The following is a 56,186-nucleotide window of genomic DNA, read 5'->3' on the forward strand; positions in this document are numbered from 1 at the left end:
GAGATCAAACGCTGCCTCAAACGCTACGTCGCCCGAGAGCTCTACCGACGCCTCGAAACCCCAACCGAAGCACTTGACGCGGCATAGGAGCGTCCGCCCGGAGCGGGCGGGCTCCCCCCGAAAACCCAAGGGCGAGAAGCGATCACATCCCCTTGGGATGCCACACCGTCTTCGTCTCCAGCAGCGCCGTCATCCGGGCCAGGCCCGGGTCGGCGTGCCAGTCGTGGTCGGCCGGGGCCGGCCGGAGCACCCGCTTCAGGTTCTCCGCCGCCCGGACCTCCAGCTCGGCGGCGAGCGCCGCGTCGCCCACCCCGGTCAGGTCGATCGCGTTCACGTCCAGGTGCGCGGCCAGCGTCGGCACGGTCTCGGTGAGCGCGCCGGTGAGGATGTTCACCACCCCGCCCGGCAGGTCGGAGGTGGCCAGCACCTCGGCCAGGGTCACCGCCGCCAGCGGCTCGGTCGGGGAGGCGGCCACCACCACCGTGTTGCCGGTGACGATCGCCGGGGCGATCACGCTGACCAGGCCGAGCAGCGCCGGGGACCCGGGGGCCACCACGGCCACCACGCCCGTCGGCTCGGGCGCCGACAGGTTGAAGTACGGCCCGGCGACCGGGTTCGCGCCGCCGTACACCTGGGGGAGCTTGTCGGACCAGCCCGCGTACCAGACCCAGCGGTCGACCGCCGCGTCGACCTCGTCGGCCGGCACGCCGAGCGCGACGAACTGCTCGCGGCGGCCCTCCAGCATCTCGGCCACCCGGTAGAGGATCTGACCCCGGTTGTACGCGGTCGCCCCGGCCCACCCCTTGACGGCGGCGCGGGCGGCGACGACGGCGTCCCGCGCGTCCTTCCGCGAAGCAAGAGACACGTTCACTGCCTCGCCGCTGCCGCTTTGCACGAGATACGACCGTCCCGACTCGCTGCGCGGGAACTTCCCGCCGATGAAGAGCTTGTACGTCTTACGCACCGCGACCCGCTCAGACATCGAGGTATCCCTCCAGCCCGTGTCGGCCGCCCTCGCGACCGTAGCCCGACTCCTTGTAGCCCCCGAACGGGGAGGTCGGGTCGAACTTGTTGAACGTGTTGGCCCAGACCACCCCGGCGCGCAGCCGGTCGGCCAGCCACAGGATCCGGGAACCCTTGTCGGTCCAGATCCCGGCCGACAGCCCGTACGGCGTGTTGTTGGCCTTCTCGACGGCCTCGGCCGGGGTGCGGAACGTCAGCACGGACAGCACCGGGCCGAAGATCTCCTCCCGGGCGACCCGGTGCGCCTGGGTGACCCCCGTGAAGATCGTCGGCGCGAACCAGAAGCCGCGCTCGGGCAGCTCGCACGGCGGCGACCAGCGCTGCGCCCCCTCGGCCGCGCCCGCGTCGGAGAGCTCGCGGATGCGGGCGAGCTGCTCGGCCGAGTTGATCGCACCGATGTCGGTGTTCTTGTCCAGCGGGTCGCCGACCCGCAGCAGCGCCATCCGGCGCTTCAGCGACTCCAGCACCTGCTCGGCGACCGACTCCTGCACCAGCAGCCGCGACCCGGCGCAGCAGACGTGCCCCTGGTTGAAGAAGATGCCGTTGACGATCCCCTCGACCGCCTGGTCGACCGGGGCGTCGTCGAAGACGATGTTCGCCGCCTTGCCGCCCAGCTCCAGGGTCACCTTCTTGCGGGTGCCCGCGACGGACCGGGCGATGGCCTTTCCGACCTCGGTCGACCCGGTGAACGCGACCTTGTCCACGCCCGGGTGCTCGACCAGCGCCCGGCCGGTGTCGCCCGCGCCGGTGACGATGTTGACCACGCCGGCCGGCAGGTCGGCCTGCTGGCAGATCTCGGCGAACAGCAGCGCGGTCAGCGGGGTGGTCTCCGCCGGCTTGAGCACCACCGTGTTGCCGGCGGCCAGCGCCGGGGCGATCTTCCAGGCCAGCATGAGCAGCGGGAAGTTCCACGGGATGACCTGCGCCGCCACGCCGAGCGCCTTCGGATCAGGGCCGCCGTGCTGGCCCGTCGGCCTCCGGCCGAACCCGGCGTGGGACAGCTTGTCGGCCCAGCCGGCGTAGTAGAAGAAGTGCGCGGCGACCAGCGGCAGGTCGACGTCCCGGGACTCCCGGATCGGCTTGCCGTTGTCCAGGGACTCCAGCACCGCCAGCTCGCGGGAGCGCTCCTGGATGAGCCGGGCGATCCGGAACAGGTACTTGGCCCGGTCCCGGCCCGGCATCGGGCCCCACACCTTCTCGTACGCCGTGCGGGCGGCGCGGACCGCGCGGTCCACCTCGGCCTCGCCGGCCCAGGCGACCTCGGCGAGCACCTCCTCGGTGGCCGGGTTGACCGTCTTGTGGAGATCCTCGCCGTCGACGAACTCGCCGTCGACGAACAGGCCGTAGGACGGCCTGAGGTCGACGATCGCGCGGGACTCGGGCGCAGGGGCGTATTCGAAGATCACGCTCAGTCCAGGGTGAAGTAGTCGGGACCGGAGTAGACGCCGGTCGTCAGCTTGGTGCGTTGCATGAGCAGGTCGTTGAGCAGGCTGGACGCGCCGAACCGGAACCAGTCCGGGTCGAGCCAGTCCGGGCCGACGGTCTCGTTGACCATGACCAGGTACTTGATCGCGTCCTTGGTGTTCTTGATCCCGCCGGCCGGCTTCACGCCGACCTGCCGACCGGTGGCGGCGCGGAAGTCGCGGACCGCCTCCAGCATCACCAGGGTCACCGGCAGGGTCGCCGCGACGGGCACCTTGCCCGTGGAGGTCTTGATGAAGTCGCCGCCGGCCAGCATCGCCAGCCAGGACGCGCGGCGCACGTTGTCGTAGGTGGCCAGCTCCCCGGTCTCCAGGATCACCTTCAGGTGGGCGTCCCCGGACGCCTGCTTGGTGGCCACGATCTCGTCGTAGACCTCGGCGTACCGCCCGGCCAGGAACGCGCCCCGGTTGATCACCATGTCGATCTCGTCCGCGCCGGCCGCCACGGCGGCCCGGGTGTCGGCGAGCTTGACCTCCAGCGGCGCCTGCCCGGACGGGAACGCGGTCGCCACGCTGGCCAGGTGCACTGCACTTCCCCGCAGCACCTCGGCCACGTGCGGGACCATCGCCGGGTAGACGCAGACCGCGCCGACGTGCGGGCAGGACGGGTCGGCCGGGTCGGGGCGCAGCGCCTTGGCCGCGAGCGCCCGCACCTTGCCCGGGGTGTCGGCCCCTTCGAGGGTGGTCAGGTCGACCATCCGGATGGCCAAATCGATCGCCTGGGCCTTGGCCGTGGTCTTGATGGAGCGGGTGCCGAGCTGGGCCGCCCGCTGCTCCGCGCCGACCTGGTCCACGCCCGGCAGGCCGTGCAGGAAGGTCCGCAGAGCGGTCTCGGATCGTCCCAGCTCGGAGAGGTCCGACCGGGCCGACGTCGCTGTCGCCGTCATGCCCGGAAGTCTACGCACCCGCGCGCCGCGTGATCTTGGTCACGGGACCGCCCTGTCGGCCCTGGAGGTGAGTGGCGTCGCTCCCCGTGTCCCGGGACCCGACCGTTCGGTAGGTTGACCGATCGTGGACGTACACGTCATCGATCACCCGCTCGCCCAGTCGCGGCTGACCGCCATGCGGGACGCGCGCACCGACTCCTCCTCCTTCCGGGCCGCGCTGCACGAGCTCACCACCATGCTCGTGTACGAGGCAGCCCGCTCCTTCCCCGTCGAGAAGTACCCGGTGCAGACCCCCGTCACCGGCGCCGAAGGCACCCGGCTGGCCAACCCGCCGCTGCTGGTGCCCGTGCTGCGGGCCGGTCTCGGCATGGCCGACGCTGCGCTCGCCCTGCTCCCCGAGTCGTCCATGGGCTTCGTCGGCCTCGCCCGCGACGAGGAGACGTACGAGCCGCGCGCCTACCTGGAGTCGCTGCCTCGCGACCTCGCCGGCCTGCCCGTGCTCGTCCTCGACCCGATGCTCGCCACCGGTGGCTCCCTGGAGCACTGCTGCCGGCTGCTCGCCGACCGGGGCTGCACCGACATCACCGTGCTGTGCGTGCTCGCCGCGCCCGTCGGCATCGCCCGGCTGGAGCGGTCCGGCCTGCCGTTGCGCCTGGTCACCGCCTCGATCGACGAGGGCCTCAACGACAAGATGTTCATCGTGCCGGGCCTCGGCGACGCGGGCGACCGCCAGTTCGGCGGCATGCCCCGCTTCTGAGTGCAAGGAAGGGCCCCCTATCAACGCCTACGGTATAGAGGGGTCCCCTTCTCACCGAGGCGAGTGCGCGCAGTGGGCGCAGCTGGCGAGTGGGCTCAGGGGCGAGTTGGCGCGCGCGGGGGTGCGCTCAGGCGCTAGCGTGTCCGGCCATGACTGGTGTTGCGCTGGCCGAGGAGTTGCTGCTCCTCGCGTACGACGATGAATCCGGCAAGGCGACCATGCCGCGGATCAGCCTCGACCTCGGGATGGCCGCCGCCGTACTGATCGAGTTGGCCCTCGCCGGCCGGGTCGCATACGCCGATGGGAACCTGGTGGTCACCGACCCCGCGCCCACCGGCGAGTCGATCCTGGACGAGGTCCTGGGCCGGATGGCCGCCGATACGCCGCACACTCCGTCGTCCTGGGTGCAACGGCTGCGGCACGGCCTGCGCGACCGGATCCTGGCCGTCCTGGTCGCTCAGGGCGTGGTGCGCGACGTCGAGGAGACGGAGCTGGGCTTCATCCACGTGCATCGCTACCCGACGGCGGACGGCACCGTGGAGGAGGACACCCGGCGGCGGCTCGCCGAGGCGCTGGCCGGCGGGCAACTCCCCGACGAGGCGACGGCGGCGCTGGCCACGCTGGTCGCGGTGCTCCGGATGGAGCCGGCGCTCGGCCTTGCGGGCGAGGCCGCCGTCGACGCCCGGCGCCGGCTGGAGGAGATCGCGGGCGGGGCCGGCTTCTCCGGCACCGTCAGCCTGGACGACTCGGTGGTGCGTCCGTCGGTAGCCCTGGTGGTCACCGCCCTGGGGCGGGCGGTCGACGCCGCCCTCGGCAAACGCGCCTGAGGCGTCGCCGAGGCGCGGACCAACGAGGCGCGGGCTCGCCGGGCCGCGGTGGGCCCGGCCAGCCGGGTCAGCCTGTCGGTGGAGCTCCGTCAGCGGGCGAGGCGGTTGGCCTTGACCTCGGCGACGAAGGCGGACCAGGCGGCGGGCGGGACGGTGAGGGCCGGCCCGCCCGGGTCCTTGCTGTCGCGGATGCCGACGATGCCGGCGAGGTTGTCGGCCACCTCGACGCAGTCCCCGCCGTTGGTGCCGCTGCGGGTGCTGGTGCGCCAGTGGGCGCCGGTCAGGTCAGTCATAGCACTCTCCCCGGATCGCATCGATCAGCTCCGCTGATTGTCCCTCGCCGAGGGCGAGGGAATCCAGACCGGACCAGACCCGTTCGTACGCGGCGATCTCCGCCGGCTGGTCGAGGTAGAGCGCGCCGGTCAGCCCCTCGACGTAGACGGTAGGCGGCTCGGTCGGGGCGCCGAGCGCTGAGAGCGGGAAGTCGAGCAGCACGAACGTGCCGGCCTCGGCGGCCAGCGGCGGCCCGGCGGCCAGCGGCAGCACCCGGACGGTGATGTTGTGCCGCTCGCCGACGGCCAGCAGGTGCCGGAGCTGGTCGGCCATCACCGACCGGCCCGGCACCGGGCGGCGCAGCACTGCCTCGCTGAGAATCACGGTCAGCCCGGGGGCCGGGGGCAGCCGCCGGGCCAGCAGCCCCTGCCGCTGGAGCCGGAGGCTCACGATCTTCTTCCGCTCCTCCTCGCCCAGCTCGGGCCGGTTGTGCTGGAAGAGCGCGGTGGCTCGCAGAGCACCCGCACGTCCGGCGTCTTGGCCGGGGTCAGGCCGCGCTCGATCCGCCAGAGCGCCGCAGCCAGCGAGCCCGGCGAGGCGGCCACGGGCACACCCGCGACGCCCCTTCCGGGCCCGCCGAACACTCGTCGTGCCTCGCCAGGCGGGCGCACACGCCCATTAGAGAATGGCGGATCTCCGGCCGATCCTCCGCTCGCCTCAGCTGTAGGAAGGGAACCCTTCTATACCGCAGGCGTTAATGAGGGGCCCTTCCTTGCACCAAGGCGGCGATTTCTGCGCGGAGGGCCGCCAGTGCCGTCGCCGCGCGTTTCCGGGCCGCCGGCACGTCGCCGTCCGCGACCGGCTCCACCACCTCCAGGTACGCCTTCAGCTTCGGCTCGGTGCCCGACGGGCGGATCACCACCCGGGCCGCGGCGGAGCGCAGGATCACCACGTCCGCCTCGGGGAGCAGGTCCCGCGCCTCGGTCACCGGTTGCCCGAGCAGCGTCGTCGGGGTGGCCGCCCGCACCCGGGCCATCGTGTCGGCGATGATCCGCAGGTCGTCGACCCGCACCGAAAGCTGGTCGGTGTGGTGCACGCCGAACTCGGCGGCCAGCTCGTCGAGCCGGTCGGTGAGGGTGCGCCCCTGCGCCTTGAGCCCGGCGGCCAGCTCGGCGACGGTCAGCGCGGCGGTGATGCCGTCCTTGTCGCGTACGTGTTCCGGGGCGACGCAGTAGCCCAGCGCCTCCTCGTAGCCGAAGACGAGCGGGTCGGCCCCGCCGCCGGCCCGGACGATCCACTTGAACCCGGTGAGCGTCTCGTCGTACGGCAGGCCCCGGGCGGCGCACATGGCCCGCAGCAGGGACGACGACACGATGGTGGTGGCGTAGAGGCCCTGCACGCCCCGGCGCATGAGGTGGTCGGCGAGCAGCGCGCCGACCTCGTCGCCGCGCAGCATCCGCCAGCCGCCGGCCCCGTTCGCACCTGCCGGGCCAGCACCACCCGCCGGGCCCGCTGCGTCCGTCGCACCGCCGTCGCGGACGGCCACCGCGCAGCGGTCCGCGTCGGGGTCGTTGGCGATGGCCAGGTCCGCGCCGGTGCGCCCGGCGAGTTCGACGAGGCGGTCCACCGCCCCCGGTTCCTCCGGGTTGGGGAAACTGACGGTGGGGAAGTCCGGGTCCGGCACCGCCTGCTCGGGCACCACGCCGGGGATGCCGAAGCCGGCGCGGGCGAAGGCGGCGGTCAGCACGGCCGCGCCCACCCCGTGCAGCGGCGTGTAGGCCACCTTCAGGCGCCGGGGCCCCGCCGGGTCGACCACGGCGGCGGCCCGGTCGACGTACGAGACGGCGAGGTCGTCGCCGACGGTCTGCCCGGCCGGGCCCAGCGGCACGTCCGCGAGGGGGCCGACCGCCCGGATGGCGGCCTCGATGCCGGTGTCGGCGGGCGGCACGATCTGCGCCCCCGCGCCCAGCTCGCCGCCGAGCTGCGCGCCGAGGTAGACCTTGTAGCCGTTGTCCTGCGGCGGGTTGTGGCTGGCGGTGACCATCACACCGGCCGCCGCGTCGAGCCGCCGCACCGCGTACGCGAGCACGGGGGTGGGCAGCGGGCGGGGCAGCAGCAGCGCCGGGCGGCCCGCGCCGGTGGCCACCTGGGCGGTGCGCTCGGCGAACTCCCGCGAGCCGTGCCGGGCGTCGTACCCGATGACCAGCGGGCCGGTGGCGTCCTGGGCGGCGAGCCAGGCGACGAGCCCGGCGGCGGCCTGGGTGACGACGGCGAGGTTCATCCCGTTGGGGCCGGCGCGCAGCGGGCCGCGCAGCCCGGCGGTGCCGAAGGTCAGCGGCCCGGCGAACCGGTCGGCCAGCTCGGGCGCGCTCGCCGGCAGCCCGTCGAGCACGGCCTGAAGCTCGTCGCGGGTGGCCGGGTCGGGGTCGTCGTCGAGCCACCGCCGGGCCTGGTCCCGAAGGTCGTCGAGGTCCCGCGTGTCGGCACGGTCGCGTGTGTCGTCAAGGTCAGTGGGTTCCGCCGCCATGGCTCTTGATAGCACGGCGGCGGATCACCACGTCGCGTCGGCCCGGCCGAACCGGGGTCAGTTGCTCCCGCCGCCGAGCTTGAACGAGGCCACCATCTGGTCGTAGATCGGCTTGCTCTCGGCGAACCGGGCGTCGGTCGAGGAGAGGTAGAACGAGTAGACCCTGCCGTCGTGCACCACCCCGCGCCACACGCCGTGCCGCTTGCTGTCGCCGTCGCCGCAGGTGTATTCGAACTCGGCCGCCGCCTTGCCGTCGAGCTCCTGCTCGGTCATCGACAACTGGTTGTACGGCTTCTGGCAGGAGGCGGACCTGTTCCGCAGGCCGTTCGCCGCTATCTCGGCCCAGCGCATCGACGAGGTGCTCCACCGCTCGGCGAGGATGCGCACCTTGCGGCTGTCGTCCTGCGGGTCGATGTAGTCGACCCACACGCCCCCGTCGGCGCTGCGGCGCTCCCAGCCCTTCGGGACCTGCACCGTGACGCCCTTGGCCGACTGCTCCTGCATCTCCACCCCGGGACCGGCGGGCGCGGCGGCGCTCGGCTGCCCCTGCGGGGTGGGCGGCGGCTTCGGGTCGTCGCCGCCGGTGAGGGCGAACACGGCGATCAGCAGCAGCACGGCGAGGCCACCGGCCGCCGCGAGCTGCGCCTTGCGCGGCCAGCCCTTGACGGTGGCGACGAGGCCGCCGACCCCGCCGCCGGTGGCCGGGGCGGGCGCGGTGGCCGGGGTGGCCCACGGCTGGCCGGTGCCGGGCACCGACCACTGGCCGCCGCCGTAGGCGCCGCCGCCGACGTGCTGCGTGGCGTCGGGGGAGCCGCCGAAGCCGGGGACCGGCTGCGTGGCATCGGGCCGGCTGCCGTAGGTGACCCGCTGCGTCGCGTCGGGCCGGGGCCCGAACGGCACCTGCTGCGTCGCGTCGGCCGCACCACCGCGGAAGCCGGGGACCGGCTGCGTCGCGTCGGGCGAGCCGCCGAAGCCGGACACCCGCTGCGTCGCGTCCGGCGAGCCGTCGCCCTGGGGCACGCGCTGGGTGGCGTCCGGCGACCCGCCGTACGTCATCCGCTGGGTGGCCTCCGGCGCAGCGCCCGCGTCGACCCGCTGGGTGGCCTCCGACGAGCCGCCGTACGTGCGGCCGGCCGGCGGGGGCGGCGAGGGCATCGCCCCGGTGGGGGTGTGCAGTGGGCCGGCGAGCGCGTCGGCGCTGGTGTCGTCCAGCGCGGCGGCGCTCGCGGCGGCGGCGGTCTTCTTCTTGTTCCTGCCCTTCTCGCCCCGGCGCAGCGCGGCCAGCCGGTCGGTCAGCGACTCGCCGGGGGCGAGCATCGCCCGGCCGCCGATCTGCCCGCTGGGCTTCGGCTCCTCGGCGGCCGGCGGCGGCGCGACGACGGGCGGGCGCGGCTTGACCGGCACCACCGCGTACGGGTCGGTGACCGAGTTGACGGCGGTGGCGGTGCTGGTCAGCGGGCCGGCGAGCAGCTCGCGCAGCATCGCCCGGGCGGTGTGCACGTCGAGGCGGCGGGCCGGGTTCTTCTCCAGCAGCCCCATCAGCACCCGGGTCAGCGGGCCGCTGCGCTGCGGCGTCGCCGGCGGGTCCTCGACCACGGCGTGCATGGTCTCGATCGGGTCGCCCCGGTCGAACGGGGGCCGGCCCTCCACCGCCGTGTAGAGGGTCACGCCGAGGGAGAACAGGTCGCTCGGCGGGCCGAACTCCTGGCCCATGGCCCGCTCCGGCGAGATGAAGTGCGGCGAGCCGAGCACCATCCCCGGCGTGGTGAGCTGCACGTCGGTGGGGAGCTTGGCCACGCCGAAGTCGGTGAGCACGCACCGGCCGTCGGTGCAGATCAGCACGTTGGCGGGCTTGACGTCGCGGTGCAGCACCCCGATCGCGTGGGCCACCTCCAGCGCGCCGAGCAGGGCGATGCCGATCTTGGCGACTGCGCGGGGGGCCACGGGCCCGTCCTCGATCACCATGTCGGCGAGGCTGCGGGCGTCCAGCAGCTCCATCACGATCCAGGGGCGGCCACCCTCGGTGACCACGTCGTACACCTGGACCACGGCCGGGTGCTGGATGGCCGCCGCCGCGCGGGCCTCGCGCAGCGTGCGTTCGTACATGGCGTCGCGGTCGCTCGGGGCCAGGCCCGGCGGGAGGACGACCTCCTTCACCGCCACGTCCCGCCGCAGCAGGGTGTCTGTGGCACGCCAGACCGTGCCCATGCCGCCGTTGCCCACCGCGGACCGGAGCGAGTAGCGGTCACCGATGGTGGTGCCGGCTGCCGCACGTCCGTGGGGTGGGCTGACTGGTCCGCCGCTCCACGTCGGGATCTGAGTCACAGAAAAGCCACCGGGGGAAATCGAGGGGGCTGGGACACAAGCCCCCCTATCTTGCTGGTTCCGACGCCCGATGCGAAACCCGACGCGACGGACGTTTACCGAACCGGACCCTACGTGGCCAGGTGTTCACCCTCGGGGTCGGCGGGAAAGACAGGGGTGCGGTGTGCGGAATCCCTCACTCGTCGGCGCGGCGGCACGCCCTACCATCCGGGAATGAGCGAACGGTCGAGCGAGTCCGGCTTCCCGATCAAGGGTGTCTACACCCAGGCGGACCTGCCGGAGGGCCTGCCCGACCGGCTGGGTGAGCCGGGGGAGTTCCCGTACACCCGTGGGGTCTACTCCACCATGTACACGTCCCGGCCGTGGACGATGCGCCAGTACGCCGGCTTCGGCACCGCCACCGAGAGCAACGCGCGCTACCACCAGCTGCTGCGCGCCGGCACCATGGGCCTCTCCGTCGCGTTCGACCTGCCCACCCAGATGGGGTACGACTCGGACGACCCGATCGCCCACGGCGAGGTCGGCAAGGTCGGCGTCGCCATCGACTCGATCGAGGACATGCGGCTGCTGTTCGACGGCATCCCGCTGGACAAGGTCTCCACCTCGATGACGATCAACGCCCCGGGGTCGGTGCTGCTGCTGCTCTACCAGCTCGTCGCCGAGGAGGCCGGGGTGCCGGGCGCGGCGCTCAACGGCACCATCCAGAACGACATCCTCAAGGAGTACATCGCCCGGGGGACGTACATCTTCCCGCCGAAGCCGTCACTGCGGCTGGTGGCCGACACGTTCGCCTACTGCCGGGCGGAGGTGCCGAAGTGGAACACGATCTCCATCTCCGGCTACCACATGGCCGAGGCCGGCGCGACGCCCGCGCAGGAGATCGCGTTCACCCTGGCCAACGGCGTCGAGTACGTCCGGGCCGCGCTGGCCGCCGGGCTGGCCGTGGACGACTTCGCGCCCCGGCTGTCGTTCTTCTTCGTCGCCCGGACCACCCTGCTGGAGGAGGTGGCGAAGTTCCGCGCCGCCCGGCGGATCTGGGCCCGGCTGATGCGCGACGAGTTCGGCGCGAAGAACCCGAAGTCGACGATGCTCCGGTTCCACACCCAGACGGCGGGCGTGCAGCTCACCGCCCAGCAGCCCGAGGTGAACCTGGTCCGGGTGGCGATCCAGGGGCTGGGCGCGGTGCTCGGCGGCACCCAGTCGCTGCACACGAACAGCTTCGACGAGGCCATCGCGCTGCCCACCGAGAAGGCCGCCCGGCTGGCGCTGCGCACCCAGCAGGTCCTCGCGTACGAGACGGACCTGACCGCCACCGTCGACCCGTTCGCCGGGTCGTACGTGGTGGAGGCGATGACCGCCGAGATCGAGGCGGCGGTGGTGGCGCTGATGGGGCGGGTGGCCGACCACGGCTCGGTGGTGGACGCCATCGAGGCGGGCTTCCAGAAGCGGGAGATCGAGCAGTCGGCGTACACCATCGCCCAGGAGATCGACTCGGGTGAGCGGGTGGTGGTCGGCCTCAACCGGTTCACGATCGACGCCGACGAGCCGTACGAGCCGCTGCGGGTGGATCCGACGATCGAGGCGGCCCAGGCTGAGCGGCTGGCGAAGCTGCGGGTGGAGCGGGACAACGCGGCCGTCGAGCGCGCGCTGGGCGAGCTGCGTGCCGCCGCCGAGGGCACGGCGAACGTGTTGCCACCGATGAAGGAGGCGCTGCGGGCCCGGGGCACGGTGGGCGAGGTCTGCGGCACCCTGCGCCAGGTCTGGGGCACCTACCGCCCCAGCGACCGGTTCTGACTCCCTGCTTCGTCGATTGAGGGGTCGCGGGGCGTAATCGGCCGGGGCTAGGGTCGTCGGTGTGCGTGCCAGCCGGGGCGGCCCGGTGTGTGCCACCCGGGGCAGTGGGTAACCCGTTCGGGTGAACGGGACGGACAACGAGTGCGGGAGCATGCCGACCCGTCGTGTCACCGTCGGGAGTCGTCCGACCGCCGAGTGCGGTCGGTTAATTGTCTGAGCGGCGGTTCACCGAAGCGACTAATGCGACAATTCGGTAGCGACGGCCCCGGATCGAGGGTGATTTCGTGACCGCCGAGTCGGTTACGGGTTGTAGGAGGTGTGGGGCAGATGACGGCGTTCAACCGCGATCTACCTGCTGTCCCGCAGATTATGGAGCCCTCCCACCAGGGCTTTCGTGACGCTGCGCGGTCCGATCACTACGGGAATGATGTTGCACAGAGTCACCGTCGAAGGTCTAGGCTGGCGGCTGTCATCCCTGATGATCCATCCATTCCTAGTGATCGAGATTTCGACGTGACGAGTGCGTTGACGCTGCCGAACGGCAGCCACCTGGCGTCGTCGGCCTGGCCGGAGTCGCCGTCCGGGTCGCAGCCTTTGCCCTTCGAGCTCGACCATCTGCTCGCCCTCCGGGTGCCCGGCCTCGTCGCCACCCGCCGGCACCTCCACTCCCACCCGGAGCTCTCCGGCGAGGAGTTCGAGACGGCCGCCCTGATCGCCCGCGAGCTGTCCCTCGCCGGCCTGCGCCCCCGCCTGCTGCCGAAGGGCAACGGGGTCATCTGCGACATCGACGGCCGCCCCGACGGCCCGGTGGTCGCGCTGCGCGCCGACATCGACGCGCTGCCGCTGACCGACGTCAAGGACGTGCCCTACCGGTCCACGAAGGACGGCGTCTGCCACGCCTGCGGCCACGACGTGCACACCACCGTGCTGCTCGGCGTCGGTATGCTGCTGGCCCAGCTCGCCGACCTCGGCGAGCTGGACGGCCGGGTCCGGCTGATCTTCCAGCCGGCCGAGGAGATCCTGCCCTGCGGCTCGCTGGAGGTCATCGAGGCCGGCGGCCTCGACGACGTCGTGCAGATCTTCGCGCTGCACTGCGACCCCAACCAGCCCGTCGGCAAGGTCGGCCTGCGGGTCGGCCCGATCACCGCCGCCGCCGACAACGTCACCGTCCGGCTCACCGGCCCGGGCGGGCACACCGCCCGCCCGCACCTGACCGTCGACCTGGTCGACGCGCTCGGCCGGCTGGTCACCGAGGTGCCCGCCCTGGTCAGCCGCCGGGTGCCGGCCAACAGCGGGCTGCTGCTGGTGTTCGGCCACGCCTCGGCCGGCACCCGCTACAACGTGATCCCGTCCGAGGCGACCGCGTCCGGCACCCTGCGGGTGATGGACCGCGACACCTGGGACGAGGCCCCCAAGATCGTCGCTCAGGTGGTGCGGGACGTCATCGCCCCGACCGGCGCCACCGTCGATCTGGAATACCTGCGCGGCCGGCCCCCGGTCACCAACGACGCCAGGGCGATCCAGGTGCTGACCGCGGCGACCCACGCGGCGCTCGGCCCCGACGGGGTCGCCGAGACCCCGCAGAGCATGGGCGGCGAGGACTTCTCCTGGTACCTGGAATACGTCCCCGGCGCGCTGGCCCGGCTCGGTGTCGGCCGGTCCGGCCCGAACGTCGACCTGCACCGGGCCTCGTTCGACGTCGACGAGCGGGCCATCGCCGTAGGCGTCCGGGTCATGGTGCAGACCGCGCTGCGGGCACTGGCGGCGGCGCGCTGACGACCGGCGCCGGCGCTCGACGTCGGCGCCGCCGCAGCACCGCCACCAGCGCGGCCACCGGCACGCCGAGGGCCACCGCGAACGGCAGCAGCGCCCCGAGCACCGTCAGCAGCACGCCCAGCGAGGCGACGAACGCATTCCAGCCGCCGCGCAGGCCGACCATGAAGCCGGTGTCGGGCTCCGTGTCCCGGACGGCCGCCTCCGGCCCGACCAGGGTGAGGGTGATGGTGGAGAGCGCCGTCAGGTCGGCCAGCCGGCGCTTCTTCGCCTCCAGCGAGGCGAGGTCGGCCTCCCGCCTCGCCACCTCGCTCTCCAGCGTCACCAGGTCGCCGATCGTGGTGGCCCGCGCCAGCAGCTTGCGGCCGCTCTCGACCCGGGCCCGCTGGGTGGCGATCCGCGCGTCGAGGTCCACGGTCTCCTCGGTCACGTCCTCCGTGCGGATCGCCCGCTGCTCCTGCCGGCCGAGCCCCGCCAACTCCTCCAGCACGGCCGTGAACCGTTCCGCCGGCACCCGCAGTTGCAGCTCCGCCCGGGCGTCGACGGTCCCCCCGCTGCTGCGCTCGTCGCCGCCGACGAAGCCACCGACGCCGGTGACCGCCGTGACGGCGGACCGGGCGGCGGCGTCCACGTCGTCCACCCGTACCCGCATGGTTCCGGTGTAGATGATCGACCGCTGGTCGACCCGCAGGTCCGGTGACCCGCCGCCCGCGCCGGAGCGCGCCGCACCGGCGTCGGCACCCTGCTCCGCCTTCGCCCCGCCGGCCGGCGCCCCCTGCTCGGGTGCCACGGCCGCGGTGTCCTCCGCGCTGCCGCTCCCGCCGTCGGCGCTGCACCCGCCGACCGCCAGCAGCGCCACCAGCCCCACCGCGGTCCACAACCTGCGTCTCGCGTGTCCGTCCATCAACCGCTCCGATCGTCTGCGCCCCCCGTCGGGCGATACGTCAGACGTGAAGCGACGCCGCGCCGGTTCCGGCAGACTGCGCTCAGAGACATCACGATTAGGTCAATCGAGGAGTCACGATGCAGCTCACCAAGTACGCCCACTCCTGCCTGAGGGTCGAACACGACGGCGGGGTGCTGGTCGTCGACCCCGGCGTCTTCAGCGACCCGGCGGCGCTGGACGGGGCGGACGCGGTGCTGATCACCCACGAGCACCCCGACCACGTGGACGTCGCGGCGCTCACCCGGCAACTCGACCGCCGGCCGCTGCGCATCCACGGCCCGGCCACGCTGGCCGGCGTCCTCGGCGACGCGGCCGAGGCCCTGGAGCCGGTCGCGCCCGGCCAGTCGTTCACGGCGGCGGGCGTGCCCGTGCGCGCCCACGGTGGCCGGCACGCCGTCATCCACCCCGACATCCCGGTCGTGGACAACCTCGGATACCTGCTCGACGACGTCGTCTACCACCCCGGCGACTCCCTGGTGGTGCCCGAGGACGTCCAGGTGGACACGCTCTTCGCGCCGATCCACGCCCCCTGGTCGAAGTTCTCCGAGGTGCTCGACTTCATCCGCGCGGTAGCCCCGCGCCGCGCCTTCGCCCTGCACGACGGGCTGCTCAACGACAACGGGCTCGCCGTCCTCAACCGCCAGTACGCCGCACTGTCCGGGACCGACTACCAGCGTCTCGAGCCGGGCAGCCGGCTCGACGCCTGAGCCGTGCCGCCCCCGCAGGACCTCCTCCGGCGGCTCTACACCGAACCGCCGGAGACGTTCGTCGCCACCCGCGACGCCGCCGTCGCCGAGGCCCGGCGCTCCGGCGACCCGGCCACGGCCCGCCAGATCGCCCGGCTGCGCCGCCCCACCGTGGCCGCCTGGCTGGTCAACCTGCTCGCCCTGCGCCGCCCCGAGCTGGTCGCCGACCTGACCCGGCTCGCCGAGGCGCTGCGGGCCGCCCAGCGCGACCTGCGCGGCCCCCGGCTGCGGGAGCTCTCCGCCCAGCGGCGGGCGGCGGTCGCCGCGCTGGTCGCCGAGGCCCGCCGGCTGGCCGCCGACGCCGAGGGCGGCCCGCCGGCCGGGAAGCTGCCGTTGGGCGAGGTGGAGGCGACCCTCAACGCCGCGCTCTCCGACGCGGAGGTCGCCGAGCAGGTGCGCTCCGGCCAGCTGCTGCGGGCCGCCAGCTACGCCGGCTTCGGCGAGGTGCCCCGCCCCCAGCTCCGCCTGGTCACCGGCGGCGAGGAGCCGCCACCGCCCGCCGGCCCACCCGGTGGCTCCGGGCAGCGCGCCGCCGACCGGAAGGCCGAGCGGGCCACGCGAGAGGCCGACCGTGCCACCCGGGACGCGGAGCACGCCGCGCGGGCCGAGCGGGCCCGGCAGCGCCGGGTGCTGGAGCGGGAGTTGATGCGGGCGTGTACCGACCAGGAGCGGGCCGAGGCGGAGCTGGCCGGCGCGGCGGAGGCCGTGCACGACGGCGCCGAGGAACTCGCCGGCATCGAACGGTCGCTGGCCGAGCTGGAGCGGCGGCGCGCCCAGGCCGAACAGGAACTGAGCCGGCGGAAGCTGGCCTGCCGGGCGGCGGAACGGGCCGTCACCGCCGCCCGGCGCCGCACCGGCGAGGTCGAGGGCGCGATCGAGGCGGTGGACGCCGAAGAGGGGGCTGCCGCAGAAGGCCCCGGCGGGGCAGACTGGACCCGATGACGCCGGAGCAGGTCGCCGCCGCGAGCAAGCCGTTGGTGCTGGAGCTCGGGACGGAGTTCACCCGCTGTCCGGCCACCCTGCGCCGGGCCGGCCGGCTGGGCATCCCCGGCTGGGCCTTCCACATCGCCGGTCGGGCCGGGGCGCTGGGCGACGTCCGGGTCGCCACGGTGACCGCCGCCCTCGGCTTCGTCGCCCCCGACGCCGTCGCCGACGGGTGGGACGCAGCCGCCCTGGTGCTCCGCCCGTCGGAGGTGGCGGCGGCGTACCTGGCCGAATGCTGCCGGTGGGGCGCCGAGCAGCTGGCCACCATGACCGGGGTGAGCCGGCTGGCGACGCTGCTGCGCAGGGTGGTCGACGCGGCGGACGCCAGTGCGATGCCGCTCTTCGCGGCCTGGCGGGCCATGCCGCCGCCGGACGACTCACCGGCCGCCCGCGCCGCCGTCGGGCTGCTGCTGCTGCGGGAACACGTCGTCGGGGCATGCCTGCTGGCGGCGCGGGCCGGCGGGCTGACACCGCTGGAGGCGGTGCTGACCGCGCCGGCGGGGGAGGCCGCCGCGCTCGCCTGCGGGTGGCCGCCGCCGTATCCCCCGGTCGGGTCGCTGGTGCGCCGCCGGCTGTGGGCGGACGCGGTGACCGACCGGCTGATGTCGGCCGGCTTCCGGGCCCTCACCCCGACCGAGGGTGCCGAGCTGCTCGACCTGCTGACCGCCGCGCGCGCCTTGGCGCAAGGAAGGGCCCCTTGTTAACGCCTGAGGTAGAGAAGGGTCCCCCTCTCACCGAGCCGAGCGCGGGGAGCGGGGCGAGCGCGGGCGGGTGGGGGCGGGTGGGGTGAAAATGGGGGGCGCGGATCCCGGTCCGGCTGCCAGGATCGCGCCGTGACTCTTCCCGCTGGCTGGGCGGCACGCCGCCCCACCCTGGACGACGTACCCGCGATCCTCGCGGTCGTGCACGCCGCCGACACCTTCGCGATCGGCCACCCGGACTTCGACGCCGAAGACGTCGAGGCCGCCCTGACGGCACCCTTCTTCGACCCGGCGCGCGACTCCTGGCTGGTCAGCGACCCGCAGGGCCGGATCGTCGCCTGGTCGGTGGTGGACAACCCGACCGGGGTGGGTCGGGAGTTCGTCGACGTCCTCGTCGACCCGGAGCACGGCGCGGCGGTGCGCGCCCCGCTGCTCGCCCGGATGCTGGACCGGGTCGCCGAGCGGGTCGCCGAGCGGGGCCTGCCCGCGCTGACCGTCCGCGCCTCGGCGCATGGGCCGGAGACGCGGTGGGCTGCCGAGCTGACCGGGGCCGGTTTCACCCGGGTGAAGCGGTACCTGCGGATGAGCCGGGAGCTGGCCGGGCTGCCTGCCGAGCCGCCACTCCCGCCGGGGGTGACGGTCCGTCCGCTGCGCGCCGACGACGAGGCCGACCTGCGGCTGTTCCACCGGATCTTCGACACGGCGTTCCGGGACACCCCGGACTACGAGCCGGCCGGGTACGACCACTGGCGGGAGCACCTTCCCGCCTACGCCAGGACCTGGGACGAGTGGTTCGTCGCCGAGGTCGACGGGGAGCCGGCCGGCGCGTTGCAGTCGTCCGACCAGGCGTTGGAGCAGGACATGGGCTGGGTGCGTACCCTGTCGGTGCTGCCGGAGTGCCGGCGGCGCGGGGTGGGCGCCGCGCTGCTGCGCCGGGCCTTCGCGGTCTACGCGGCGAAGGGGCGACGCCACGCCGGCCTCGGCGTGGACCTGGCCAACCCGACCTCCCCGGCGACGCTCTACCGCTCGGTGGGGCTGCGCGAGATGCACTGGGCCGACATGTACGAGCGCAGCGTCCCTGCCGCCGGTGCGTGACGCGCCGCCGCAGCGTGACAGAAGACACCGCCGCAGCGTGACGGGCGACCCGTCGGTGTGGGCCAGGTGACCCCGCCCCGGGCCGCCGTGCGGCTCTTTCCGGGGAAGAGCAGACTGGAGGCGTGGGAGACGCGCTAGGCCGACGCGGTGCCGGTGGGGCGGGACCGCAGCTCGCTGACGTAGTCGTCGGGGGCGCCTGCCTTCTCGGCGGCGTTGGCGATCTCCGACAGGTACCAGGCCGTCGGCAGGCCGCCCTCGTAGCCGTCGAAGACGTAGATCCACGCGGTCACGTCACCGTCGAGGGTGGAGACCCGGACGTGCAGCTTCCGGTACGTCCCGGAGGCCACCCCCTCGATCTCGTCGAGCTGGGCGGCGTCGTACGGGTGGATGTCGTAGAGCGCCACGAACACCCGGTCACCGGGGGACTCGACGACGGTGCTGACCGCGCCCTCCCAGCCGATCACGCCCTCGCCGGCGAAGGTGAGCCGCCAGCCTTCCAGCCAGCCGACGCCGACCATCGGGGAGTGCGGGCAGTAGGCGCGCATCCGGGCGGGATCCAGGTTTGAGCCGTAGGCGGCGTAGTGACGCACGGCGATGACGATAGCCCGGCGGACGGGTGGGGGAGAATACGACGGTGCGTGTCGGACGTGTCGGGGAGAAGAAAGTCACTGTGAGCATGGACGAGGGGCGACAGCTGTGAGCCAGATCGTGATCATCGGCGGTGGGCCGGCCGGGTACGAGGCGGCCCTGGTCGCCGCCCAGTTGGACGCCGATGTCACCGTGGTGGAGGCCGAGGGGGCCGGCGGTGCGTGCGTGCTGTCCGACTGCGTCCCGTCGAAGACGTTCATCGCCAGCTCCTCGGTGGTCACCGGATACCGGGACACCGAGGAGTTCGGGGTGCACTCCGACGGGCTGGAGGCGGTGACCGTCGACGCGCGGGCCGTGCACGAGCGGGTCAAGCGGCTCGCCCTGCACCAGTCCGCCGACATCCACGCGAAGCTGGTGAAGGCCGGCGTCACCTTCGTCGCCGGCACGGCCCGGCTCGGCGAGGACATGCTGGGCCACACCCACCGCGTCGTCGTCACCCCGGCCGACGGCTCCGGGAAGCACTCGATCGACGCGTCGACCGTGCTGGTCGCCACCGGCGCCACCCCGCGCCAGCTCCCCACGGCCGTGCCGGACGGCGAGCGCATCCTGACCTGGCGGCAGGTGTACGACCTGCCCCACCTGCCCGAGCACCTGATCGTGGTCGGCTCCGGCGTCACCGGCGCCGAGTTCGCCAGCGCATACCTCGCCATGGGGGTCCCGGTCACCCTCGTCTCCAGCCGGGACCGGGTGATGCCGCACGAGGACGCCGACGCCGCCATGGCGATCGAGCGGGTGTTCCGTTCCCGGGGCATGACGATCCTCAACAACTCCCGCGCGGAGGGCGTGCGGCGTACCGCCGACGGGGTGGAGGTGGAGCTGGCCGACGGCCGGCTGGTGCAGGGCTCGCACGCGCTCATCGCGGTCGGCTCGATCCCCAACACCGCCGGCCTCGGCCTCGCCGAGTACGGCGTGGAGCTGGCCCGGGGCGGCTACGTGACCGTCGACCGGGTGTCGCGCACCAACGTCCCCGGGGTCTACGCCGCCGGCGACTGCACGGGGGTGCTGCCGCTGGCCAGCGTCGCCGCGATGCAGGGCCGGATCGCGATGTGGCACGCGCTCGGCGAGGCGGTCCGGCCGCTGCGGCTGCGCACGGTCGCCGCGAACGTCTTCACCGACCCGGAGCTGGCCACCGTCGGCGTCTCCCAGGACGAGGTGGACGCGGGCCGGACCCCGGCCCGCCAGGTGATGCTGCCGCTGTCGGGCAACGCGCGGGCGAAGATGGACGACCTCGCCGACGGCTTCGTGAAGCTGTTCTGCCGCCCGGCCAGCGGCCAGGTGATCGGCGGTGTGGTGGTGGCACCGAAGGCCAGCGAGCTGATCCTGCCGATCACGATGGCGGTGGAGAACAACCTCACGGTCAACGAGCTGGCCCACACCATCACGATCTACCCGAGCCTGTCGGGCTCGATCACCGAGGCGGCCCGCCAGCTCATGCTCCACGAGCTGGAGTAGCCGTCCGCTCTCCCACAGGGTCAGTCGGTCGGGGGTTCGGGGCGGGCGCGGCGGGCGCCGAGGGCGGTCATCGCCCACCCGGCCGCCGCGAAGCCGGCCGCCGCCGCCCCGGCGATCACCAGCAGCTGCCAGGCCGACTCGGTCAGCGCCGTGCCGCCGAGGTGCCCGATCATCGTCCCGTAGGTGGCCCAGCCGGCCGCCGCCAGCGCCTCGTACGCGAGGAACAGCCGGTACGGGTAGCGGCTGCGACCGGCGGCGAAGCAGGCGGCCATCCGGCCGCCGGGCACGAAGCGGCAGAGCAGGATCACCAGCGGCCCCGGCTGGCGCAGCCCCCGGGTCACCCGGCCGGCGATCCGGCGGGCCCGGCCGGGTGCGTCGGTCGGGGCGGGCCGGCGGTCCGGTGCGCGCCGGCCGAGCAGGTAGCAGGCGAGGTCGCCGGCGAAGACGCCGAGGGCGCCGACGCCGATGGTCACCGGCAGGCTCAGCCCGCCGTAGACGGTGAGCGCGCCGCCGGTGATCATCAGGACCTGCGTGGGCACGACCGGGACGAAGGCGTCGACGGCCAGCAACCCGAGCAGGGCCAGGTAGGTCCAGAGCGGCGAGGCGACGCTGGTCAGTAGCTCAGGCACGACAACCACCTCGCCGGGTCGGGCCGATCGGGTGCACCGAGCCTGACGGCGTGTCCGGCGTCACCGCAGCCCACCCCGGCCGGTGGTGACCGCCGACACGGCCCGACGGGCCGGCAACCGTGGCGTACGGGTGGAGGCGGTCGCCGCGTTCGTGACGAGCGGCGTACCGTTGTCGACGCGCGGCACCGCACGTCGGGCCCTCGTTCCCGACGACCGGGCCGCCAGGGCCGCCGGCAGGTCCCGTGCCGGCGGCCCGCCCGTGTCACGACGCTCAGCCCTGGACCGAGGCGGGCTGCGGCTCCGGTTCGCCGCCGACGACCGGGTCCGGCTGGCTGAACTGGGCCTGGTGGAGCCGGTGGTACGCGCCCCGGGCGGCCAGCAGCTGCTCGTGGGTGCCCTGCTCGACGATGCGGCCGTTCTCCATCATCAGGATCAGGTCCGCGTCGCGGATGGTGGACAGGCGGTGGGCGATGACGAAGCTCGTCCGGTCGGAGCGCAGCGCCGCCATGGCCCGCTGGAGCAGCACCTCGGTGCGGGTGTCCACCGAGCTGGTCGCCTCGTCGAGGATCAGCAGCGACGGCTCGGCCAGGAACGCCCGGGCGATGGTGACGAGCTGCTTCTCGCCCGCGCTGACGTTGCTGCCCTCGGAGTCGATGACGGTGTCGTAGCCGTCGGGGAGGCTGCGCACGAAGCGGTCCACGAACGTGGCCCGGGCGGCGGCGACGATCTCCTCCTCGCTCGCGCCCGGCCGGCCGTACGCGATGTTGTCGCGGATCGTGCCGCCGAAGAGCCAGGTGTCCTGGAGCACCATGCCGATCCGGCCGCGCAGGTCGTCGCGGCGCAGCGCGGTGATGTCGACCCCGTCGAGGGTGATCCGGCCGGCGTCCAGCTCGTAGAAGCGCATGACCAGGTTGACCAGGGTGGTCTTGCCGGCCCCGGTCGGCCCGACGATGGCCACCGTGTGCCCCGGCTCGGCGACCAGCGACAGGTCGGAGATCAGCGGCTTGTCCGGCTCGTACCGGAAGGAGACGTGCTCGAACTCGACGCGGCCGTGCGGGTCGGCGACCCGGGCCGGCGTGGCCGGGTCCGGGCTCTGCTCCTCGGCGTCGAGCACCGCGAACACCCGCTCGGCGGAGGCCACCCCGGACTGGAGCAGGTTGGCCATCGAGGCGACCTGGGTCAGCGGCTGGGTGAACTGCCGCGAGTACTGGATGAACGCCTGCACGTCGCCGAGGCTCATCGTGCCCGACGCCACCCGCAGCCCGCCGACCACGGCGATCGCGACGTAGCTGAGGTTCCCGATGAACATCATCGCCGGCATGATGATCCCGGAGATGAACTGCGCCCCGAAGCTGGCCCGGAACAGCTCGTCGTTCTTGGCGGTGAACGCGGCCTCGACCTCGCGCTGGCGGCCGAAGACCTTGACCAGCTCGTGGCCGGTGAACGCCTCCTCGATCTGGCCGTTCAGCTCGCCGGTGTGCGTCCACTGGGCGATGAACCGCTGCTGCGAACGCTTCGCGATCACGCCGGTGACCACCACCGACAGCGGCACCGCGACCAGGGCCACCAGCGCCAGCAACGGCGAGATCCAGAACATCATGGCCAGTACGCCGACCACGGTCAGCAGCGAGGTGAGCAACTGGCTCAGCGTCTGCTGGAGGGTCTGCGAGATGTTGTCGATGTCGTTGGTGACCCGGCTGAGCAGCTCGCCCCGGGGCTGCCGGTCGAAGTACGGCAGCGGCAGCCGGTTCAGCTTGTCCTCGACGTCGGCGCGCAGCCGCAGCACGGTGCGCTGCACCACCCCGTTGAGCAGCCAGCCCTGCCACCACATGAGCAGGCTGGCCGCCAGGTAGAGGGCGAGTACGAACAGCAGCACCCGGGCCAGGGCGGTGAAGTCGATGCCCACCCCGGGCACCACGTCCATCCGGGCCAGCATGTCGGCGAAGTTGTCGTTGCCGGCCGCGCGGGCCGCCGCGACGGCCTGCTCGGCGGTGGTCCCGGCCGGGAACTGCCGGCCGATCACCCCGCTGAAGATCAGGTCGGTGGCGTGGCCGAGCACCTTCGGCCCGTACACGCCGAAACCGACGCTGACCAGCGCGAGGGTGACGATGACGGCCAGCTGGAGGCGGTGCGGCCGCAACCGGCGCAGCAGCCGCCGGGCGGACGGCCCGAAGTTCATCGACTTCTCGGCCGGCATGCCGGCGCCCATCCACGGCGGGCCGCCGCGCTGGCCGCCGGGGGGCAGCCGCTTCGGGGTCGCCCCCTCCGCCGCGCCGTTCGTCGCCGGCCGCCGCGCGGCGGGCCGCTGATCCGGTACGGCCGTCATGCCGGCACCCCCGCCGTCTGCTGGGAGGCGACGATCTCCGCGTACGTCGGGCAGTCTTCCAGTAGTTCGGCGTGTCGGCCCATCCCGACGATGCCCCCGTCCTCGAGCACGATGATCTGGTCGGCGTCGACGATCGTGGAGACCCGCTGGGCCACGATCACCACCGCCGCGTCCCTGGTGACCGGCCGCAGCGCCGCCCGCAGCCGGGCGTCTGTGCCGAGGTCGAGCGCCGAGAACGAGTCGTCGAACAGGTAGACCTCCGGCTTGCGCACCAGGGCGCGGGCGATCGCGAGGCGCTGCCGCTGCCCGCCGGAGACGTTGGTGCCGCCCTGCGCGATCGGGGCGTCCAGCCCCTCGGGTAGCTCGGCGACGAAGTCGCGTGCCTGGGCGATCTCCAGGGCGGCCCAGAGCTCGGCGTCGGTGGCGTCCGGGTTGCCGTACCGCAGGTTGCTGGCGATCGTGCCGCTGAACAGGTACGGCCGCTGCGGCACCAGCCCGATCCGTCGCCACAGCTCGTCCGGGGCTAGCTCGCGCACGTCCACCCCGTCGACCAGCACCGCCCCGGCGGTCGCGTCGACCAGCCGGGGGATCAGCGTCAGCAGGGTCGTCTTGCCGGCCCCCGTGCTGCCGATGACGGCCGTGGTGCGCCCGGCGCTCGCCCGGAACGAGATGTCGTGCAGCACCGGCGCGCTCGCCCCCGGGTACTGGAACCGGACGTCGCGCAGCTCCAGCTCGCCCCGGCCGGTCACCTCGGTCACCGGCGCAGCCGGCGGGACGACCGTCGACTCGGTGTCCAGCACCTCGACGATCCGCTCGGCGCAGACCGCAGCGCGGGGAACCATCATCAGCATGAAGGTGGCCATCATGACGGCCATCAGGATCTGCATGAGGTATTGCAGGAAGGCGGTGAGCGCGCCGACCTGGATCTGGCCGGCGTCGACGCGTTCCGCGCCGAACCAGAGCACGGCGATGCTGGAGACGTTGAGCACCAGCATCACGACGGGGAAGATCAGGGCCATCAGCCGGCCGGTGCGCAGGGCGGTCGCCGTGAGGTCGGCGTTCGCGCGGCCGAAGCGCTCCGTCTCGTACGGCTCCCGGACGAACGCCCGGACCACCCGGATGCCGGTGATCTGCTCGCGCAGGACGCGGTTGACCGCGTCGATCCGGGTCTGCATCAGCCGGAACCCGGGCACCATCCGTCGGATGATCAGGCCGAGCGCGAGCGCCAGCACCGGGACGCTGACCAGCATCAGCCAGGACAGCCCGATGTCCTCCCGCAACGCCATCACCACCCCGCCGACGCTCATGATCGGCGCGGCGACCAGCATCGTGCAGCTCATCAGGACGAGCATCTGCACCTGCTGCACGTCGTTGGTGTTGCGGGTGATCAGCGAGGGTGCGCCGAAGCGGGCCACCTCGCGGGCGGAGAACCGGTTGACGTGGGCGAAGACCTCGGCGCGTACGTCCCGGCCGAAGCCCATCGCCGTGCGCGCACCGAGATAGACCGCAGCGGTGGAGCAGGCGATCTGCACCAGGCTGACCAGCAGCATCCAGCCACCCGTACGCATGATGTAGCCGGTGTCGCCCCGGGCCACGCCCTGGTCGATGATGTCGGCGTTGAGGCTCGGCAGGTAGAGCGAGGCCATCGTGCCGACGAACTGGAACGCCACCACTGCCTGAAGCGGCCGATGGTACGGGCGCAGGTATGCGCGGAGCAGCCGGATCAGCACGCCGAGGTCTCCGGTCTCGTGTCGGGGGTCGTCATCTGCTTCTCCTCTTCACTGCCGATGATCTCGAGCAGGAACTGCCGGATCACGGCCGCCTTCGCCGGGTCGGCGTCGACCGAGGTCATGGGTCGTCCGGACTGCATGAGGGTGGTGAGCGCGGCGACCCGTTCCCGGCCGGCGGGGGTCAGGACGAGCCGCACGCTGCGCCGGTCGGCGCCGTCGCGCTGCCGTTCGACCAAGCCGTCGCGCTCCAGCGTGTCGACGATGCCGGTGAGAGTGGCCGGGCGGATGAAGCACGCCTCGGCGACCGCCCGGTGGGGCAGCTCGCCGTGCCGGGCCAGGGCCATGAGGGTGACCATGCCCGCGTGGGTGAGACCGTGCTCCTCGGCGAGATGGCGGTTCCACCGCTGGCCGACGATGTGGCCGGCGGTCACCAGCAGCCGGCCGAGCGGCACGTCCTCCAGCCTGATCAGGTCCATGCGGTCATGTTAGCTCCCTGATAATCAGGCCCCAAACGAAATAGCGGCGGCGAGGAAGACCACCTGAAGCAACGCGCGAGGGCGAGAAGGGAACCCTTCTCACCGGCGTCAGCGGGGGTCACCAGCTCGTCGGGAGGGGCATCCCCTCGGTGTAGCCCGCCGTGCTCTGCACCCCGACCAGCGCCCGCTCCGCGAACTCCGGCAGGCTGCGCGCGCCCGCGTACGTGCACGCGCTGCGTACCCCGGAAATGATCTCGTCGATCAGGTCCTCGACGCCGGGGCGGTCCGGGTCGAGGTACATCCGGGCCGAGGAGATGCCCTCCTCGAAGATCCCCTTGCGGGCCCGGTCGAACGCCCCGTCCTCGGCCGTACGCGCGCTTACCGCCCGGGACGAGGCCATCCCGAAGCTCTCCTTGTACCGCCGGCCGTCCGCGTCCGTGTACAGGTCGCCGGGGGACTCGTAGGTGCCGGCGAACCAGGACCCGATCATCACGTTCGACGCGCCTGCGGCCAGCGCCAGCGCCACGTCGCGCGGGTGCCGTACCCCGCCGTCGGCCCACACGTGCCGGCCCAGGTCCCGTGCCGCCGCCGCGCAGTCCAGCACCGCGGAGAACTGCGGTCGCCCCACCCCGGTCATCATCCGGGTGGTGCACATCGCGCCCGGCCCGACGCCCACCTTCACGATGTCGGCACCGGCCTCGACGAGGTCGCGTACCCCGTCGGCGGTGACGACGTTGCCGGCCGCGACCGGGACGCCCGGGTCGAGCCTGCGCACCGCCCGCAGCGCGGCGATCATCCGCTCCTGGTGCCCGTGCGCGGTGTCCACCACCAGGGTGTCGACCCCGGCCTCCAGCAGCGCGGCGGCCTTGCCCGTGACGTCGCCGTTGATGCCGACGGCCGCCGCGATCCGCAGCCGGCCCCGGTCGTCCACCGCCGGGGTGTAGAGGGTCGCGCGCAGCGCGCCCTTGCGGGTCAGCACCCCGACGAGCCGGCCGTCGCCGTCCACCACCGGCGCGAGCCGCCGCCGGGCCGCCGAGAGCCGGTCGAATCCGGTACGCGGGTCCGCGTCCGCCGGCACCGTGTGCAGCTCGGTCGACATCACGTGCCGGAGCTGGGCGAACCGGTCCACCCCCAGGGTGTCCGCCTCCGTCACCACGCCCAGCGGGCGGCCGGCCTCGTCGACCACCACCACCGCGCCGTGCGACCGCTTCGGCAGCAGGTGGATGGCGTCGCCGACGGTGTCGGTCGGGCCGAGCGTGATCGCCGTGTCGTGCACCAGGTGCCGCCGCTTGACCCAGCCGACGACGTTGGCCACCACCTCGATCGGGATGTCCTGCGGGATCACCGCGATCGCGCCGCGCCGGGCGACGGTCTCGGCCATCCGCCGGCCGGCCACCGCCGTCATGTTCGCCACCACCAGCGGGATGGTGGTGCCCGTGCCGTCCGAGGTGGCCAGGTCGACGTCCAGCCGGGAGCCGACCTCGGAGCGGGCCGGCGCCATGAAGACGTCGTTGTAGGTCAGGTCGTGCGCGGGGACCGCGCCATGAAGGAACCGCACCCGGCCATCATTCCCGGACCTGGGCCCCGCCGCCCGCGGTGGTCGCGGAAAACACCCCGGCCGCGCTGGTCCGCCGCCGATCCCACCCGGCGCCTGCGCCGCCGCCCTCACCGCCGCCTGCGCCCGCGTTCTCGCCTGCGGCGTGGTTAGGAGGGGGCCCTTCCTTGCACCTCAGGCGATCGTGCAGATGGGGGAGCCGGCGGTGACGACCACGCCGACCTCGGCGGCCAGCCCGTTGACCGTGCCCGCCTTGTGCGCGTGCAGCGGCTGCTCCATCTTCATCGCCTCCAGCACGACGACCAGGTCACCCTCGGCGACGGTGTCCCCGTCCGCCACGGCGATCTTCACGATCGTGCCCTGCATCGGTGAGGTGAGCGCGTCGCCGTCGACCGTCGCGCCGGCCTTGGCCCCGCCGCCCCGGCGGGCCGGCTTCCGCGCGGCGGGCGCGGCGGCGGCCGTACCCGCGCCGAGGCCGGCGGGGAGGGTCACCTCCAGCCGCTTGCCGCCCACCTCGACCACGACGGTCTCCCGCTGGGCCAGGCCCTCGGCGGGGCCGGCGGCGGCGGTGAACGGGGGGACCGTGTTGTCGAACTCGGTCTCGATCCACCGGGTGTGCACGGTGAAGGGTGCGGCGGTGAACGCGGGGTCGCGCACCACCAGGCGGTGGAACGGCAGCGCGGTGGCCATTCCCTCGACGACCATCTCGTCCAGCGCCCGCCGGGCCCGCTCCAGGGCCTCGGTGCGGGTCTCGCCGGTGACGATCACCTTGGCCAGCAGCGAGTCGAAGTTGCCGCCGATCACGTCGCCGGCGCAGATGCCGGTGTCCACCCGTACGCCGGGCCCGGTGGGCAGCCGCAGCGCGGTGACGGTGCCGGGGGCGGGCAGGAAGTTGCGGCCCGGGTCCTCGCCGTTGATCCGGAACTCGATGGAGTGACCGCGCGGGGCCGGGTCCTCGGCCAGCCGCAGCTTCTCGCCGTCGGCGATGCGGAACTGCTCGCGTACGAGGTCGATGCCGGCGGTCTCCTCGGTGACCGGGTGCTCGACCTGGAGGCGGGTGTTGACCTCCAGGAAGGAGATGGTGCCGTCCGCGCCGACCAGGTATTCCACCGTGCCGGCGCCGTGGTAGCCGGCCTCCCGGCAGATCGCCTTCGCGCTGTCGTGGATCTGCCGGCGCTGGGCGTCGGTGAGGAACGGCGCGGGGGCCTCCTCGACGAGCTTCTGGTGCCGGCGTTGCAGCGAGCAGTCCCGGGTGCCGACGACGACCACGTTGCCGTGTTGGTCGGCCAGGACCTGGGCCTCGACGTGCCGGGGCTGGTCCAGGTACCGCTCGACGAAGCACTCGCCCCGGCCGAACGCGGCGACCGCCTCGCGGGTGGCCGACTCGAACAGGTGCGGGATCTCCTCCATCGTGCGGGCCACCTTGAGGCCGCGCCCGCCGCCGCCGAAGGCGGCCTTGATGGCCACGGGCAGGCCGTGCTCGACCGCGAACGCGGTCACCTCGTCGGGACCGGCGACCGGGTCGGGGGTGCCGGGGACCAGGGGCGCGCCGGCCCGCTGGGCGATGTGCCGGGCGGTGACCTTGTCGCCGAGATCGCGGATCGCCTGCGGGGTCGGGCCGATCCAGGTCAGGCCCGCGTCGAGGACGGCCTGGGCGAAGTCGGCGTTCTCGGCGAGGAAGCCGTACCCGGGGTGGACGGCGTCCGCCCCCGCCTGCGCGGCGACCGCGATCAGCTTGTCGATCCGCAGGTACGTCTCGGCGGCGGTGTCGCCGTCCAGGGCGTACGCCTCGTCGGCCAGGGTGGCGTGCAGGGCGTCCCGGTCGGAGTCCGCGTAGATGGCGACGCTGCCCAGGCCGGCGTCGCGGCAGGCGCGGATGACGCGGACGGCGATCTCGCCTCGGTTGGCGATGAGTACCTTGCGCACCTCGTGGCTCCTCCCGGGATGTTACTGACGGGGAGTTTATCGGCCGGCATCGTCACCCTAACGATCGCTCAGTGTGGGATGTGGCACTGTCCCGCGGCCGATAGTCAAACTTGTCTAATACGCTTCTCCGGTGTCTGCCACTCGCATGATGATCCTCGGCCTGGTCAAGTGGATGCAGCCGGTGCACGGCTACGACGTCCGCCGCGAGCTGCTCAGTTGGGGCGCCGACAAGTGGGCCAACGTGCAGCCCGGCTCGATCTACCATGCGCTGCGCAAGCTCGGTGAGGAGGGGCTGCTCCGCGCGGTCGCCACTGAGCAGGTCGGCGCCCGGCCGGCCCGGACGACGTACGAGATCACCCCGAAGGGGGTCGACGAGTTCGAGACCCTGCTGCGCGACCTGTGGTGGGGCAATCATCAGACGAACGATCCGTTCGTGGCGGCGTTCGCGTTCCTGCCGGCGCTGCCGAGGCCGGAGGCGGCAGCCGCGTTGCGCAGTCGGGGGCAGGTGCTGCGGGCCGGCGTGGAGGGCATGCGCGCCTCGATGGAGTCCTCCTGGATCCGCGACTCCAAGCCGGTCGGCGTGAGCTGGATGTACGAGCTGTGGATCGCCCGAGGGGAGGTCGAGGCGGCCTGGTGCGAGCGGATCGCCGACCGGATCGAGGCCGGCGTGCCGTACCTGCCGGAGGGTCTGGCCGGTCGGGACGGCTGGGACGTCGCGGAGGGAAGGGAATAGGCGTAATAGTCAAAGTTGACTAGAGAAGTTATATCGCGTTAGCCTCGCCGGGACGTTCCGGGGCCGCCCGCGCGGCGTGGCGTCCCCGGGGAAGGGCCGGTCCCGTCCGGCCAAGGACGACCAGGAGCGAAGATGATCCAGACCAGAGGGCTGCGGAAGTCGTTCCGCTCCCGCGCCGGTCGACAGCACAAGACGGTCGACGCCGTCCGCGGCGTCGACCTGGACGTCGCCGAGGGGGAGATCTTCGGGTTCCTCGGCCCCAACGGCGCCGGCAAGACCACCACCCTGCGCATGCTGGCCACCCTCATCGCCCCCGACGGCGGCCAGGCCACCATCGCCGGGGCCGACCTGCTGCGCGACCCCGCCGAGGTGCGCCGCCGCATCGGGTACGTCGCCCAGGGCGGCAGCACGTGGGACGACTGCACCGCCCGCGAGGAGCTGGTCCTGCACGCCCGGATGTACGGCATCGGCAAGGCCGACGCCCACCGCCGCGCCGGACGCGCCCTCGCCGCCTTCCAGCTCACCGAGTACGCCGACCGCAAGTGCAAGACCTACTCCGGCGGTCAGCGCCGCCGCGTCGAGATCGCCCTCGGCATCATCCACGACCCGCGCATCGTCTTCCTCGACGAGCCGACCAGCGGCCTCGACCCGCAGAGCCGCGCCCACATGTGGGACGAGATCCGTCGGCTGCGCGCCGAGGGGATGACCGTCTTCATCACCACGCACTACCTCGACGAGGCCGACGCGCTCTGCGACCGTATCGCGATCATGGACCACGGCGAGGTGGTCGCCGAGGGCACCCCGGCGGGGCTGAAGCGCGAGATCTCCGGCGAGGTGCTGCTCGTCGGGCTCGACACCGCCGCCACCGGACAGGCCGCCGAACTGCTCGACACCGAGCCGTACGTCGCCAAGCTGGAGACCGTCGACGGCGGCGGCCTGCGGCTGACCGTCGACGAGGGGGCGACCGCCATCCCGCAGGTCCTGCGCCGCCTCGACCAGGCCGGCCTCGGGCTCAGCTCGATCGAGCTGCACCGCCCCAGCCTCGACGACGTCTTCCTCACCAAGACCGGCCGCTCGCTGCGCGAGTCCTGACCTCCCCGGAGTCGATAATGAAGTTCGCCCGCGACACCTGGCTCGTCTTCCAGCGCCAAGCGCAGCTCCTGCTCCGCAACCCGGTCTGGATCTTCGTCGGCGTCTTCCAGCCGGTGATGTACCTGCTGCTCTTCGCCCCGCTGCTCAAACCGGCGCTGAACGCGCCGACCCAGGCCGAGGCGTACAAGATCTTCGTGCCCGGCCTGCTGGTGCTGCTGGCCATCTTCGGCGGCCTCTTCCAGGGCTTCGGCCTGATCGCCGAACTGCGCGCCGGGGTCATCGAACGGTCCCGGGTCACCCCGGTCAGCCGGCTCGCGCTGCTGCTCGGCCGGGCCCTGCGCGACGTCGTGTCGCTGCTCGCCCAGGCCGTCATCATCACCCTGCTCGCGCTCCTGTTCGAGCTGCGGGTGTTCATCGGCGACCTGCTGCTGGCGTACCTGATGCTCGCCCTCATCGCGCTGATGACCGCCGCCGTCTCCTACGGAGTCGCGCTCAAGGTCAAGAGCGAGGACGCCCTCGCCCCGCTGATGAACACCGTCGCCCAGCCGGTGCTGCTGCTCTCCGGCATCCTGCTGCCGCTCACCTACGCTCCCGGCTGGCTCAAGGGCATCGCCGAGTGGAACCCGTTCTCCTGGGCCGTGGACGGCACCCGGGCCCTCTTCGTCGGTGACCTCGGCAACGACAAGGTCTGGCAGGGCCTGACCATCATCGCGGTGCTGGCCGCCGCCAGTGTCGCCTGGGCCGCCCGCCAGTTCGCCCGCAGCGTCCGCTGAGGTGGTAAGGAGGGGCCCCTTGTTAACGCATTCTGTATAGGAAGGGCCCCTTCCTGACACCGTGCCCCGCTGCACCTCACCTTGAGCGGGGTGCGGCGGGGCACGTGACGCCGGGGACCTGGAACGATCGGCCCGTCGGGGCCCGTCAGCGCACCCGGGCCAGGGTCAGCCCGTCGGCGATCGGCAGCAGCACCGGTTCCACCCGGACGTCGGCCATCACCTCGTCGTTGAACGCGGCGACGGCCCGGTCGTCGGCGTTGCCCGGAGCGAGCACCCGACCCCCACGCAGGGTGTTGTCCACCGCGACGATCCCGCCCGGGCGCATGCGGGGCACCAGCTCCGCCCAGTAGACCGGGTAGCCGACCTTGTCCGCGTCGATGAACGCGAAGTCCAGACTCCGCTCGTACGGCAGCTCGCGCAGCGTGTCCCCGGCCGGCCCGATCCGCAGGTCGACCCGGTCGGCGACCCCGGCCCGCGCCCAGTACCGCCGCGCCACGTCCGTGTACTTTTCCGAGATGTCGAAGCAGGTCAACCGCCCGTCCTCGGCCAGCCCTCGCGCGATCGCCAGCGAGGACATCCCGGTGAAGGTGCCCACCTCCACCGCCCGCCGCGCCCCGATCAACCGGGTGAGGAACGTCAGGAACGCGGCCTGCTCCGGGGCCACCTGCATCCTCGCCTCGGCGGGCAGCGCGGCGAGGGTCTCCTCGACCAGGTCCCGCATCACCTCGTCCGGGGCCGAGCCGTGGGCCACCACGTACGCGTGCAGTTCCGGGGTCAGGGGCAGCGACTTCGTCGTCATGACCGGACCGCATCCAGCGCCTCGACCGACTGGCCGCCCGGCGCGACCTTCGTCCACAGGTCGATGATCCGCAGGTCCAGCTCGCCGAGGAGGCGGCGCAGCAGTGGCAGGGAAAGCCCGACCACCGTGCCCGGGTCGCCGTCGACACCCTCCAGGAACGCCCCACCCAAGCCGTCGATGGTGAACGCGCCGGCGACCGCGAGCGGCTCGCCCGTCGCGACGTACGCCGCGATCTCCTCGTCGCTGACCTCGGCGAACCGTACGGTGGTCGAGGCGACCCCCTCGGCGCGCGTCTCGTGGATGACGTCGATCAGGCAGTGCCCGGTGTGCAGCACCCCGCTGCGCCCCCGCATCCGCTCCCAACGCCGGGTCGCGTCCGCCTCGCCGGCCGGCTTGCCGAGGATCTCGCCGTCGAAGGCGAGCACCGAGTCGCAGCCGAGCACCAGCGTCCGCTCGTCGGCGGAGGGCCGCAGCCGGCCGACGACCGCCTGCGCCTTCAGCCGGGCCAGCTCCAGGCACAGGTCCTCGGCCTGTTCGCTGACCACCTGGGACTCGTCGACCCCGCTGACCAGCACATCTGGTTCGATACCGGCGGCGTGGAGGAGCTTGCGGCGGGCAGGGCTCGCCGACGCGAGCACGAGTCGGAGCGAAATCGAGTTCGACACGTCGCCGACGCTACCGGTTCCTCGACCCGCGTCGCCCCCGCCTGGCCGTTGACCCGTCCGCCCCTTGATCGACTCCAGGCCGCCGGGCGTCCAGCTCGTTGTTCCACGCCATGTCGCCGGGCGTCCAGCTCGTTGATCCACGCCATGTCGCCAGGCGTCCAGCTCGTTGATCCACGCCATGTCGCCGACATGGCGGTATCCCACCCACTCCGATACCCCAATGTCGCCGACATGGCGTCACTGTTGGTGGTTCACCGGCTTATCCGCGGCGGCGGATCGTCACTCAACCGCCGGCGCCGTGCTACCAGCGCCCAGGCTCCCGCAGCAGCCACGATCACTCCCAAAGTGGCCAAACCTCGGGCTGTCGACCCGTCGTCACCCTCGTCGGTCGACTCCGCAACCGCCGTCGTGGTCGGCCCGGTCGCATCCGGCGCATCCGCCGTCGCCGATTCGAAACCCACCGGGGGTACGTCTGCCGTGAGCGCCGCGACCAGGTCGATGACGCCGTAGCCGTACTCGTCGTCACGGCCGGGCGGCCCCTTGTCGACGGCGGTGGCAGTGAGGCGGTGGACGACCTCCGAGGCTGGCAGGTCGGGGTACTTGGACCGGACAAGAGCAGCGGCCCCCGCGACTATCGCAGTGGCACTGGAGGTGCCGGTTCCCTTGGAGTACTTCCCGCCATAGCTGGTGCTGTAGATATCGACCGCTGGTGCGGCGAGATCGACTTCTGCGCCGGCCACTGAGATGGCCGCGTGTTTTCCGTCCCGATCGGTCCCGCTAACCGCGATTACTCCTTCCTCCGAAGCGGGGTAGGTGACCCTCGCGTCTTCAGGCGCATTGCCTGCGGCTGCGATGATTACGATATTCGAGGCAGATGCGCGCTTGACTGCTTGGGTGAGTCTCTGGCTAGAACTTCCCCCGCTGGAAATGCTGATCACATCGACGCCTCTTGCGATAGCGTACTCGATCCCCTGAGCTAACGCATCCGGCTCCCCGTCGCCATTGGGTGGAGAGCTGAAGATGGGCAAGATCTTTGCTTCAGGGGCGATTCCGAGTGCGCCAATATTGCCACCCCGGCCATGAGCTGCAATTAGTCCAGCCATCGAAGTTCCGTGGCTGTCCAGGTCGAGCCCCCCGTTTCCCTTACCGCCTGGGAGAATGTCTATCCCGGAAAGTAAGTTGCCGCGCAAGTCGGGATGTGGATCAACTCCTGTGTCGGGCACTGCGATAGTGATTCCTTGGCCTCGACTCATTCGATGTGCCTGAGCGACATTTAGATAACGTAAATGCCACTGGTCGGCCCGGATTCGAGCTGCTCCGTCTTCCCTGAGTGCGACATGGTGGGGGGTGGCTATAGCGGGAAGTGGGATTGAGGCTGGACTTGTAGCGAGAAATGTTGCGCATAAAATGCGCTGCGTGATTTGGCTATCGATCGAAGCCAATGGCTGGTCCAGGGTCGATAGGGCCATCGTCGTCAGGCGGTCGCACTATTGGGGCTACTCCAGGATCGGTTTGCCAGGGGTGGTCGGGGTCCCAGCGTTGTGCCTCCCGCTCACGTCGACCTTCTTGCTGATTTCGTCCAATCGAACTTCCGGGGGCAGGGTTGCTGCCCACGCCAGGGGAGCCGCCGAAGGGGGGAGTAAAATGTCCCGTTCCGAAATGCATACTGCGGCCTGCGCCTGGACGAGAGCCGGCCGCTCCGCTCGGGGCGGTGCCCGCTCCGCCGCCGCCGATTACGCCACCGATTGGATTGATTCGGCGGGTCGGGTTGGTGCTCCCAGGCTGCCCTAAACCCATGCCCGGAGTGGTGCCGATCAAGCCCCCGGGCGGCATCGATAGAGGTGTCTTGGGGGTGATTTGGGGTGCCCCGTTGGAGCCGCCGATTGCTCTGGAGCCTGTACTCAAATGATCGGGAAGTGCGCCGGAGGCGGGTTGGCGGCTGCTGGTATTTGGGAAAGGGATGGTTGGGTGCGGCCCAAGGTGAAGTCCAGGTGGAAGGACCGGTTGAACGCCCAGAGTTGCGCCCGGCGCCCCAGGAGCGAGGGTTGGAGTTGGCCCCGTGTTTATTCCGCCGAGAACTGGCCCACGGCCGAGTATCGGTCCGACACTGGGCGGTGTTGTCGCAGCTACACGCTGGGGTGTGCCGCTCAATCCGTTGGAGGCCGACCTGCTGCTCGATGTGGGTAGCGGAACCGGAATAATCGGCGGAATTACGGGCGCGGCCAAAGTGCCGTACACATCCGGATTGTCCGATTGTTTGGGTGGTCTAACGGTTGGGGGTTGGCGGAGCATTACTTGGGCCTGTTGGAGTTCGCCGCTCAATCCGTACATCAAATTCCGGGCCTGGGCGTTGAGTCGCTCCAAGTCGGCGTCTGTCACCGGCTTGTCCGGCACCCGGCTGCCCATCGCCGCCTTCGGATCGGCGACGGTCGCCTCGTACGTCCGCTTCTGCTGGAGTTTCTCCACGTACTCGTCGTGCAGCGGCTTGAGTTCGGTGCGGGCGCTGCTGATCGCTCGGGTGGCGGCGGCGAGGGCGTCGTAGTTCGCGGCTGCCGCGTCGTGGGTGCGTTGCACCTTGTCGATCAGGTCGTCCAGCTCGCCGAGGTACGCCCGGGCGGCGGCGTTGGTCGCCGGGGGCCACGCTTCGGCGAGGCCACGCCGGTATTCCTTGAGGCGACCCAGGTGTGCCTGCGCGAGGTCACAGACCTTGCGCCATCCGGCGACCTGCTTCCAGTGCCCGGCGGTGTCGTGGTCCTGGATGCAGGCCCACATGCTCAGCAGGTCCATCAGCCGCCAGTCGGTGAGGCCGGAGGTCCGGCCACTGCCCCGCTCGATCATGGCAGCACCGCCCGCCCCGGCCCGTTCGGGCCGGTCGGATCGGGCAGGGCTGGTGTGGGTCGACCCTGCCCTGCCCCGCCGGGGTTGGCGAGGGCCCGTTCCACGTCGGAGACGCGGGCGGCCGAGAAGGCGTCGGCGTCGGCGTACTGCGTGGCGATCCGGCCGGCCGCGGCGGCCAGGTGGCCGGTGGCTCCACCGACGGACCAGACCATCGTGGCGGTGGCCTGCTGGGTTTCGTTGTGTGCCTTGAGGAACTGCACCAGCTCGATGAAGGCGTCGGCGGGGTTGGGGATCTGCGCCTTCATGTCGTCCGCGATGTACGACAGGTGCGGCGCGTAGTTCCGCTCGACCTCCGCCTGGAGCTTGTCGGCGAACTCGCGCATCTGGCGGATGTCGGCCTCGATGCTGCCGTAGCCGCTCAACCAGGGCGCTGGGCGGTCCTCCTGGGGGATCATCGGCCCTCCCTACCCGTCACAACATCGTCTCCCTGAGTGAGGTTAACGGGTGTCGCCGGCCTCCGGGAGCCCCGACGGCAGCGGGGCACGCCGGAAAGCAGGTCGGAGGGTCAGCGGGGCAGGCCCGAGGCGCGCCAGGCGCCCGGGCGGGCGGCGAGCACCGCGCCCCCGGGCCTGCCGCTGCGCGCCCAGGCCGAGGGTTCGGCCGGCGCGGGGGCGGCGGCGGGGCGGCTTCGGGCGACGATGACGCCGACCAGCACGGCCAGTTCCTCGGCGGTCGGCACGCCCCGGGTCACCCGGACCAGCGGCTCATCGGCAGACATACCCTTCAGCGTACGCGTCGCGAACTTGACCTTCGTCGCACAGTGGCGTGCCGGCGGTGTGCGGAGGGCCACCGCCGGGTACCGTCTCCACCGATGTCGAACGCGCTTCCCCAACTCGTCGCCGACCGGTACCGGCTCATTTCGCCGCTCGGCCAGGGCGGCATGGGTCGGGTGTGGAAGGCGCGCGACGAGGTGCTGCACCGGGACGTGGCGATCAAGGAACTGGTCCCGCCGCCCAGCCTCACCCCGGAGGAGCGCCGCGAGATGCGGGAGCGCTCGTTGCGGGAGGCCCGTGCGATCGCGCGGCTCAATCATGTCAACGTGGTCCGCATCTTCGACGTGCTGCGCACCGACGGCGATCCGTGGATCGTCATGGAGTACGTGGCGTCGAAGTCCCTTCAGGACACTCTCGCCGAGGACGGGCCGGTGACGCCGGCCAAGGCGGTCGAGATCGGGCTGGGGGTGCTCGGCGCGCTGAAGGCGGCGCACAAGGCCGGCGTCATGCACCGGGACGTCAAGCCGGGCAACGTGCTGCTCGGCACGGACGGCCGGGTGGTGCTGACCGACTTCGGCCTGGCGACCATTCCGGGCGACCCGAACGTGACGCGGACCGGCATGGTGCTCGGTTCCCCGGCGTACATCGCCCCGGAGCGGGCGCGGGACGGCACCGCCGGGCCGGAGGCCGACCTCTGGTCGCTGGGCGCGACGCTCTACGCGGCGGTGGAGGGCAAGTCGCCGTACGCCCGGCCGTCGGCGATCGCCACCCTGGCGGCGCTGGCCACCGAGCCGATGCCGCCGCCGAGGAACGCCGGCCCGCTGAAGCCGGTGCTGAACGGGCTGCTCCGCAAGGATCCGGCCGAGCGGATCGACGCCGAGGTGGCCGAGCGGCTGCTGCGTCGGGCCGCCGGGCGTCGCGCCAAGACGATCTCGCTGCTCGACGGCGTACGCCGGCCGGGGCCCAACGGCCCGCGTGAGCCGCGACCGCCGGTGGTGCCCGCACCGCGCCCCGCCGAACAGCGCACGAGCCGTCCGGCCGGGCCGCCCGCACCGCGTACCCCGGAGGGTGGCCTTGTCGCCGGCGGCGCGGCGGTGGCCGGCGCGGCCGGCGACGACGCGACCGCGAAGGTCCCCCCACCGGGAGTGGACGCCGCGCCGACCGCGAAGGTCGACCTGCCGGTGCCGAGCACGGACGCCGCGCCGACCGCGAGGGTCGACCTGCCGGTGCCGAGCACGGACGCCGCGCCGACCGCGAGGGTCGCGGACACCGGCGCGCGGGCGGCCGAACCCACCGCGAAGATCCCCGGTCCGGGTGCCGCGACCGGCACCGATCGGGTCGCGGGGACGCCGGTCGACGGGGGCGACGAGCCACCGGCCGACGGGGCCCCGGTCGACGAGGTTACGGTCGACGGGGCCGACGTTGCTCCGGCCAGGCAGGTGGACGACACCCGAATCGACCCGGGCGGCGTCGTGCCGGTGTCACCACCCGCCCCGCCCGGCGAGCAGGACGATCGGTCCCGCAAGCAGGCCGACCCTTCCGGCGACCAGGCCGACCGGACGCGCGAGAAGTCAGGCTCGACGCGCGGGAAGGCCGGCGCGCCGCGCGAGTGGGCCGACCGGTCCCGCGAGCGGGGCGCACCGACGTCGGTGCTGCCGGCCGCCGCCGGCCCGGCACTCTCGTCGACGGGCCGGGCCACGGTCGTTTCTGGTACGAAGCCCGAGCACCGCCGCCGCAACCTGCTGGTCGGCGCACTCGTCGCGGTGCTGCTGATCGGCCTGCTGGTGGCGGTGCCGCTGCTCGGCCGGGGCGACGACGACCCGGGGCCCGGCGACCCGCAGGCGGGCCTGTCGACGGCGACCGGGTCGGCCGCTGCGTCGCCATCGGCCGGGCCGGCCACCAGCAGCGCCGCGCCGCCCAGCCCGACGCCGTCGGCCAGCCCGTCCGTCGACCCGGACGCCCTGCCGGAGGGCTGGGTCCTGCACAAGGACCCGGCGGGCTTCTCGCTGCCCCTGCCGAAGGGCTGGACGCGGCGCAGCGGCGGCCAGAACACGGTCATCTTCGACGAGCGCGACGGGGTGGGCGAACTGCTGGTGCAGTGGACGAGCACACCGCTGGACGACGCCTACGCCGACTGGAAGTCGAAGGAAAAGGCCCGGAAGAACTACGTCAACGACTACCAGTATCTCAGCATCAAGCGCTGCGACTACTACAAGACGTGCGCGGACTGGGAGTGGCTGGAGACCCGGGACGGCACCCGCATCCACGTCCGTAACCGGGGCTTCGTCACCGCCAAGAACCGGGGGTACGCCTTCCGCTGGGAGGTGGCCAACAAGGACTGGCAGGCGCGGCTGGCCGACTTCGACCGGATCGCCAAGGGCTTCAAGCCGGACCGGGTCGACTGAACGTCCGGCCGGACCTGGCTCGCTTGCCGCGACCCGGCCCGCTGAGCAGGCGATTCCCACCGCCGCGGAAGCGATTCGCATGACCTTGCGCCGAACGGGGTATCTGATCCCGGACGACGCTAGGAGGTGCGACATGGGATACCGACGCAGGGACGCGCGGCCCCGGCTGGCACTGTGGATGCTCGTCGCGCTCGGTGACGTGGTGCTGCTGCTGGTCGGCGCGGACCTTCCGGTGCTGTTCGCGATGTTCGGCGTCGTGGCGGTCACCGTCACCGGGGTGGCCGCTTTGCGCCCGGCGCGGCGGGCCACGATCATCCGGGAGGACGGGATGCCGGCGCGGCGGGCCACGCGGGCCGGCTGAACGGGTGCCGGGCCGTTCCGGCTGAACGGGTGCGGGTTGGGCCTGGTGACGGGTGCCTGGTGACGAGCCGGCGGCAGCCGGACCGGCCGACGACCGTACGGTCGCAGTCGATCCCACTGCCGCCGCCCGCCCCGCGGACTCGCCGGTCAGACGCGGATCAGGTGTTGTTCGCCAGGGCGATGAGCCGGGTGCGGTCGCCGTTCCAGTAGTTGCGGTCGACGTTGCCGCTGATGCCGGAGACGCTGCCGGACGCCGTGTACTGCCAGAAGCTCCAGACCGGCGCGCCGGCCGGCAGGGTGCCGGGGGTGCTCGACCAGCGGGCGAGCCACAGCGGGTGGTTCGCCCACGGCCCGGTCCAGCTGCCGGTGCACTGGTTCCACCAGCTCGTGGTGGTGTAGATGACCGCGTACCGGCCGGTGCGGGACCTGTACGTGTTCAGGAAGTCCTGGATCCAGCTGCGCATCCCGGACGTGCTGAGGCCGTAGCAGGTGCCGCCGCTGTACGGGTTGGCTTCGACGTCCAGCGCGGCCGGCAGGGTGCGGCTGTCCGCCGACCATGCGCCGCCGTTGCTGGCCAGGTAGTTGGCCTGGGTGGCGCCGGAGGAGATGTTCGGCCGGGCGAAGTGGTAGGCCCCCCGGATCACCCCGGCGTTGTACGAGTTGACGTAGTTGGCGTTGAAGTTCGGGTCCTTGTAGCTCGTACCCTCGGTGGCCTTGATGAACGCGAACTGGATGCCCGCGTTGCGGACGCTCGTCCAGTTGATCGACCCCTGGTAGTGGGAGACGTCGACGCCGGGGGTGGTGGCGGCCGCCGCCGGGCCCGTCGTGGCGACGAGGGCGGTGGCCGCTGCCGCTACGGCGGTGATCCCCGCCGCGATCAGTCGGCGCAGCGTGAATCCGGTACGGATCATGGGTTCCTCCAGAGGGACGCCATTCGATTGACATCCATCTTTGGAGCTAGTTGCCCTAGATCACAAGATGTTCTAAGGAAAGTTTCACCCACCATGGGGTGCGCCCCGGGCCCAGCACGGGCCGGTAGGCTCGCGCCCCATGGTGGCGATCGACGGGCTGGGCACGCTCTGGGACAAGCTGTTCTCCGCGCAGCCCGACCCGCCGCCGCTGCTCGTCGTCGTCACCGCCGCGGTGGCGCTGGCGGTGGTCTCCACCCGGCTGCCCTGGCGGATCGCCCGCAACGCCGTCACGATCGCCCACGAGGGTGGACACGCCCTCGCCGCCCTGCTCACCGGCCGCCGGCTGCACGGCATCCGGCTGCACTCGGACACCTCCGGGCTGACCCTCTCCGCCGGCCGCCCCACCGGCCCCGGCATGATCCTCACCCTGCTCGCCGGGTACGTCGCGCCGTCCCTGGTCGGCCTCGCCGGTGCCTGGCTGCTCGGTGGCAACCGGATCACGCTGCTGCTCTGGGTCGCCGTGGTGCTGCTGCTGGCCATGCTGGTCATGGTCCGCAACGTCTTCGGGGCGGTGTCGCTGTTGGCCACCGGCGGGGTGGTTCTCGCCGTCTCCTGGTACGCCTCGCCGGAGGTCCAGGCCGCCTTCGCCTGGACCTCCGTGTGGTTCCTGCTCCTCGGCGGCGTACGGCCCGTGGTCGAGCTCCAGCGGCTGCGTTCCCGGGGCCGGATGCCGGAGTCCGACGCCGACCAGCTGGCCCGGCTCACCCCGTTCCCGCCGCTGTTCTGGGTCGCGCTGTTCGCGCTGGTGAACCTGCTGGCCCTGGCCGTTGGCGCGGCACTGCTGGCCGGCCCGATCCTCACCGACGCCGGCCTGACCGTCTGACGGCCCGCTCGGGGGCCAGGGGGGACCATCCGGCCGGACCGGGCAACCGACCGCCCCGTCCCGCGCGTGTCCCCTGCGAACAGACGCGGGGGAGACAGCGGATGCCGGAAGTCGACGGGTTCGACGAGTTCTACCGGGGCAGCCGACAGCGGCTGCTCGGCTTCGTCTACGCGCTCACCGGCAACCTCGCTGAGGCGCAGGACGCCGTGCAGGAGGCGTACATCCGGGCGTGGCAACGCTGGCCCACGGTGTCCGGCTACGACGACCCCGAGGCCTGGGTACGGGTCGTCGCCTCCCGGATCGCGGTCAGCCGCTGGCGCAGCATGCGCAGCCGCGCCCGGGCGTACCTGCGGCACGGTGCCGACGACAGCACGCCCGCGCCGAGCACCGACACCGTCGCGGTGGTGGCCGCGCTGCGTCGGCTCCCCGAGGAGCAGCGCACCGCCCTCGCCCTGTACTACCTGCTCGGCATGCCCGTCACCGAGGTGGCGCGGGAGACCGCCGCCCCGGTCGGCACCGTGAAGGCCCGACTCTCCCGGGGGCGCACCGCGCTCGCCGGGCTGCTCGCCGTCTCTGACCTTGAGGAGGCCGCCGATGCGTGACGACGTGGAAGACGTGGAAGACGTGGAAGACGTGACGTTCGCCGAACGGATGCGGCGCGATCTGCGGGGCGTGCGCTGGCTCGAACCGGCGGAGATCCGCGACCGGGCCCGCCGCCGCAGCCGGCGTACGGCGATGGCGGCGGCGATGGCCGTGCTGGCCGTGCTCTCGGTCCTCGCCGTGGTGGCCGGCGGCAGGACGGGTGGGCACCACGCGCCACCAGCGTCCTGGGCTGACCGGTGGCTCTCCCCGACCGGGGCGGAGCCGGCCGGGCGGGCCGAGATCCCGCAGGAGGCCCTGCTGGACCGGGCCGACCTGGGCGTGCCGAGCAACGTGCAGCTGGGTGACTCGGGGCTCCAGGAGCCGGTCCGGATCGACCCGCTGCTCCAGTCGTGCGCCGGGGACAGAGGGCTGGAGGTGGAGGTGCCCGTGTCCCGGTACTCCCGGTCGCAGACCCTGTTCCAGAAGGCCGCGCCCGACCAGGGCCAGCCGGGTGACCTGTGGGTCTTCACCCAGGATGTCTACCGCGTCCCCCTGAGGGTCGCCACCCGGCTGTTCCTCGACCTGAACGAGTTGGTGACGGCCTGTGACGGCTGGCGCGAGGTGGCGCCGCTCCAGTGGGCCGGCCAGCCCGTCACGGTCTCGGTGACGCACACCTGGCAGACGGTCGCGCGTGACTTCGCCGGGGACCAGGCCGTCCTGCTCCGGCACACGGGGTCGACGCCGGTGGACACGGTGACGACGAAGCCGCTCGACTGGAAGCTGCCGAGGGAGACGAAGCTGCTGGTCCGGGTCGGTGACCTGGTCACCGTGATCGTGCCGGGCGTCGACGGGCCGGAGGGCGACCGGTGGACGAGCGACGCGGAGTTGCTCGAACTGGGCCGGACGGCCGCCCGGCGGATGTGCCTCGCCGCCAACCCGGCCTGCTGACGGCCGTCGCCTCCCCGACCCGCACGCCGGGCCACCCGGTGCCGGGGCGTTGAGAAGGGGCCCCTGCTATGCAGAATGCGTTGACAGGGGGCCCCTCCTTGCACCGCAGCGCAGCGCGGCGCGCGCCTAGAGCGGGATGTTGCCGTGCTTCTTCGACGGGAGCGTCTCGCGCTTGGTGCGCAGCACCCGCAGCGCCCGGACGATCTGGGTACGCGTCTCGTGCGGCGGGATCACCGAGTCGACGTACCCGCGCTCGGCGGCGATGTACGGGTTGGCCAGCGTGTCCTCGTACTCGGCGATCTTCTCGGCGCGCACGGCGGCCGGGTCGTCGGCGGCGGCCAGCTCCTGCCGGTACAGGATGTTCACCGCGCCCTGCGCGCCCATCACCGCGATCTGCGCGGTCGGCCAGGCGAAGTTCAGGTCCGCGCCGAGGTGCTTGGAGCCCATCACGTCGTACGCCCCGCCGTACGCCTTGCGGGTGATCACCGTGACCTTCGGGACGGTCGCCTCGGCGTACGCGTAGATCAGCTTCGCGCCCCGCCGGATGATGCCGTCCCACTCCTGGCCGGTGCCGGGCAGGAACCCGGGGACGTCCACGAAGGTCAGCACGGGCACGTTGAACGCGTCGCAGGTGCGCACGAACCGGGCCGCCTTCTCCGACGCGGAGATGTCGAGGGTGCCGGCGAAGTGCATCGGCTGGTTGGCCACCACGCCGACCGGGCGGCCCTCGACCCGGCCGAAGCCGACCACCAGGTTCTGCGCGTACAGCGGCTGGACCTCCAGGAACTCCCCGTCGTCGAGGACGTGTTCGATGACCCGGTGCATGTCGTACGGCTGGTTCGCCGAGTCCGGGATCAGGGTGTCCAGCGCCCGGTCCTCCTCGGTGACGTCGAGATCCACGTCGACGGGGAAGACCGGCGGCTCGTCCAGGTTGTTCGACGGCAGGTACGACAGCAGCGCCTTGACGTACTCGACCGCGTCGTCCTCGTCGACGCCAAGGTAGTGGGCGTTGCCGCTGCGCGCGTTGTGGGTCCGGGCCCCGCCCAGCTCCTCCATCCCGACGTCCTCGCCGGTGACCGTCTTGATCACGTCGGGGCCGGTGATGAACATGTGCGAGGTCTGGTCGACCATCACGGTGAAGTCGGTGACCGCCGGCGAGTAGACCGCGCCGCCCGCGCACGGGCCCATGATCAGGGATATCTGCGGGATGACGCCGCTGGCCCGCACGTTGCGGAAGAAGATCTCGCCGTAGAGCCCGAGGGACGCCACGCCCTCCTGGATGCGGGCCCCGCCGGAGTCGTTGATGCCGACGACCGGGCAGCCGATCTTCATCGCCAGGTCCATCACCTTGACGATCTTCTCGCCGAAGACCTCGCCGAGGGAGCCGCCGAAGACCGTGAAGTCCTGCGCGAAGACGCACACCTGCCGGCCGTCGACCGTGCCGTAGCCGGTGATCACCCCGTCGCCGTACGGGCGGGTGCGCGCCAGGCCGAAGTTGGTGGACCGGTGCCGGGCGAACTCGTCCAGCTCGACGAAGGACCCCTCGTCGAGCAGCAGCTCGATCCGCTCCCGCGCCGTCTTCTTGCCCCGGGCGTGCTGCTTGGAGACCGCGCGCGCCGACCCGGCGTGCACCGCCTCCTCGACCCGTCGCTCCAGGTCCGCCAGCTTGCCCGCCGTGCTGTGGATGTTGATCCCGGTCTCGTTGGTCACCCACGGAATATAACGATGGTTCAGGTGGCCGACGGTGTGCAGTACGCCTCAGTAACCTCACCGGAGCGGGACCGCCGCCGGGCGGGGCCGGCACCCGACCAGCGCGGCGGGGCCGGCATCCGCAGCCCCGGGCCGGGCCGGCACCCGACCAGCGCGTCCCGGTGGGCCGTAGGCTGGCGGGATGCCCGGCTCGCCGTACACCGACCTGGATCGCCCGCCCCTGTCGGCGGCCCGGCTGCGCCGCGCGCTGACCGCCCCGCACGGCCCGTGGGCCCGGCTGGAGCTGCGCGCCGAGACCGGATCGACCAACGCGGACGTGGCGGAGGCCGCCCGCTCCGGCGAGCCGGAGGGCCTCGTGGTGGTCGCCGAGCGGCAGACCGCCGGCCGGGGCCGGCGCGGCCGGGTCTGGCAGTCGCCGCCCCGCGCCGGCATCGCGGCCAGCGTGCTGCTGCGGCCCGGCGAGGCCGTCGCGGAGCGCGGCTGGCCGTCGGTCCCCGCCACCGGATACGGCTGGCTGCCGCTGCTCGCTGGCGTCGCGCTCGCCGAGGCGGTGGCCCGGCTCGCCGAGCTGGACGCCGTCCTCAAGTGGCCCAACGACCTGCTGATCGACGACGCCAAGTGCGCGGGCATCCTGGCCGAGGCGGTGCCCGGCCCGGCACCGGACCAGCCGCCGGCGATCGTCCTCGGCATCGGCCTCAACGTCACCCTGCGCGCCGCCGAGCTGCCGGCGAACCCGACCGGCCTGCCGGCCACCTCCCTCCAGCTCGCCGGTGCCGCCGCCACCGACCGGGATCCGCTGCTGCGCGCCCTGCTGCGCTCCCTCGCCGACTGGTACGACCGGTGGCGCTGTGCAGGCGGCGACGCGGTGGCCAGCGGGCTGCGCGAGGCGTACGTGGCGGCCTGCGCGACGGTCGGCCGGCCGGTGCGGGTGCTGCTGCCCGGCGGGCAGGAGGTGACGGGCCTCGCGACCGGCGTGGACGCCGACGGCCGGCTGCTGGTCGACACCCCGGCCGGCCCGCGCACCCTGGCGGCGGGCGACGTCCTGCACCTGCGGTGAAAGGGGCCCCTATTAACGCCTACGGTAGAGAAGGGTCCCCTTCTCACGCCGGGAACCGCCGCACCGGGTGATCCGCGCGGGGCCGTCGACCCGCTACGGTCAGCTCGTCCGGTTTCTGGCGAGGAGGTTCGGCGTGGCGTTTCCCGAAGACGTGCTCACCGAGGACGAGCACGTCGTGTTGCACCTGCACCCGCACTGGAAGGCCGTGGTGCGTCCGGTCCTGGTGCTGGTGCTCGCCGTCGCGGCCGTGGTGGCGGGCTGGATCCTGCTCCCGGACGGCGACGCCGCGACCATCGCGCTGTACGTCCTCGCGGGGCTGGCGGTGTTGCTGGTGCTCTGGCTCGGGCTCTGGCCGTTCCTGGCCTGGCGCAGCACCCACTACCTGTTCACCAACGAGCGGGTGCTGCTCCAGCAGGGCGTCCTCTCCCGGGACCGGCGGGACATCCCGCTCACCCGGATCAACGACCACGCGATGAGTCAGCGTTTCGTCGAGCGGCTGCTCGGCTGCGGCACCCTGACCATCGAGTCGGCCGGCGAGCGGGGGCAGTCGGTGCTCACCGACGTCCCGCACGTCGACAAGGTGCAGACCAAGCTGTACGAGCTGGTCGAGGCGCACCACGACCGGCACTCCCTCGGCGACGGCGAGATGCGCGAGATCCTCGCGGACATGAGCGAGGGCAAGCCGCTGCGCGACCCGTCGGTCTGATCCCGCCGCCGCCCCGAGCGCGAGGCGGGATGCGGTCAGCCGGGACGGAGGGTGAACCAGCCGCGGAAGCGGGTGCGCAGCACCTCCTGTTCCGGCTGACCGTCCGGGCCGAGGCGGAGCATGGTGCCGGTGAGGCTGACGGTGCCGAGCCCGGGGCGGGCGGTGGAGGGGCGGGCGCCCATCACGTCGAGGCGGGCCGCCAGGCGGTCGCCGGCGCGGACCGGGGCCAGCCAGCGCAGCTCCTCCAGGCCGGGGGAGGCGTCCGCCGCGGCCCGGGCCAGCACGTGGTCGACGTACGCGCGCATGAAGAGGCTGACCGTGTAGAAGCCGCTGGCGATCAGCCCGCCGTGGTGGCTCGCGGCGGCGCGCTCGGCGTCGACGTGGTACCACTGCGGGTCGAACCGGCGGGCGAACGCCACCATCTCGGCGCCGTCGACCCGCACCTCGCCGAGGTCGAAGGTGCGCCCGGGCATCAGGTCCTCGAAGAAGAGCTCGGCCGGCGCGCCGGTGCCCGACCGGGCCGGGCCGGGGCTCCCGACCGTCGCAGAGTCGGCTCCGGGCTCGGGCTCGGACCGGGCCGGCTCGGTCGCCGCGATCGATTCGGGAGCTGCAATCGATTCGGGAGCTGCAATCGACTTGGGAACTGCGGTCGACTCGGGAGCTGCGGTCACCGTCGTCACCTCCGTCACCTCACTCACCGCCGGCGTCGGCGGGTGCCGGCGTGCAGTTCCTCGGCGAGTTCGGCCGCCAGCTCGCCGTCGAGCGCGTTGCCGAGCGCCGCGTCGGCCGGGGCGGGCCGGCCCTGTGCGGGCGCCGTGACCCCGTACGCGGTGGCGGGCTCGTCGTGGCGGACCGTCGGCCGCCGCCCGGGGCCCGGCTTCGGCTCGGACTCCTCCAACTCGGTGACGGACTCGGCCAGTTCGGCCACCGGGTCCAGCTCGGCCATCGTGTCCCACTCGTCACGCGGGACGGTGTGCCAGGTGTCGGCCGCGGGCTCGGCGGGGGCGGGCTGGAAGACGAACGTCCGGTACGACCAGAAGCGGAAGAGGGTGGCCAGCAGCACGCCGCCGGTCTTCGCCACGTTGAGGGCGAGCAGGCTGGTCATGCCGAGGCCGTACTTGGCCGCCGCCAGGACGCCGAGCTCGATCAGCAGGCCGGTCGCGTTGAACAGGAAGAAAAGGGCGTATTCGCGACGCAGGGCCGATTTCGGGCGATCCCGGTACGTCCAATGCCGATTCATCAGGTACGACGTGATCGTCGCCACGATGGTGGCGATGACCGTCGCCTTCAGTTGGCCGTCGCGGAACACCGTGAGCGCCAGCGCGTTGAACACCGCGTAATTGATGGCGGTGTTGATGCCGCCGACGACGCCGAATTTGAGCGCCTCGTGGATGAACTTCTGCCAGCGCTCAGGCAGCAGACGGACAAGACGCATGCGCAACACCTTAGGCGAGTGGGCGGACCGGGCCTGGCCGGCCGGACGAGATGGGCGGCGGGTCACGCCGGAGGATCCCGGTCGGTTGCCGCCTCCGTGACCGTCCGGGTTCCCGCTTCCGTGGCCATCGGGGTTCCCGCTTCGACGAAGACGAACCGTCGGTACGACCAGAACCGGAACAGCGTGCCGAACCCGGTGCCCACGACGAAGCTGGCGATGTTGTCGGCGAGTGCGGTCTGGAAGACCTCGGGCCAGATGGCGCCCAGGCCGTACCGGCTGATGGCGAGGCAGGCCACCGCGATGCCCATGCCCACCCCGTTGAAGAGGAAGAACAGCGCGTACTCGCGCGCGGGGTTGGAGCGCTGGCGGTGCCGCCACGTCCAGAACCGGTTGCCGAGGAAGGCCACGCTCGCGGCGATCACCGTGGAGATCGTCTTCGCGGTGACCTGCTCGATGCCGCGCGCGTTGGCGAGGTAGTTGAACAGGGCGATGTCGACGAGGAACGCGACGCTGCCGACGGTGGCGAACTTGCTCAGCTCGCGGACCAGGTGGCCGAAGCGGTCGATCAGGGCACGGACCACGCCGGGTCGGGTCGGCGGGGACCCTGGTTGGTCACCGGTCATCGTCGCGGCCACCCGCTGAGCGTACCGGTTGCCCGCTGCGCGGGCGGGTAGCGACGACGGGGCGGGCGGGTGGCGACGACCGGGCGGGCGGGTGTTGAACGGAGCGTAACCCGTCGGGTGGCAACTCGCGGTTCGTTTCGGGAATGCGCATCCGCGCACAGCTTCGCGCATTCCTCGTCGCTTCGCCGGTTTCACCGGAACCCTCATCCGCACCACCAGTCGCGCCCGGCCCGCCGGTTCCCGCGCGGTCCCTACCTCGGCGAAGGTTGCGGAAGAATTTGCGTGAAACTGCGCGTGAAAGCGGGTATCAGATCGCGATGCCGCAGCGTGACCGCACATTGTGCAGTTCTTCACAACCAGTCCCACTGACTCGCGACGTCGCCCGGTTTACGCTGAGGCCAATCCCGGGTTTCCACGAAGGCGACGCCTCGCGCCGTCACCACTCGTGCATGCCACAGACCGGTCAGCGTCGACCACAAGGAGATGTGTCATGGTTGCTCCGGCCACCGTTCGGGGTATCGATCAGGCCCCGACGTCCCACCCCAAACTGCTCGCCTGGGTCCGTGAGGTAGCGGAACTGACCACTCCCGACCGGGTCGTCTGGGTGGACGGGTCCGACGAGGAGTGGCGTCGCCTCACCGACGAACTCGTCGACAACGGCACCCTGATCCGGCTGAACCCGGAGAAGAGGCCGAACTCGTTCTACTCCCGCACCGACCCCACCGACGTCGCCCGCGTCGAGGAGCGCACGTTCATCTGTTCGGTGGACGAGGCAGACGCCGGCCCCACCAACAACTGGACGGCGCCGGCCGAGATGAAACGGACGATGTCGCAGCTCTACCGCGGTTGCATGCGCGGGCGCATCATGTACGTCATCCCGTTCTGCATGGGCCCCGTCGAGGCCGAGAACCCCATGTTCGGCGTCGAGATCACCGACAGCCCGTACGTGGTGGCCTCGATGCGGATCATGACCCGGATGGGCGCGAAGGTCCTGGCGGCGATGGGCGACGACGCGGAGTTCGTGCGCGCGCTGCACTCGATCGGGGCCCCGCTCGCCCCGGGCCAGCAGGACGTGGCCTGGCCGTGCAACGAGACGAAGTACATCTCGCACTTCCCGGAGACCCGGGAGATCTGGTCCTTCGGCTCCGGCTACGGCGGCAACTCGCTGCTCGGCAAGAAGTGCTACTCGCTGCGCATCGCCAGCGTGATGGGCCGAGACGAGGGCTGGCTCGCCGAGCACATGCTGATCCTCAAGATCACCTCGCCGGAGGGGAAGGTCTACCACGTGGCCGGGGCGTTCCCGTCGGCCTGCGGGAAGACCAACCTGGCGATGCTGGAGCCGACCATCCCCGGCTGGAAGGTCGAGACCATCGGCGACGACATCGCCTGGATGCGCTTCGGCCCGGACGGCCGGCTCTACGCGGTCAACCCGGAGTACGGCCTGTTCGGCGTCGCCCCGGGCACCGACTGGAAGACCAACGCGAACGCGATGCGGACGCTGGAGCGCGGCAACTCCATCTTCACCAACGTCGCCCTCACCGACGACGGCGACATCTGGTGGGAGGGCATGGGCGAGCCGCCGGCGCACCTCATCGACTGGCAGGGCAACGACTGGACGCCGCAGAGCGACAGCCTCTCCTCGCACGCGAACAGCCGGTTCTGCACCCCGATCACGCAGTGCCCGATCCTCTCCGACGACTACTACGACCCCGACGGGGTGCCGATCGACGCGATCCTGTTCGGCGGCCGGCGTCGGGACACGATCCCCCTGGTCACCGAGGCCCGGGACTGGGTGCACGGCGTCTACCTGGGCGCGACCCTGTCCTCGGAGACCACGGCCGCCGCGTCCGGCGCGGTCGGCGTGGTGCGCCGCGACCCGATGGCCATGCTGCCGTTCATCGGCTACCACGCCGGTGACTACTTCCGGCACTGGATCGAGATGGGCAAGGGCACCGACGGCGACGAGGCCAAGCTGCCCAAGATCTACTACGTCAACTGGTTCCGCAAGGACGCCGGGGGCAACTTCCTCTGGCCGGGCTACGGCGAGAACTCCCGCGTCCTCAAGTGGGTCATCGAACGGATCGAGGGTCGCGCCGACGCCGTGGAGACCCCGATCGGCATGGTCCCGGCGCAGGACGCGCTGGACATCGACGGCCTCGACATGACCGCCGAGGACGTGCGGATCGCGCTGAAGGTCGACCCGGACGAGTGGCGGGCGGAGCTTCCGCTGGTCACCGAGTGGTTCGAGAAGTTCGGCGACAAGCTGCCCGGCGTCCTCTGGGCCGAGCTCGACGCACTGCGCGCCCGGCTCGACCAGGAACAGCCACGCCGGTAGGTGTGCCGGTTGCCCGCACCGGGCACCATCGGATGCCATGAGGACGGCCGCCGCGACCACCGAGGTCCGGCGGCCGTCCGCCGTCCGGGCCCTGACCACCCCCGCTGGCCGTACGCACCGGCTGGACGATGCAGCGCTCGCTCGGCTTCCTGCTGCCTGCCCCGTTGCTCGCCGCCGCTGTCCTGGCGTTGTACGGGTTGTGGCGCGCCGGCCGGGCGGCGGCCACGCCGACGCCGCCGACGCCGGGCTGAGCCGCGCGGGACAGGAGGAGGTGCCATGAGCGACGAGTACGACGTGGCGGTGGTCGGGGCGGGACCGGCCGGGTCGGCCGCCGCGCTGGCCGCCCGCCGGGCCGGGGCCCGGGTGCTGTTGCTGGACCGGGCCGACTTCCCCCGGGACAAGGCGTGCGGGGACGGCGTCGCCGCGCACGCGCTGGACGTCCTCGCGGGGCTGGGCGTCAGCGGGGCCGTCGACGGGTACGCCCCGCTGCCCCGGATCCGGCTGGTCGGCCCCGGCGGCGACGCGGTGGCGCGGGCGCTGCCCCGGCCCGCGTACACGGTGCCCCGGGAGGTGTTCGACGCCCGGCTGGTGGCGGCGGCGGTCGCGGCGGGCGCGGAGCTGCGGCGGCACGCCGTGCGCCGGGTCACCGTGCGCGGCGGTCGGGTCGTGCTCGACGGCGAGATCGCCGCGCGGGCGGTGGTCGGCGCGGACGGCGCGTCGTCGATGGTCCGCTGGGCGCTCGGCGCCCCGGTGAACCCGGACCGCCACCTGGCCCTGGCGATCCGGGGGTACGCGCCGGCCCGCCCCGGCCCGCCCGAGCAGCTCATCGTCACCTCCGGCCCGCGCTGGCCGGCGTACGCCTGGTCGTTCCCGATCGGCGACGGCCGGGCGAACGTCGGGTACGGGGAGGTGCTGCGGGGTGAGCCGCTGACCCGGGCGCATCTGCTGGACCGGCTGGCCGCGCTGCTGCCCGGCACCGACCCGGCGACGGTGGCCGCGCTGCGCGCCCACCACCTGCCGCTGTCCACCCACCGCCCGCCGCCCGGGCGGGGCCGGCTGGTGCTCGCCGGGGACGCGCTGTCGCTGATCAACCCGTTCACCGGGGAGGGGATCTTCTACGCGCTGCTCTCCGGCGCGCTGGCCGGCGCGGCGGCGGCCGGCGACCCCGCCCACGCCGCCCGGAGCTACACCGCCGCGCTGCGCCGCCGCCTCGGCGTACACCTGCGGCACAGCTCGGTCGCGGCCTGGCTGGCCCGCCGCCGGTGGGTCGTGGACGCGGTGGTCCGGGCGGCCCGGCGCGACGACCGGGTCTTCGGCACGGTCGTCGAGCTCGGCCTCGGCGACGGTCGGCTGGACGCCCGCACCCTCGCGATGATCGGCATCGGCCTCTCGGCGCGGCATCGGCCACCGCGGGACTGATCCGCGCGGCGGGTCGCTACTCTGCAAGGTGATGACTCTGCGGAATCTCCTCTACTCCGTGTACGAGCGGCGGCTGACGGCCACGCTCGCGGGCAAGCCGGTGCCCCGGCACGTGGGCGTCATGTGCGACGGCAACCGCCGCTGGGCGCGGGAGATGGGCTTCGTCGACCCCAACGACGGGCACCGCATGGGCGCGGAGCGGATCAAGGAGCTGCTGCGCTGGTGCGACGCCGCCGGCGTGGGGCACGTGACGTTGTGGCTGCTCTCCACGGACAATCTCTCCCGCCCGGCGGAGGAGCTGGACCCGCTGCTCCAGATCATCGAGGACCTCTCGACCGAGCTGGCCGAGGAGGGCAACCCCTGGCGGCTGCGGATGGTCGGGGCGCTCGACGTGCTCCCGGCGCATCACGCGGCGGCGCTCAAGGCCGCCGAGGAACGCACCCGGGGGCGCACCGGCGGCGCCCAGGTCAACATCGCCGTCGGGTACGGCGGTCGGCGCGAGATCGCCGACGCCGTCCGCTCGCTGCTGCACGAGCACGCGGCGGCGGGCGGCACCATCGAGGAGCTGGCCGAGGCACTGGACGTCGACCACATCTCCGAGCACCTCTACACCCGGGGCCTGCCCGACCCGGATCTGATCATCCGGACCAGTGGCGAGCAGCGCCTGTCGGGCTTCATGCTCTGGCAGTCGGCCCACTCGGAGTTCTACTTCTGCGAGCTGAACTGGCCCGACTTCCGCCGGGTCGACTTCCTGCGCGCCCTGCGCTCGTACGCCAACCGGCAGCGCCGATTCGGCACCTGAGCCCGCCCCCGCCCCCGCCCCCGACCGGGGGCGCGGGGCCGCTGCTGGCCTCACCTCGGGTGGGGCAGGGCCGCCCGGCTCACCTGAGGCGGTGCAGTGCCTCGGTGAGGAAGTCGCCGAGGGCGGCGGGGGAGTCGATCGTCAGGTCGGCGGCCTCGGCGACCTCGTGGCCGGTCTCCGGGTTGGCCACGGCCACGCAGACGCCGAGGAACTCCGGGTCCGCCGCGGAGCGGGCGCGCAGCGCGGCGAACGCCTTGATGTCGGAGACGTCGTCGCCGAAGTACCAGGCCCCGCCGGCGTCCCGGACCACCTCGCCGATCACCATGCCCTTGTCCCGGTCGACCGGGGGCTTGATCTCCAGCACCATCCGGCCGGCCTGTACGCGCAGCCCGAGCCGCGCGGCCTGGGCCTGGCCCCATTCCTGTACGACCGTGTCGAGCTGCGGGGCGGTGCGCCAGTGCAGCGCCACGGAGAGCCGCTTGAACTCCACCAGCGCGCTGGGCGGCAGCTCGGCGCGGGCGAGGTCGGCCAGCTCCCGCATGGTCGGCACCCAGGGCAGCGCCGCCGGCTCGGTGACGGTCTCGCCGCCGGAGTGGCTGTGCTCCAGGCCGTAGAGGCCGTAGAGGTCGACGCCGGTCAGCCCACCGAGGTGGTCGCGGAGGAACTCCACCGGGCGGGCGGAGACGATCGCGACCCGGCGCACCAGCGGTGCGAGGGCCTCGATCGCGGCCAGCACCTTCGGCGCGGGCTGCACGGCGGTCGGGTCGTCGTCGACGGGCGCCAGGGTGCCGTCGAAGTCGAAGAAGAGGACGGTGTCGGACGCCCGGCCGGCGGTCGCCTGCCAGGCCTGGTCGGCGTCCAGCGGGGTCTTCGGCTGCTGGTTGCCCAGATTCAACGGCGGCACGCGCGACAGCGTACCCCGGCGCGGGCCGCTCATTCGTGGCCGAGACGAGGCGCTCAAGCCAGGATCGAGTCAGCGTTCGGCGGCCCCCCGGCCCCGGCGTCCGAACGGGACGACCTCGGCGTCCTGGCCGTGGCTGAGCAGGTACCCCTCCACGAAGCCGGTGTTCCGGTCCCCGGTGCGCGCCTCGATCTCGGTGAGCCGGGCCACCAGGAACTCGGTGAGCGCGCTGATCCGGTCGTTGAGCCGCTCGTGCAGCTCGGCGACGACGGCCAGGACGACCGCGGTGCCGGCTGTGGTGAGGGCGAGGACGTTGGCGACCACGGGCAGTTCCCCGCCGCCGACCACGCCGCTCACCACGTTGCCGGTCACGGCCGAGGTCAGCGCTACCGCCGCGACCACGACTGCCAACCACTTCAGGGTCATGGACAGACCCCTCCTTCTGTCCCGCAGGGCTGGGTTCGGCCTTGTCCCGTCCCCCCGCCGACGACGAGCCCAAGCAGTACGAACAGGACGCTAGCGTGCCCGTTCCGGCCCCGGAGCGAAACGATTGTGGACGAGGCGCCGTTCTTTCGCCATCTGAGGAACTAGCCCGCCCGATTGCTCTTTTTTCGGACATCTGTCGGGAGACTTGGGCGATACGCGAGGTATCTAATGGTTTCTCGGATGTGGAACTTCTCCGCGTCGGAGACGTTCGGGTCGACCAGCCGGCGCAGCAGCGCCTCGACGTCCGGGTCCATCAGGGGTGGTGCGGTGGCCGCCCGGGGGGTGGCGGCGCGCTCCCAGCCCAGCGCCGCGAAGGCGGCCGTCGGGTTGAGGCCGAGCCCCTCGCAGAAGGCGACCACCCGTTCGGCCTCGGGGTCGCTGGCCCAGTCGCCGCGGACCCAGCGGTTGATGGTCTGCCGGGAGACCCCGGTGCGCCGGGAGACCTCGGTGCCGCTCCAGGCGCGCATGGCCCGGGCGTCGTCGAGGGCCCGGCGGACGAAGGCAGCGAAGGCGATCTTCCGGGCGTGAGCGCTCTCGGTCACCCCGTGACGGTACGGCCAGTCGGGCCCACCGGGGATGTTGGGCCCGACAGTGTCACGTGAATGAGACGCGCGTAACTGGCTGCGCCCGGCCCTTCGTGAGGGCGTTTTCAAGGTGTATCTCCTGCGTAGGATAGGAGTGCGCCAGTGTTGGGGTAATCGGACGAAAAGCTGATACTGTCACGCCCATGGGACAGTTTACCGTGTGTCACGTGCACGAGACGACTGGTGCTCGCCTGCGTCCCGTCCCCGTCCTCAGGGGGGCGCGGTGACCGAACTCGCCACCCGTGAGCAGGCGTTCGGCCTGGTCGCGGAGGGAGTGGCCGCGGGGTTGAACGCCCCCTGGCGCCTCTACCTCGCCCGCGGCTGCCGCTATCTGTCGCTCAACGTGGGCGACCGGGCGGAGTGGGACGCCTGGCGGACCCACCTCAACTGCCCGGAGCTCAGCGTCCGGGTCTACGACGCCGGCGGCGAGATCCGCCGCTGCTCCGTCGCCGAGATCGTGCTCGACGGTTGCCGGATCAGCGTCGAGCTGGTCGAGGAGGTCAGCACCGACGACCTGGAGCGGCTGCTGGTCACCGACCCCGCCGGCACCGGAACCGACCCCGCCGGCACCGAACCGGAGGAGCGGTGAGCCCTTTCGTCGCGGTCGTCCTCGTCCTCGTCCTCGGCTCGGCCAGTTACGCCGCCGGACGGCTGCACGGCCAGCTCAGCTACCGCATCGGCTACCGGTTCGGCTATCGGCAGGGCTACTTCGACGGCGACCGGGGCGCCTGGAACCGCCGCCGGGAGGCCCAGGCCGCCATCGCCTCGGCCCTCGCCGGCCCCCCGCCGGCCGTCCGGCGCGGCCCGGCCGCGCGGCAGGGCACCACGTACACCGGCTCCGCCTTCGCCGCCTCCGCCGCGCCCGCCGTTCCCGCCGCGCCCGCCCCCGCCCCGCTGGCGGCTTCGGCCGGTGCCGTCGCGGTCGGCGCCACGGCGACCGCCGGTGCCGGGGCGGCGGCTGGCGCCACGGCGACCGTCGGCGGCCGGTACCCCGCCGTCCTGGTCCGGTGGCAGAACTGACCCGGCCGACGAGCCCGGTGCGACGTCCGCGGCGGACGCGCACCGTCGGGGCCACGTCAGACCGGTGACGGTGGTCCCACCGGCCGGGATGCGCGCAGGGGGCATGCATCCCGGCCGGTCCGCCGCGCCCGGACACCCGCCCGTCTCCAGAGATCCACGGGTCAACCTCTAGCCGGGACGCCGTGGCGCGGCTAGCGTCTAGTCATGGCGCGGGATTCCCCCCGGGCCAGCCGGCCAGCCCGGATCTGCGACCTCGCGCACGGGGCCCGCATCCGACCCCGTGTCCCCGGGCACCGGACGAGGCGGAACGCGGGTGGCCGGGTGCCCATCCGCCGGAGCAGGCCTGTGACGACTCGCCGTACCCCCGCCGGTGCCGACCAGACCCCGGCCGCGACTGCCACGACCCGCCGCGTCACCCGGAGCCGCCGCGCGGCGACCCCGGTCGAGCCCGAGGAGCCCCGACCA

Annotated in this window: 54 protein-coding genes (1 of these 54 running past the window's edge); 26 read left to right on the forward strand and 28 right to left on the reverse strand. The window is 72.7% G+C overall.

What is annotated here, in order from left to right; all coding sequences use genetic code 11:
• Positions 1–142: 142 nt before the first annotated feature.
• Genes ACFT41_RS04570 through deoC form a run of 3 tightly spaced genes read right to left on the reverse strand, consistent with a single transcriptional unit; the run spans position 143 to position 3,391 of the window.
• Positions 143–982 carry an aldehyde dehydrogenase family protein gene (locus ACFT41_RS04570; RefSeq protein ID WP_377589358.1) on the reverse strand — a complete coding sequence of 280 codons (840 nt, stop codon included), beginning with the start codon at positions 980–982 and terminating at the stop codon, positions 143–145.
• Positions 975–2,426 (reverse strand): aldehyde dehydrogenase family protein, encoded by a 1,452-nt coding sequence (locus ACFT41_RS04575; protein WP_377589359.1) that lies wholly within the window; start codon positions 2,424–2,426, stop codon positions 975–977. Before ACFT41_RS04575 ends, ACFT41_RS04570 begins: the two co-directional genes overlap by 8 nt.
• Before the next feature lie 5 nt (positions 2,427–2,431).
• Positions 2,432–3,391, reverse strand: coding sequence for a deoxyribose-phosphate aldolase (gene deoC / locus ACFT41_RS04580; protein ID WP_377589357.1), 960 nt, complete (start codon positions 3,389–3,391; stop codon positions 2,432–2,434).
• Between the two features lie 124 nt (positions 3,392–3,515).
• On the opposite strand from deoC, the gene upp reads away from it, so the two are divergent.
• Both upp and ACFT41_RS04590 read left to right on the forward strand, forming a co-directional pair.
• Complete coding sequence (gene upp / locus ACFT41_RS04585; protein ID WP_377589356.1) at positions 3,516–4,148, forward strand: uracil phosphoribosyltransferase; 633 nt, start codon at positions 3,516–3,518, stop codon at positions 4,146–4,148.
• Positions 4,149–4,297: 149 nt separating this feature from the next.
• Positions 4,298–4,975, forward strand: a complete 678-nt coding sequence (locus ACFT41_RS04590) for a GPP34 family phosphoprotein (protein ID WP_377589355.1) — start codon at positions 4,298–4,300, stop codon at positions 4,973–4,975.
• Positions 4,976–5,064: 89 nt separating this feature from the next.
• On the opposite strand, the gene ACFT41_RS04595 is transcribed toward ACFT41_RS04590, so the two are convergent.
• The 4 genes from ACFT41_RS04595 to ACFT41_RS04610 form a co-directional block, all read right to left on the reverse strand.
• Complete coding sequence (locus ACFT41_RS04595) at positions 5,065–5,268, reverse strand: DUF397 domain-containing protein (protein ID WP_377589354.1); 204 nt, start codon at positions 5,266–5,268, stop codon at positions 5,065–5,067.
• Positions 5,261–5,698: a DUF5753 domain-containing protein gene (locus tag ACFT41_RS04600; RefSeq protein ID WP_377589353.1), complete on the reverse strand. Its 438-nt coding sequence runs from the start codon at positions 5,696–5,698 to the stop codon at positions 5,261–5,263. The genes ACFT41_RS04595 and ACFT41_RS04600 overlap by 8 nt, the downstream gene beginning before the upstream one ends.
• A gap of 304 nt (positions 5,699–6,002) precedes the next feature.
• Positions 6,003–7,775 (reverse strand): phospho-sugar mutase, encoded by a 1,773-nt coding sequence (locus ACFT41_RS04605; protein WP_377589352.1) that lies wholly within the window; start codon positions 7,773–7,775, stop codon positions 6,003–6,005.
• Between the two features lie 57 nt (positions 7,776–7,832).
• Entirely contained in the window at positions 7,833–10,100 is a 2,268-nt protein-coding gene (locus ACFT41_RS04610; protein WP_377589351.1) for a protein kinase, read from the reverse strand.
• A 213-nt stretch (positions 10,101–10,313) separates the two neighbouring features.
• Between ACFT41_RS04610 and ACFT41_RS04615 the strand changes: the two genes are divergently transcribed.
• Together ACFT41_RS04615 and ACFT41_RS04620 are read left to right on the forward strand one after the other, a co-directional pair.
• Positions 10,314–11,894 carry a methylmalonyl-CoA mutase gene (locus tag ACFT41_RS04615; protein ID WP_377589350.1) on the forward strand — a complete coding sequence of 527 codons (1,581 nt, stop codon included), beginning with the start codon at positions 10,314–10,316 and terminating at the stop codon, positions 11,892–11,894.
• Between the two features lie 513 nt (positions 11,895–12,407).
• Positions 12,408–13,670, forward strand: a complete 1,263-nt coding sequence (locus tag ACFT41_RS04620; RefSeq protein WP_377589349.1) for an amidohydrolase — start codon at positions 12,408–12,410, stop codon at positions 13,668–13,670.
• On the opposite strand, the gene ACFT41_RS04625 is transcribed toward ACFT41_RS04620, so the two are convergent.
• Positions 13,627–14,571, reverse strand: a complete 945-nt coding sequence (locus tag ACFT41_RS04625; protein ID WP_377589348.1) for a DUF4349 domain-containing protein — start codon at positions 14,569–14,571, stop codon at positions 13,627–13,629. The two genes, ACFT41_RS04620 and ACFT41_RS04625, sit on opposite strands and share 44 nt — an antisense overlap.
• Positions 14,572–14,690: 119 nt before the next feature.
• Between ACFT41_RS04625 and ACFT41_RS04630 the strand changes: the two genes are divergently transcribed.
• From ACFT41_RS04630 to ACFT41_RS04645, 4 genes are all read left to right on the forward strand, one after another.
• Positions 14,691–15,320 carry an MBL fold metallo-hydrolase gene (locus tag ACFT41_RS04630; protein WP_377589347.1) on the forward strand — a complete coding sequence of 210 codons (630 nt, stop codon included), beginning with the start codon at positions 14,691–14,693 and terminating at the stop codon, positions 15,318–15,320.
• 3 nt (positions 15,321–15,323) lie between these two features.
• Complete coding sequence (locus ACFT41_RS04635; RefSeq protein ID WP_377613744.1) at positions 15,324–16,301, forward strand: hypothetical protein; 978 nt, start codon at positions 15,324–15,326, stop codon at positions 16,299–16,301.
• On the forward strand, positions 16,298–17,047 hold the full coding sequence (locus tag ACFT41_RS04640; RefSeq protein WP_377582333.1) for a hypothetical protein: 750 nt from the start codon (positions 16,298–16,300) through the stop codon (positions 17,045–17,047). The genes ACFT41_RS04635 and ACFT41_RS04640 overlap by 4 nt, the downstream gene beginning before the upstream one ends.
• A gap of 129 nt (positions 17,048–17,176) precedes the next feature.
• Positions 17,177–18,139 carry a GNAT family N-acetyltransferase gene (locus ACFT41_RS04645; protein ID WP_377582336.1) on the forward strand — a complete coding sequence of 321 codons (963 nt, stop codon included), beginning with the start codon at positions 17,177–17,179 and terminating at the stop codon, positions 18,137–18,139.
• Positions 18,140–18,273: 134 nt separating this feature from the next.
• On the opposite strand, the gene ACFT41_RS04650 is transcribed toward ACFT41_RS04645, so the two are convergent.
• Positions 18,274–18,729: a gamma-glutamylcyclotransferase gene (locus tag ACFT41_RS04650; RefSeq protein WP_377582338.1), complete on the reverse strand. Its 456-nt coding sequence runs from the start codon at positions 18,727–18,729 to the stop codon at positions 18,274–18,276.
• 106 nt (positions 18,730–18,835) lie between these two features.
• Between ACFT41_RS04650 and ACFT41_RS04655 the strand changes: the two genes are divergently transcribed.
• Positions 18,836–20,239: an NAD(P)H-quinone dehydrogenase gene (locus ACFT41_RS04655; RefSeq protein ID WP_377582341.1), complete on the forward strand. Its 1,404-nt coding sequence runs from the start codon at positions 18,836–18,838 to the stop codon at positions 20,237–20,239.
• A 20-nt stretch (positions 20,240–20,259) separates the two neighbouring features.
• Here ACFT41_RS04655 and ACFT41_RS04660 read toward each other — a convergent pair whose 3' ends face one another.
• The 6 genes from ACFT41_RS04660 to ACFT41_RS04685 form a co-directional block, all read right to left on the reverse strand.
• The gene (locus ACFT41_RS04660; RefSeq protein WP_377582344.1) at positions 20,260–20,868 is read right to left on the reverse strand and encodes a DedA family protein; all 609 of its coding nucleotides are present in this window, start codon (positions 20,866–20,868) and stop codon (positions 20,260–20,262) included.
• Between the two features lie 271 nt (positions 20,869–21,139).
• Positions 21,140–23,194, reverse strand: a complete 2,055-nt coding sequence (locus ACFT41_RS04665; protein ID WP_377582347.1) for an ABC transporter ATP-binding protein — start codon at positions 23,192–23,194, stop codon at positions 21,140–21,142.
• On the reverse strand, positions 23,191–24,924 hold the full coding sequence (locus tag ACFT41_RS04670) for an ABC transporter ATP-binding protein (protein ID WP_377582349.1): 1,734 nt from the start codon (positions 24,922–24,924) through the stop codon (positions 23,191–23,193). The genes ACFT41_RS04665 and ACFT41_RS04670 overlap by 4 nt, the downstream gene beginning before the upstream one ends.
• Complete coding sequence (locus ACFT41_RS04675; protein WP_377582352.1) at positions 24,918–25,400, reverse strand: MarR family winged helix-turn-helix transcriptional regulator; 483 nt, start codon at positions 25,398–25,400, stop codon at positions 24,918–24,920. The genes ACFT41_RS04670 and ACFT41_RS04675 overlap by 7 nt, the downstream gene beginning before the upstream one ends.
• A gap of 118 nt (positions 25,401–25,518) precedes the next feature.
• Positions 25,519–26,958 (reverse strand): GuaB1 family IMP dehydrogenase-related protein, encoded by a 1,440-nt coding sequence (locus ACFT41_RS04680; protein WP_377582356.1) that lies wholly within the window; start codon positions 26,956–26,958, stop codon positions 25,519–25,521.
• A gap of 171 nt (positions 26,959–27,129) precedes the next feature.
• Positions 27,130–28,881, reverse strand: coding sequence for an acetyl/propionyl/methylcrotonyl-CoA carboxylase subunit alpha (locus ACFT41_RS04685; RefSeq protein ID WP_377582359.1), 1,752 nt, complete (start codon positions 28,879–28,881; stop codon positions 27,130–27,132).
• A gap of 145 nt (positions 28,882–29,026) precedes the next feature.
• Between ACFT41_RS04685 and ACFT41_RS04690 the strand changes: the two genes are divergently transcribed.
• The 3 genes from ACFT41_RS04690 (at position 29,027) to ACFT41_RS04700 (ending at position 31,479) form a co-directional block, all read left to right on the forward strand.
• Complete coding sequence (locus tag ACFT41_RS04690) at positions 29,027–29,614, forward strand: PadR family transcriptional regulator (protein WP_377582552.1); 588 nt, start codon at positions 29,027–29,029, stop codon at positions 29,612–29,614.
• A 132-nt stretch (positions 29,615–29,746) separates the two neighbouring features.
• On the forward strand, positions 29,747–30,706 hold the full coding sequence (locus ACFT41_RS04695) for an ATP-binding cassette domain-containing protein (RefSeq protein ID WP_377582362.1): 960 nt from the start codon (positions 29,747–29,749) through the stop codon (positions 30,704–30,706).
• Positions 30,707–30,723: 17 nt separating this feature from the next.
• Positions 30,724–31,479: an ABC transporter permease gene (locus ACFT41_RS04700; RefSeq protein ID WP_377582365.1), complete on the forward strand. Its 756-nt coding sequence runs from the start codon at positions 30,724–30,726 to the stop codon at positions 31,477–31,479.
• Positions 31,480–31,624: 145 nt separating this feature from the next.
• On the opposite strand, the gene ACFT41_RS04705 is transcribed toward ACFT41_RS04700, so the two are convergent.
• The 5 genes from ACFT41_RS04705 to ACFT41_RS04725 form a co-directional block, all read right to left on the reverse strand.
• The gene (locus ACFT41_RS04705; RefSeq protein ID WP_377582368.1) at positions 31,625–32,278 is read right to left on the reverse strand and encodes an O-methyltransferase; all 654 of its coding nucleotides are present in this window, start codon (positions 32,276–32,278) and stop codon (positions 31,625–31,627) included.
• Complete coding sequence (locus tag ACFT41_RS04710) at positions 32,275–32,943, reverse strand: Maf family protein (protein WP_377582371.1); 669 nt, start codon at positions 32,941–32,943, stop codon at positions 32,275–32,277. The genes ACFT41_RS04705 and ACFT41_RS04710 overlap by 4 nt, the downstream gene beginning before the upstream one ends.
• A 251-nt stretch (positions 32,944–33,194) precedes the next feature.
• Positions 33,195–34,364, reverse strand: a complete 1,170-nt coding sequence (gene mycP / locus ACFT41_RS04715) for a type VII secretion-associated serine protease mycosin (protein ID WP_377582555.1) — start codon at positions 34,362–34,364, stop codon at positions 33,195–33,197.
• Between the two features lie 1,413 nt (positions 34,365–35,777).
• The gene (locus ACFT41_RS04720) at positions 35,778–36,236 is read right to left on the reverse strand and encodes a hypothetical protein (RefSeq protein ID WP_377582374.1); all 459 of its coding nucleotides are present in this window, start codon (positions 36,234–36,236) and stop codon (positions 35,778–35,780) included.
• Positions 36,237–36,346: 110 nt separating this feature from the next.
• Entirely contained in the window at positions 36,347–36,559 is a 213-nt protein-coding gene (locus ACFT41_RS04725; protein ID WP_377582377.1) for an acyl-CoA carboxylase epsilon subunit, read from the reverse strand.
• Between the two features lie 93 nt (positions 36,560–36,652).
• Here ACFT41_RS04725 and ACFT41_RS04730 point away from each other — a divergent pair, with 93 nt between their 5' ends.
• Positions 36,653–38,959, forward strand: a complete 2,307-nt coding sequence (locus ACFT41_RS04730) for a protein kinase (RefSeq protein ID WP_377582380.1) — start codon at positions 36,653–36,655, stop codon at positions 38,957–38,959.
• 133 nt (positions 38,960–39,092) lie between these two features.
• Positions 39,093–39,320, forward strand: coding sequence for a hypothetical protein (locus tag ACFT41_RS04735; RefSeq protein WP_377582383.1), 228 nt, complete (start codon positions 39,093–39,095; stop codon positions 39,318–39,320).
• A 157-nt stretch (positions 39,321–39,477) separates the two neighbouring features.
• On the opposite strand, the gene ACFT41_RS04740 is transcribed toward ACFT41_RS04735, so the two are convergent.
• Positions 39,478–40,230, reverse strand: a complete 753-nt coding sequence (locus ACFT41_RS04740) for a GH25 family lysozyme (RefSeq protein WP_377582386.1) — start codon at positions 40,228–40,230, stop codon at positions 39,478–39,480.
• 139 nt (positions 40,231–40,369) lie between these two features.
• Here ACFT41_RS04740 and ACFT41_RS04745 point away from each other — a divergent pair, with 139 nt between their 5' ends.
• The 3 genes from ACFT41_RS04745 to ACFT41_RS04755 all read left to right on the forward strand — a co-directional run bounded on the left by ACFT41_RS04745 (position 40,370) and on the right by ACFT41_RS04755 (position 42,643).
• Positions 40,370–41,113 (forward strand): M50 family metallopeptidase, encoded by a 744-nt coding sequence (locus ACFT41_RS04745; protein WP_377582389.1) that lies wholly within the window; start codon positions 40,370–40,372, stop codon positions 41,111–41,113.
• A 101-nt stretch (positions 41,114–41,214) separates the two neighbouring features.
• Positions 41,215–41,715, forward strand: a complete 501-nt coding sequence (locus tag ACFT41_RS04750; RefSeq protein ID WP_377582391.1) for a SigE family RNA polymerase sigma factor — start codon at positions 41,215–41,217, stop codon at positions 41,713–41,715.
• Positions 41,708–42,643, forward strand: coding sequence for a hypothetical protein (locus ACFT41_RS04755; RefSeq protein ID WP_377582394.1), 936 nt, complete (start codon positions 41,708–41,710; stop codon positions 42,641–42,643). Before ACFT41_RS04750 ends, ACFT41_RS04755 begins: the two co-directional genes overlap by 8 nt.
• A 126-nt stretch (positions 42,644–42,769) precedes the next feature.
• Here ACFT41_RS04755 and ACFT41_RS04760 read toward each other — a convergent pair whose 3' ends face one another.
• Positions 42,770–44,353, reverse strand: coding sequence for an acyl-CoA carboxylase subunit beta (locus tag ACFT41_RS04760; RefSeq protein ID WP_377582397.1), 1,584 nt, complete (start codon positions 44,351–44,353; stop codon positions 42,770–42,772).
• A 181-nt stretch (positions 44,354–44,534) separates the two neighbouring features.
• Between ACFT41_RS04760 and ACFT41_RS04765 the strand changes: the two genes are divergently transcribed.
• Both ACFT41_RS04765 and ACFT41_RS04770 read left to right on the forward strand, forming a co-directional pair.
• Complete coding sequence (locus ACFT41_RS04765) at positions 44,535–45,410, forward strand: biotin--[acetyl-CoA-carboxylase] ligase (RefSeq protein ID WP_377582400.1); 876 nt, start codon at positions 44,535–44,537, stop codon at positions 45,408–45,410.
• 133 nt (positions 45,411–45,543) lie between these two features.
• Positions 45,544–46,116, forward strand: coding sequence for a PH domain-containing protein (locus ACFT41_RS04770; protein WP_377582403.1), 573 nt, complete (start codon positions 45,544–45,546; stop codon positions 46,114–46,116).
• A gap of 35 nt (positions 46,117–46,151) precedes the next feature.
• Here ACFT41_RS04770 and ACFT41_RS04775 read toward each other — a convergent pair whose 3' ends face one another.
• The 3 genes from ACFT41_RS04775 to ACFT41_RS04785 all read right to left on the reverse strand — a co-directional run bounded on the left by ACFT41_RS04775 (position 46,152) and on the right by ACFT41_RS04785 (position 48,174).
• The gene (locus ACFT41_RS04775) at positions 46,152–46,787 is read right to left on the reverse strand and encodes a MaoC/PaaZ C-terminal domain-containing protein (RefSeq protein ID WP_377582406.1); all 636 of its coding nucleotides are present in this window, start codon (positions 46,785–46,787) and stop codon (positions 46,152–46,154) included.
• A gap of 23 nt (positions 46,788–46,810) precedes the next feature.
• Positions 46,811–47,551 (reverse strand): GtrA family protein, encoded by a 741-nt coding sequence (locus ACFT41_RS04780; protein ID WP_377582409.1) that lies wholly within the window; start codon positions 47,549–47,551, stop codon positions 46,811–46,813.
• A gap of 62 nt (positions 47,552–47,613) precedes the next feature.
• Positions 47,614–48,174: a GtrA family protein gene (locus ACFT41_RS04785; protein ID WP_377582558.1), complete on the reverse strand. Its 561-nt coding sequence runs from the start codon at positions 48,172–48,174 to the stop codon at positions 47,614–47,616.
• Between the two features lie 490 nt (positions 48,175–48,664).
• On the opposite strand from ACFT41_RS04785, the gene ACFT41_RS04790 reads away from it, so the two are divergent.
• The 4 genes from ACFT41_RS04790 to ACFT41_RS04805 all read left to right on the forward strand — a co-directional run bounded on the left by ACFT41_RS04790 (position 48,665) and on the right by ACFT41_RS04805 (position 52,730).
• Positions 48,665–50,509, forward strand: a complete 1,845-nt coding sequence (locus ACFT41_RS04790) for a phosphoenolpyruvate carboxykinase (GTP) (protein WP_377582412.1) — start codon at positions 48,665–48,667, stop codon at positions 50,507–50,509.
• A gap of 128 nt (positions 50,510–50,637) precedes the next feature.
• The gene (locus ACFT41_RS04795) at positions 50,638–50,760 is read left to right on the forward strand and encodes a hypothetical protein (protein ID WP_377582415.1); all 123 of its coding nucleotides are present in this window, start codon (positions 50,638–50,640) and stop codon (positions 50,758–50,760) included.
• Positions 50,761–50,785: 25 nt separating this feature from the next.
• Positions 50,786–51,928, forward strand: a complete 1,143-nt coding sequence (locus ACFT41_RS04800; RefSeq protein ID WP_377582418.1) for a geranylgeranyl reductase family protein — start codon at positions 50,786–50,788, stop codon at positions 51,926–51,928.
• A gap of 31 nt (positions 51,929–51,959) precedes the next feature.
• A complete protein-coding gene (locus ACFT41_RS04805; RefSeq protein ID WP_377582421.1) occupies positions 51,960–52,730 on the forward strand; it encodes an isoprenyl transferase in 771 nt (256 codons plus the stop codon).
• Between the two features lie 79 nt (positions 52,731–52,809).
• Here ACFT41_RS04805 and otsB read toward each other — a convergent pair whose 3' ends face one another.
• From otsB to ACFT41_RS04820, 3 genes are all read right to left on the reverse strand, one after another.
• Positions 52,810–53,634 carry a trehalose-phosphatase gene (gene otsB / locus ACFT41_RS04810; protein WP_377582424.1) on the reverse strand — a complete coding sequence of 275 codons (825 nt, stop codon included), beginning with the start codon at positions 53,632–53,634 and terminating at the stop codon, positions 52,810–52,812.
• Positions 53,635–53,703: 69 nt separating this feature from the next.
• Complete coding sequence (locus ACFT41_RS04815) at positions 53,704–54,057, reverse strand: hypothetical protein (RefSeq protein ID WP_377582427.1); 354 nt, start codon at positions 54,055–54,057, stop codon at positions 53,704–53,706.
• A gap of 161 nt (positions 54,058–54,218) precedes the next feature.
• A complete protein-coding gene (locus ACFT41_RS04820) occupies positions 54,219–54,659 on the reverse strand; it encodes a helix-turn-helix domain-containing protein (protein WP_377582429.1) in 441 nt (146 codons plus the stop codon).
• A 265-nt stretch (positions 54,660–54,924) separates the two neighbouring features.
• On the opposite strand from ACFT41_RS04820, the gene ACFT41_RS04825 reads away from it, so the two are divergent.
• From ACFT41_RS04825 to ACFT41_RS04835, 3 genes are all read left to right on the forward strand, one after another.
• The gene (locus tag ACFT41_RS04825) at positions 54,925–55,290 is read left to right on the forward strand and encodes a hypothetical protein (protein ID WP_377582432.1); all 366 of its coding nucleotides are present in this window, start codon (positions 54,925–54,927) and stop codon (positions 55,288–55,290) included.
• Positions 55,287–55,721: a hypothetical protein gene (locus tag ACFT41_RS04830; protein WP_377582435.1), complete on the forward strand. Its 435-nt coding sequence runs from the start codon at positions 55,287–55,289 to the stop codon at positions 55,719–55,721. The genes ACFT41_RS04825 and ACFT41_RS04830 overlap by 4 nt, the downstream gene beginning before the upstream one ends.
• 345 nt (positions 55,722–56,066) lie before the next feature.
• Positions 56,067–56,186, forward strand: partial view of a PhoH family protein gene (locus ACFT41_RS04835; RefSeq protein WP_377582438.1) — the 5' end (the start) only. The gene runs 1,290 nt beyond the window's last position; only the first 120 of its 1,410 coding nucleotides appear in the window; the start codon lies at positions 56,067–56,069; its stop codon lies beyond the right edge, outside the window.

Origin of the sequence: Micromonospora sp. NPDC057141 (assembly GCF_042670805.1) — a bacterium.
Lineage (GTDB): Bacteria > Actinomycetota > Actinomycetes > Mycobacteriales > Micromonosporaceae > Micromonospora.

Bases quoted from the DNA above. Each gene is read 5' to 3' on its own strand.
- ACFT41_RS04640 (WP_377582333.1), top strand. From the start codon at position 16,298: ATGACGCCGGAGCAGGTCGCCGCCGCGAGCAAGCCGTTGGTGCTGGAG.
- ACFT41_RS04595 (WP_377589354.1), bottom strand. From the start codon at position 5,268: ATGACTGACCTGACCGGCGCCCACTGGCGCACCAGCACCCGCAGCGGC.
- ACFT41_RS04805 (WP_377582421.1), top strand. From the start codon at position 51,960: ATGACTCTGCGGAATCTCCTCTACTCCGTGTACGAGCGGCGGCTGACG.
- ACFT41_RS04790 (WP_377582412.1), top strand. From the start codon at position 48,665: ATGGTTGCTCCGGCCACCGTTCGGGGTATCGATCAGGCCCCGACGTCC.
- ACFT41_RS04720 (WP_377582374.1), bottom strand. From the start codon at position 36,236: ATGATCCCCCAGGAGGACCGCCCAGCGCCCTGGTTGAGCGGCTACGGC.
- ACFT41_RS04605 (WP_377589352.1), bottom strand. From the start codon at position 7,775: ATGGCGGCGGAACCCACTGACCTTGACGACACACGCGACCGTGCCGAC.
- ACFT41_RS04795 (WP_377582415.1), top strand. From the start codon at position 50,638: ATGCAGCGCTCGCTCGGCTTCCTGCTGCCTGCCCCGTTGCTCGCCGCC.
- ACFT41_RS04735 (WP_377582383.1), top strand. From the start codon at position 39,093: ATGGGATACCGACGCAGGGACGCGCGGCCCCGGCTGGCACTGTGGATG.
- ACFT41_RS04815 (WP_377582427.1), bottom strand. From the start codon at position 54,057: ATGACCCTGAAGTGGTTGGCAGTCGTGGTCGCGGCGGTAGCGCTGACC.
- ACFT41_RS04750 (WP_377582391.1), top strand. From the start codon at position 41,215: ATGCCGGAAGTCGACGGGTTCGACGAGTTCTACCGGGGCAGCCGACAG.
- ACFT41_RS04730 (WP_377582380.1), top strand. From the start codon at position 36,653: ATGTCGAACGCGCTTCCCCAACTCGTCGCCGACCGGTACCGGCTCATT.
- ACFT41_RS04785 (WP_377582558.1), bottom strand. From the start codon at position 48,174: ATGACCGGTGACCAACCAGGGTCCCCGCCGACCCGACCCGGCGTGGTC.
- ACFT41_RS04665 (WP_377582347.1), bottom strand. From the start codon at position 23,194: ATGACGGCCGTACCGGATCAGCGGCCCGCCGCGCGGCGGCCGGCGACG.
- ACFT41_RS04695 (WP_377582362.1), top strand. From the start codon at position 29,747: ATGATCCAGACCAGAGGGCTGCGGAAGTCGTTCCGCTCCCGCGCCGGT.
- ACFT41_RS04705 (WP_377582368.1), bottom strand. From the start codon at position 32,278: ATGACGACGAAGTCGCTGCCCCTGACCCCGGAACTGCACGCGTACGTG.
- ACFT41_RS04690 (WP_377582552.1), top strand. From the start codon at position 29,027: ATGATGATCCTCGGCCTGGTCAAGTGGATGCAGCCGGTGCACGGCTAC.
- ACFT41_RS04765 (WP_377582400.1), top strand. From the start codon at position 44,535: ATGCCCGGCTCGCCGTACACCGACCTGGATCGCCCGCCCCTGTCGGCG.
- ACFT41_RS04570 (WP_377589358.1), bottom strand. From the start codon at position 982: ATGTCTGAGCGGGTCGCGGTGCGTAAGACGTACAAGCTCTTCATCGGC.
- ACFT41_RS04745 (WP_377582389.1), top strand. From the start codon at position 40,370: ATGGTGGCGATCGACGGGCTGGGCACGCTCTGGGACAAGCTGTTCTCC.
- ACFT41_RS04700 (WP_377582365.1), top strand. From the start codon at position 30,724: ATGAAGTTCGCCCGCGACACCTGGCTCGTCTTCCAGCGCCAAGCGCAG.
- ACFT41_RS04800 (WP_377582418.1), top strand. From the start codon at position 50,786: ATGAGCGACGAGTACGACGTGGCGGTGGTCGGGGCGGGACCGGCCGGG.
- ACFT41_RS04630 (WP_377589347.1), top strand. From the start codon at position 14,691: ATGCAGCTCACCAAGTACGCCCACTCCTGCCTGAGGGTCGAACACGAC.
- ACFT41_RS04615 (WP_377589350.1), top strand. From the start codon at position 10,314: ATGAGCGAACGGTCGAGCGAGTCCGGCTTCCCGATCAAGGGTGTCTAC.
- ACFT41_RS04725 (WP_377582377.1), bottom strand. From the start codon at position 36,559: ATGTCTGCCGATGAGCCGCTGGTCCGGGTGACCCGGGGCGTGCCGACC.
- deoC (WP_377589357.1), bottom strand. From the start codon at position 3,391: ATGACGGCGACAGCGACGTCGGCCCGGTCGGACCTCTCCGAGCTGGGA.
- ACFT41_RS04625 (WP_377589348.1), bottom strand. From the start codon at position 14,571: ATGGACGGACACGCGAGACGCAGGTTGTGGACCGCGGTGGGGCTGGTG.
- ACFT41_RS04780 (WP_377582409.1), bottom strand. From the start codon at position 47,551: ATGCGTCTTGTCCGTCTGCTGCCTGAGCGCTGGCAGAAGTTCATCCAC.
- ACFT41_RS04590 (WP_377589355.1), top strand. From the start codon at position 4,298: ATGACTGGTGTTGCGCTGGCCGAGGAGTTGCTGCTCCTCGCGTACGAC.
- ACFT41_RS04740 (WP_377582386.1), bottom strand. From the start codon at position 40,230: ATGATCCGTACCGGATTCACGCTGCGCCGACTGATCGCGGCGGGGATC.
- ACFT41_RS04755 (WP_377582394.1), top strand. From the start codon at position 41,708: ATGCGTGACGACGTGGAAGACGTGGAAGACGTGGAAGACGTGACGTTC.
- ACFT41_RS04675 (WP_377582352.1), bottom strand. From the start codon at position 25,400: ATGGACCTGATCAGGCTGGAGGACGTGCCGCTCGGCCGGCTGCTGGTG.